Source organism: Jatrophihabitans lederbergiae, assembly GCF_031845305.1.
Lineage (GTDB): Bacteria > Actinomycetota > Actinomycetes > Mycobacteriales > Jatrophihabitantaceae > Jatrophihabitans_A > Jatrophihabitans_A lederbergiae.
The window spans coordinates 1-43,828 of the sequence record NZ_JAVREH010000029.1 but is presented as its reverse complement, the minus strand read 5'-3'; the positions used below and the strand labels follow the sequence as shown (position 1 = coordinate 43,828).

At 68.0% G+C, this 43,828-nt stretch carries 41 protein-coding genes, 1 tRNA gene and 3 pseudogenes; 28 read left to right on the top strand and 17 right to left on the bottom strand.

What is annotated here, in order from left to right:
* Positions 1-286 precede the first annotated feature (286 nt).
* Positions 287-670, top strand: coding sequence for a DUF3224 domain-containing protein (locus tag RM423_RS17325; protein WP_311424299.1), 384 nt, complete (start codon positions 287-289; stop codon positions 668-670).
* 99 nt (positions 671-769) lie between these two features.
* Here RM423_RS17325 and RM423_RS17320 read toward each other — a convergent pair whose 3' ends face one another.
* The gene (locus RM423_RS17320; RefSeq protein WP_311424298.1) at positions 770-982 is read right to left on the bottom strand and encodes a hypothetical protein; all 213 of its coding nucleotides are present in this window, start codon (positions 980-982) and stop codon (positions 770-772) included.
* Positions 983-1,589: 607 nt separating this feature from the next.
* On the opposite strand from RM423_RS17320, the gene RM423_RS17315 reads away from it, so the two are divergent.
* Positions 1,590-1,997, top strand: coding sequence for a VOC family protein (locus tag RM423_RS17315; protein WP_311424297.1), 408 nt, complete (start codon positions 1,590-1,592; stop codon positions 1,995-1,997).
* A 64-nt stretch (positions 1,998-2,061) separates the two neighbouring features.
* Here RM423_RS17315 and RM423_RS17310 read toward each other — a convergent pair whose 3' ends face one another.
* Entirely contained in the window at positions 2,062-2,499 is a 438-nt protein-coding gene (locus RM423_RS17310; protein WP_311424296.1) for a pyridoxamine 5'-phosphate oxidase family protein, read from the bottom strand.
* A gap of 215 nt (positions 2,500-2,714) precedes the next feature.
* Here RM423_RS17310 and RM423_RS17305 point away from each other — a divergent pair, with 215 nt between their 5' ends.
* On the top strand, positions 2,715-2,936 hold the full coding sequence (locus RM423_RS17305; protein WP_311424295.1) for an alpha/beta fold hydrolase: 222 nt from the start codon (positions 2,715-2,717) through the stop codon (positions 2,934-2,936).
* On the top strand, positions 2,831-3,436 hold the full coding sequence (locus RM423_RS17300) for an alpha/beta fold hydrolase (RefSeq protein WP_396327765.1): 606 nt from the start codon (positions 2,831-2,833) through the stop codon (positions 3,434-3,436). Before RM423_RS17305 ends, RM423_RS17300 begins: the two co-directional genes overlap by 106 nt.
* Positions 3,437-3,542: 106 nt before the next feature.
* Here the strand turns inward: RM423_RS17300 and RM423_RS17295 are convergent, their stop codons facing one another.
* Complete coding sequence (locus RM423_RS17295; RefSeq protein WP_311424293.1) at positions 3,543-4,106, bottom strand: TetR/AcrR family transcriptional regulator; 564 nt, start codon at positions 4,104-4,106, stop codon at positions 3,543-3,545.
* Between the two features lie 114 nt (positions 4,107-4,220).
* Here RM423_RS17295 and RM423_RS17290 point away from each other — a divergent pair.
* From RM423_RS17290 to RM423_RS17265, 6 genes and pseudogenes are all read left to right on the top strand, one after another.
* Positions 4,221-5,103 (top strand): annotated as a pseudogene (locus tag RM423_RS17290) (SDR family oxidoreductase).
* 84 nt (positions 5,104-5,187) lie between these two features.
* Positions 5,188-5,436 (top strand): hypothetical protein, encoded by a 249-nt coding sequence (locus tag RM423_RS17285; RefSeq protein ID WP_311424291.1) that lies wholly within the window; start codon positions 5,188-5,190, stop codon positions 5,434-5,436.
* A gap of 101 nt (positions 5,437-5,537) precedes the next feature.
* A pseudogene (locus tag RM423_RS17280) lies at positions 5,538-5,792 on the top strand (mycothiol transferase); the annotation flags it as partial.
* 148 nt (positions 5,793-5,940) lie between these two features.
* On the top strand, positions 5,941-9,738 hold the full coding sequence (gene metH, locus RM423_RS17275; protein WP_396327763.1) for a methionine synthase: 3,798 nt from the start codon (positions 5,941-5,943) through the stop codon (positions 9,736-9,738).
* Between the two features lie 77 nt (positions 9,739-9,815).
* Positions 9,816-10,571, top strand: coding sequence for a thioesterase II family protein (locus RM423_RS17270; protein WP_311424289.1), 756 nt, complete (start codon positions 9,816-9,818; stop codon positions 10,569-10,571).
* 14 nt (positions 10,572-10,585) lie between these two features.
* Entirely contained in the window at positions 10,586-11,776 is a 1,191-nt protein-coding gene (locus tag RM423_RS17265; protein ID WP_311424288.1) for a saccharopine dehydrogenase family protein, read from the top strand.
* On the opposite strand, the gene RM423_RS17260 is transcribed toward RM423_RS17265, so the two are convergent.
* Both RM423_RS17260 and RM423_RS17255 read right to left on the bottom strand, forming a co-directional pair.
* On the bottom strand, positions 11,773-12,270 hold the full coding sequence (locus tag RM423_RS17260; protein ID WP_311424287.1) for a general stress protein: 498 nt from the start codon (positions 12,268-12,270) through the stop codon (positions 11,773-11,775). The genes RM423_RS17265 and RM423_RS17260 overlap by 4 nt on opposite strands.
* Before the next feature lie 103 nt (positions 12,271-12,373).
* The gene (locus tag RM423_RS17255) at positions 12,374-14,032 is read right to left on the bottom strand and encodes a dolichyl-phosphate-mannose--protein mannosyltransferase (protein ID WP_311424286.1); all 1,659 of its coding nucleotides are present in this window, start codon (positions 14,030-14,032) and stop codon (positions 12,374-12,376) included.
* 79 nt (positions 14,033-14,111) lie between these two features.
* Between RM423_RS17255 and rsmI the strand changes: the two genes are divergently transcribed.
* The 6 genes from rsmI to rsmA all read left to right on the top strand — a co-directional run bounded on the left by rsmI (position 14,112) and on the right by rsmA (position 21,274).
* A complete protein-coding gene (gene rsmI / locus RM423_RS17250) occupies positions 14,112-14,990 on the top strand; it encodes a 16S rRNA (cytidine(1402)-2'-O)-methyltransferase (RefSeq protein WP_311424285.1) in 879 nt (292 codons plus the stop codon).
* A 23-nt stretch (positions 14,991-15,013) separates the two neighbouring features.
* On the top strand, positions 15,014-16,825 hold the full coding sequence (metG, locus tag RM423_RS17245) for a methionine--tRNA ligase (RefSeq protein ID WP_311424284.1): 1,812 nt from the start codon (positions 15,014-15,016) through the stop codon (positions 16,823-16,825).
* Between the two features lie 21 nt (positions 16,826-16,846).
* The gene (locus RM423_RS17240; protein WP_311424283.1) at positions 16,847-17,692 is read left to right on the top strand and encodes a TatD family hydrolase; all 846 of its coding nucleotides are present in this window, start codon (positions 16,847-16,849) and stop codon (positions 17,690-17,692) included.
* A 134-nt stretch (positions 17,693-17,826) separates the two neighbouring features.
* Positions 17,827-19,113 (top strand): transglycosylase family protein, encoded by a 1,287-nt coding sequence (locus RM423_RS17235; RefSeq protein ID WP_311424282.1) that lies wholly within the window; start codon positions 17,827-17,829, stop codon positions 19,111-19,113.
* A 113-nt stretch (positions 19,114-19,226) separates the two neighbouring features.
* The gene (locus tag RM423_RS17230; RefSeq protein ID WP_311424281.1) at positions 19,227-20,393 is read left to right on the top strand and encodes an aggregation-promoting factor C-terminal-like domain-containing protein; all 1,167 of its coding nucleotides are present in this window, start codon (positions 19,227-19,229) and stop codon (positions 20,391-20,393) included.
* Between the two features lie 23 nt (positions 20,394-20,416).
* A complete protein-coding gene (gene rsmA, locus RM423_RS17225; protein ID WP_311424280.1) occupies positions 20,417-21,274 on the top strand; it encodes a 16S rRNA (adenine(1518)-N(6)/adenine(1519)-N(6))-dimethyltransferase RsmA in 858 nt (285 codons plus the stop codon).
* Positions 21,275-21,296: 22 nt separating this feature from the next.
* Here the strand turns inward: rsmA and RM423_RS17220 are convergent, their stop codons facing one another.
* The 3 genes from RM423_RS17220 to RM423_RS17210 all read right to left on the bottom strand — a co-directional run bounded on the left by RM423_RS17220 (position 21,297) and on the right by RM423_RS17210 (position 24,000).
* A complete protein-coding gene (locus RM423_RS17220; RefSeq protein WP_311424279.1) occupies positions 21,297-22,277 on the bottom strand; it encodes a ribose-phosphate diphosphokinase in 981 nt (326 codons plus the stop codon).
* Positions 22,274-23,821 (bottom strand): bifunctional UDP-N-acetylglucosamine diphosphorylase/glucosamine-1-phosphate N-acetyltransferase GlmU, encoded by a 1,548-nt coding sequence (glmU, locus tag RM423_RS17215; RefSeq protein WP_311424278.1) that lies wholly within the window; start codon positions 23,819-23,821, stop codon positions 22,274-22,276. Before glmU ends, RM423_RS17220 begins: the two co-directional genes overlap by 4 nt.
* A gap of 106 nt (positions 23,822-23,927) precedes the next feature.
* Positions 23,928-24,000: transfer RNA gene (locus RM423_RS17210), tRNA-Gln, on the bottom strand.
* Positions 24,001-24,273: 273 nt separating this feature from the next.
* Here RM423_RS17210 and RM423_RS17205 point away from each other — a divergent pair.
* Positions 24,274-25,191: an acyl-CoA desaturase gene (locus RM423_RS17205; RefSeq protein WP_396327764.1), complete on the top strand. Its 918-nt coding sequence runs from the start codon at positions 24,274-24,276 to the stop codon at positions 25,189-25,191.
* A gap of 55 nt (positions 25,192-25,246) precedes the next feature.
* Here RM423_RS17205 and kynU read toward each other — a convergent pair whose 3' ends face one another.
* Both kynU and RM423_RS17195 read right to left on the bottom strand, forming a co-directional pair.
* The gene (kynU, locus tag RM423_RS17200; RefSeq protein WP_311424276.1) at positions 25,247-26,536 is read right to left on the bottom strand and encodes a kynureninase; all 1,290 of its coding nucleotides are present in this window, start codon (positions 26,534-26,536) and stop codon (positions 25,247-25,249) included.
* The gene (locus tag RM423_RS17195; RefSeq protein WP_311424275.1) at positions 26,526-27,443 is read right to left on the bottom strand and encodes a tryptophan 2,3-dioxygenase; all 918 of its coding nucleotides are present in this window, start codon (positions 27,441-27,443) and stop codon (positions 26,526-26,528) included. The genes kynU and RM423_RS17195 overlap by 11 nt, the downstream gene beginning before the upstream one ends.
* Positions 27,444-27,563: 120 nt before the next feature.
* Between RM423_RS17195 and RM423_RS17190 the strand changes: the two genes are divergently transcribed.
* The gene (locus RM423_RS17190; protein ID WP_311424274.1) at positions 27,564-28,001 is read left to right on the top strand and encodes an Lrp/AsnC family transcriptional regulator; all 438 of its coding nucleotides are present in this window, start codon (positions 27,564-27,566) and stop codon (positions 27,999-28,001) included.
* 35 nt (positions 28,002-28,036) lie between these two features.
* The gene (locus tag RM423_RS17185; protein ID WP_396327762.1) at positions 28,037-28,675 is read left to right on the top strand and encodes a TetR family transcriptional regulator; all 639 of its coding nucleotides are present in this window, start codon (positions 28,037-28,039) and stop codon (positions 28,673-28,675) included.
* 46 nt (positions 28,676-28,721) lie between these two features.
* Here RM423_RS17185 and RM423_RS17180 read toward each other — a convergent pair whose 3' ends face one another.
* Both RM423_RS17180 and RM423_RS17175 read right to left on the bottom strand, forming a co-directional pair.
* Positions 28,722-30,491, bottom strand: a complete 1,770-nt coding sequence (locus tag RM423_RS17180) for an ABC-F family ATP-binding cassette domain-containing protein (protein WP_311424272.1) — start codon at positions 30,489-30,491, stop codon at positions 28,722-28,724.
* Positions 30,491-31,510, bottom strand: a complete 1,020-nt coding sequence (locus RM423_RS17175) for a 4-(cytidine 5'-diphospho)-2-C-methyl-D-erythritol kinase (protein WP_311424271.1) — start codon at positions 31,508-31,510, stop codon at positions 30,491-30,493. Before RM423_RS17175 ends, RM423_RS17180 begins: the two co-directional genes overlap by 1 nt.
* A gap of 433 nt (positions 31,511-31,943) precedes the next feature.
* On the opposite strand from RM423_RS17175, the gene RM423_RS17170 reads away from it, so the two are divergent.
* Positions 31,944-32,189 (top strand): hypothetical protein, encoded by a 246-nt coding sequence (locus RM423_RS17170; protein WP_311424270.1) that lies wholly within the window; start codon positions 31,944-31,946, stop codon positions 32,187-32,189.
* A 44-nt stretch (positions 32,190-32,233) separates the two neighbouring features.
* Here RM423_RS17170 and RM423_RS17165 read toward each other — a convergent pair.
* Positions 32,234-32,626, bottom strand: a pseudogene (locus RM423_RS17165) (transposase); the annotation flags it as partial.
* A gap of 165 nt (positions 32,627-32,791) precedes the next feature.
* Here RM423_RS17165 and RM423_RS17160 point away from each other — a divergent pair.
* The 4 genes from RM423_RS17160 to RM423_RS17145 all read left to right on the top strand — a co-directional run bounded on the left by RM423_RS17160 (position 32,792) and on the right by RM423_RS17145 (position 37,098).
* Positions 32,792-33,838, top strand: coding sequence for a YncE family protein (locus RM423_RS17160; RefSeq protein ID WP_311424268.1), 1,047 nt, complete (start codon positions 32,792-32,794; stop codon positions 33,836-33,838).
* 144 nt (positions 33,839-33,982) lie between these two features.
* Positions 33,983-34,597, top strand: a complete 615-nt coding sequence (locus RM423_RS17155; RefSeq protein ID WP_311424267.1) for a hypothetical protein — start codon at positions 33,983-33,985, stop codon at positions 34,595-34,597.
* The gene (locus RM423_RS17150; RefSeq protein WP_311424266.1) at positions 34,594-35,895 is read left to right on the top strand and encodes an MFS transporter; all 1,302 of its coding nucleotides are present in this window, start codon (positions 34,594-34,596) and stop codon (positions 35,893-35,895) included. Before RM423_RS17155 ends, RM423_RS17150 begins: the two co-directional genes overlap by 4 nt.
* Positions 35,896-35,898: 3 nt before the next feature.
* Positions 35,899-37,098 carry a DNA glycosylase AlkZ-like family protein gene (locus RM423_RS17145; RefSeq protein ID WP_311424265.1) on the top strand — a complete coding sequence of 400 codons (1,200 nt, stop codon included), beginning with the start codon at positions 35,899-35,901 and terminating at the stop codon, positions 37,096-37,098.
* A gap of 78 nt (positions 37,099-37,176) precedes the next feature.
* Here the strand turns inward: RM423_RS17145 and RM423_RS25725 are convergent, their stop codons facing one another.
* The 4 genes from RM423_RS25725 to RM423_RS17130 all read right to left on the bottom strand — a co-directional run bounded on the left by RM423_RS25725 (position 37,177) and on the right by RM423_RS17130 (position 41,062).
* The gene (locus RM423_RS25725; RefSeq protein ID WP_396327761.1) at positions 37,177-37,728 is read right to left on the bottom strand and encodes a GNAT family N-acetyltransferase; all 552 of its coding nucleotides are present in this window, start codon (positions 37,726-37,728) and stop codon (positions 37,177-37,179) included.
* A gap of 312 nt (positions 37,729-38,040) precedes the next feature.
* On the bottom strand, positions 38,041-38,694 hold the full coding sequence (locus RM423_RS17140) for a 4a-hydroxytetrahydrobiopterin dehydratase (RefSeq protein WP_311424264.1): 654 nt from the start codon (positions 38,692-38,694) through the stop codon (positions 38,041-38,043).
* Positions 38,695-38,749: 55 nt separating this feature from the next.
* Positions 38,750-39,955, bottom strand: coding sequence for a methyltransferase domain-containing protein (locus RM423_RS17135; RefSeq protein WP_311424263.1), 1,206 nt, complete (start codon positions 39,953-39,955; stop codon positions 38,750-38,752).
* Positions 39,956-40,477: 522 nt separating this feature from the next.
* Positions 40,478-41,062 (bottom strand): dienelactone hydrolase family protein, encoded by a 585-nt coding sequence (locus RM423_RS17130; RefSeq protein WP_311424262.1) that lies wholly within the window; start codon positions 41,060-41,062, stop codon positions 40,478-40,480.
* Positions 41,063-41,539: 477 nt separating this feature from the next.
* Here RM423_RS17130 and RM423_RS17125 point away from each other — a divergent pair, with 477 nt between their 5' ends.
* The 4 genes from RM423_RS17125 (at position 41,540) to RM423_RS17110 (ending at position 43,787) form a co-directional block, all read left to right on the top strand.
* Positions 41,540-42,166 carry a 50S ribosomal protein L25/general stress protein Ctc gene (locus tag RM423_RS17125; RefSeq protein ID WP_311424261.1) on the top strand — a complete coding sequence of 209 codons (627 nt, stop codon included), beginning with the start codon at positions 41,540-41,542 and terminating at the stop codon, positions 42,164-42,166.
* Positions 42,167-42,224: 58 nt separating this feature from the next.
* Positions 42,225-42,797 carry an aminoacyl-tRNA hydrolase gene (gene pth / locus RM423_RS17120; protein WP_311424260.1) on the top strand — a complete coding sequence of 191 codons (573 nt, stop codon included), beginning with the start codon at positions 42,225-42,227 and terminating at the stop codon, positions 42,795-42,797.
* 46 nt (positions 42,798-42,843) lie between these two features.
* On the top strand, positions 42,844-43,065 hold the full coding sequence (locus tag RM423_RS17115; protein ID WP_311424259.1) for a hypothetical protein: 222 nt from the start codon (positions 42,844-42,846) through the stop codon (positions 43,063-43,065).
* 161 nt (positions 43,066-43,226) lie between these two features.
* The gene (locus RM423_RS17110; protein ID WP_311424258.1) at positions 43,227-43,787 is read left to right on the top strand and encodes a hypothetical protein; all 561 of its coding nucleotides are present in this window, start codon (positions 43,227-43,229) and stop codon (positions 43,785-43,787) included.
* Positions 43,788-43,828: the final 41 nt, after the last annotated feature.

The window sequence follows — 43,828 nt, the reverse complement described above, 5'->3', positions numbered from 1 at the left end:
TGATGAACTCGCCACGCTGCAACTCGGCCCAAAACACCTGCACGTTCTCCGTGATCATGTGATTAGCGAACCGCATGGTCAACACCTCCACTCAGTCAGGTGTTGCGATCACCGCGAGAACCCAAGGAACGGCATGCCGGAACGCAGTCGGCATGGAAGGTCGCGAGCGTGACGGTCCCTCATGAGGCACAAGTTGATCGGAGTTGCAGCCAACCCGGATGTGTCACCGCGCGATCGCAGCCTGGTTCGATGTTCACGAGCAGCGGTCCTGACTACGCTCGCGGCCATGAGCACCGCGCGCGGAACCTTCAACGTTGTGATGACACCGGTGACGGCCGAAATGGAGGGGGCCGTTAGCCGGTTCGACTTCACGAAAACTTTCTTGGGTGACCTTGAAGCCACCGGAATGGGCGTGATGCTCTCTTGCGGTAATCCGCAGGTCGGAGAAGCGGGTTACGTGGCGATCGAGACTGTTCGCGGTCGCATAGGCGAACGCGAGGGCGGTTTCGCGCTTCAGCAGCTCGGGAGAATGCACCGTGGGTCGCAAACTCTGCACTACGAGGTGGTGCCTGGATCTGGCCGTGGCGCGTTCGACGGCATCGTCGGCACCTTCCACCTGACCATCGAAGAGGACGGGACCCACCGGTACGAGCTGGCGTACGAGCTCTGAACATCTGCTGGCGGCCGAATGAGAACCCAAGGGTCGGCTACCGGGCAGCTGATCTAATTGTCCGTCGGCTTCGCACCGTGGATGGGCGAATGCCGTCTGTCAGATCAGGCTGTGCCAGAGGTCGTGTTGGGTGTACAGGCGCTCGACCTCGTCTAATTCAACCGCGGCGTCTTGGGCCTTGCCAGTGGCGCGTCCGGCGACCCACCAGTCCGCGCCGGGTAGACCGGCGGACAGGTAGGCCCGACTTCCGACCTCATGATGATGGTGGATGGTGCGTGGCTGTGCCAGCACTTCGCGTGGGATGGCTCCCACATTCTGATCAGGCCGGTCTCCACGCCGAGGACGATGGCGTCGTACCAGCGCCAAACAACGACCTCGGCACCGCCCGGCGCTGTCCCGACGGCCACGAGATGACCCGGGGATACGCGCTCAGTACGCGGCGACGGAAACCGCGTCGCGTACCGAACCGGGTGCGCCCGTATTTGCGATCTCGCAGAACATCTTCTCGAACACGGACGACGATTCCGGATTCAAGCCGAGCGCCAGCGACGTAGTTCTTCTTTGAGTCTTTGATTTCGAGCGACCTCTCGAAGGGGGCGCCTCCCCGCTGCTGCCGGTCGGTCAGTCAGCTCCACGAGGCGCGGGAACCACCAGGGACATGGGTGTCGCACCTCCTCTCGGTCGAATAAGCGCCAATCTGCCAGCGCGGCACCGCCGTGTCACGAGGGAATCCTGTCCGGGCAGGTGCGTCATACGCGACGGTCAAGGTCCTCGCCGCTGTCCACTGCCGGCGGGTGGCCAAGCGGCGCTGTGACTTGCAGCGCTATCTGGCGGTGTTCTCGCAGCGCTATTTGGCCCGAGGCCCGGCGTCTCGCAGGGGGATCCCTGGCCGCACGTTCTGGCTGAGAGACTTGTGCCCATGCCGATGACTGTGCGGTTCGAGATCTTCCCCTCCGACCTCGACGCCACAACCGACTTCTACACCCGCGTGCTCGGGTTCAGCCTCGCCGCGGATCAGCGTGACGATCCCCAGCCATACCTGGCCGTCCAACGGGACGGTGTCCGTATCGGTGCGGCGGGTCGACAGGACCAAGGACACCGAGGCTCTCGCCGGCCGCCGACCGGCGTGGAGCTCGTCTTCGAGGTCGACGACCTTGTCGATGAACTCGACCGGGTGCAGCGAGCTGGTTGGCCTCTGGTGGAGGACCTGCAAGCACGACCTTGGGGCCTGCGAGACTTCCGTCTGCTCGATCCCAGCGGCTATTACCTACGAATCACCGAGCGGCGAGCTGCTACGCCCGGCGGCCACCCCCCACCGTCGCAGTAGCGGATCCTCCTACGACACTGTGCTGAGTGGCGCGGAACCTGATCCGTCGACTAGGTAGCCCGAGTCAGCTTCGACGGACCGTTGCCTGGTGTCCGTCGCTACGCCAAGTGGTGATCTCAAGCTCCCCACCACCTGGCGCGACCCTGGTCAGGACGACGGTCTCGATGTCGATGCGGAACCGATGAGGCTCTACCTCTATGGCGTGCCCGGTGATTTTTCCGTCGCCGAGCCAGCTCGCTGGATCTTCGACGGGAGTGTCCTCGGTCGGGCAGTGCAGCGCTAGGCGTGGGTCGCGGCGGAGATCACCCGCGCGCTTGGCCCCCGGCATCATTTCGAGGTAGATCTCGCCGTCACCGGCGAAGTCGACCTCGGTCCCGCTGATGCGTGGCGACCCGTCACGTCGTATCGATGCCATGGTGGCGTGCTTGCGGATCGCGAAGGTGCGGCGGACGGTCGTGGCGAGTGACGGCGCGTCCGCGGCAAAGTCCCTCCATGAGGTCACGACGGTGAGCATATGCACGAGGGCACGACATCGTCCCGGTTCCCGGGAACCTCGGGTGGGCGATGGAGACGGCGGGTCGGGGTTCAAGTCCCCCCTGGCGCCAGCCCGTCGCTGTGTCAGTAGCGGATCGTCCTGCGGGGACGGCGGGCGCATCGCCGAGCGGGTGGAGACCAGTACGTGACCGCTGTGACCGAGGTAGACGTACGGTCGGCTGCGTGGAGGTGCGAGAGGTTCCGCTGGCGGACGGGCTCGTGATCAGCTGCCAGCTGTCTGGCGACCCGGACTCGCCCGCAATGGTGCTGCTCCACGCTCTTGGCGAGCAGGCGGCAACCTGGGACGAGGTGGCAGCGCGGTTCGCGACGCGGTTCCGGATCGTGGCGCTCGACCTGCGTGGCCACGGCGCGAACACTTGGCCGGGGATGTACTCGTTCACCTGATGCGAGACGACGTGCTCGGCGTTCTAGTCGCTCTTGACCTACAAGATCTCGTCCTGGTCGGGCACTCGATGGGCGGCACCGTCGCCTACCTGGTCGCGCAAGCCCAACCCGGCCGCATCGCCCGACTGGTGGTGGAGGACGCACCGCCGCCGTTTCCCCGTGAGCGACCCGTGCCTGCCCGCCCTGCAGGAGAGCTCCCGTTCGACTGGGTCGTCGTACCCGCCATTGTCGATGAGGTCAACGACCCGTCCCTGCGGTGGTGGAAGCACCTGCCCGAGATCACGGCGCCGACCCTGCTCGTCGGCGGAGGCCCGACCAGTCACGTCCCGCAGGACCTGCTGGTCGACGTCGCCAGAGCCGTGCCGGACTGCACCCTGGACCCTGGTGACCCTCTCCGCCGGACACGACGTCCACGAGTCCCAGCCCGACGCTTTCGTGGAGACCGTCCTCAACTGGCTCGGAACCGACCGCGCCGGCTTCGCGCCTGTCTCTCGCAGTAGGCCGGGAACGTCTTACGGGACGCGGATTGCCGCAGCGGGTCGGGCAGGACAGGCTGGGCTGTGCTCGCTCCGGTTAGGTCCGGGAGGGGCGAGGCGTCGACCGGCTCTAGCTGACGGTGGTGCGCAGCGAGTGCAGCGCGGCGGACAGAAGCTCCCGCAGGGGGCGGCTCTCGGCTGGCTGCGTCCATCGCTGGATGGCCGTCTGCTGCACGAGCATGCCGGCGCCGGCCGTGAGGAGCGCGATTTCGGGGTCGAGACCTCGCGCGTGGAGCGCGGCGGCGATGGCGTCGGTGAGCGCGGCCCGCTTGCTGAGCTCGCGCTCCTGCAGCTCCGGGTTGGCGTCGACGATCTTGTGGCGGCGGGTCACCGCGGCGCGGCGTTCCTCGAACATCGTGTCGGCAGCGGCTTGCAGGGCGCGCACGACAGCGTCGAGGGGCGGCAATGTGTCGGCGCAGGCGGCGATTTCGCGGACGATCTCTTGCTGAAATTCTGAGCTCAGGCCGAAGAGCACCTCTCGCTTGTCGGCGAAGTGGTTGAAGAACGTCCGCTGGGTGAGCCCTGCCCGCTGGGCGATCTCGGCGACCGTGGTGTGCTCGAACCCTTGTTCGTCGAAGAGTTCGAAGGCGGCAGCTTGCAGGCGCTCGACTCCGTCCGGTTCCCATCGCGGCATGCCTCGAAGCGTATCGACTGCACCACGTGCAGTCGGCGATGCTACAGTGATTTCATAAACTGCAATCACTGTCGTAGGCTTGTCGTGCTGCGATGCCGTGAAGGAGATTCAGCTATGCGCGTGTTCGTCACCGGTTCCTCCGGGCACATCGCCTCCGCAGTCATCCCGGAGCTGCTGTCTGCCGGTCATTTCGTCACCGGGCTGGCCCGCTCGGACCGTGCGGCGGCCGCTGTGGAGGCGCTCGGGGCCGACGTGCGACGAGGCCGATGGCGTCATCCACCTCGCGTTCAAGCACGAGGAACAGCACTCGGGTGACATGGCCGGCGCTGTCGCCGCGGACCTGCGGGCGATCGAGGCGATGGGCGCTGCGCTCACCGGGTCGGACAAGGCCTTTGTCGGGACCTGCGCGACTGGCGCGCTGGGCCTCGCCGGTTTCCAAGGGCGGCTCACAGAGCGCGACGTGATGCCCGGTGGTCCGCGGGTCGATGCCGAGAACACCGTGATCGCGCTCGCCGAGCAGGGCGTGCGGTCCTCGGTCGTCCGGCTGCCGCCGACCGTGCATAGCCTCGGCAGTTACGGCTTCGTCTCTGGCCTGATCACGGTCGCCCGCGCGACGGGGGTCGCTGGCTACCTGGGCGACGGGAGCAACCGCTGGCCGTCCTGCTCCACGCGCGACGTCGGCCGTCTCTACCGCCGGGCGCTCGAGTCCGCGCCCGCGGGGGCCCGGCTGCACGCCGTCGCCGAGGAAGGCATCACCCTACGCGACATCGCCACGGTGATCGGCCGGCGTCTCGGCGTTCCGATCGCGCCCGTCGCCGACGAGGACGCCGAGCAGCACTTCGGCCACCTGAGCATCTTCATCAACCTGGACAACCCCACCTCCAGCCAGATCACCCGCGACACGCTCGGCTGGATGCCGACCCGGCCCGGCCTCCTGGCAGACCTCGACGACGAGCACGACCTCGCGGTCGAGGCCGACGCGACATCCGCCGGCTAGGGGCACACGAGATGCAGCAGACCGACTCCACGGCACTCGAGCTCGTCAAGGACGCGGCATCGGCCGCGCCCTGATCAACCCCGCTTGCAAGCGACGGCCCGGGAACACGGCTACTCCGTCGTCCGCTGGATCACCGCCGAGGACAACCACCAGGCCCAGCTGCTCTACGACCAGGCCCAGCTGCTCTACGACATCGTCGCCGCCCCGCACCCACTGGGTCACCTACGACGCCAGCCCATGATCGCCCCCGTGATCCGGCGCCGAACGTCCCGGCAGAATCGTCACCGCCTCCGGTGGCACGCCGAACTCCTGTCCTGCTCCACTGTTGAGTAGCGGCATGGTTGGGGCCACCGTCCACGGCCTGTGGCAGCACCTCGGCAGCGCGGGCGGCGGGCTGACGCGAGTGACCGCCGTCTGAGCGCAGCCGGCGCTCCGATAGGCGCGCTCTTCCGGACCGAACCGTCGAGCAATTGGTACAAGAACTGGCCGAGCAGGGCGGGCTGACCAGGCAGATCGTCACGGGCGCAACGCTGACGGATGTGGCGAGCCCGGGCGGACGATTCAGCGCCGAGGCCGGCCCGACCCCCACTCTGCTGTCGATCCTGCTGCACGTCCAGCAGGAGTACGCCCGGCATGCGGGGCATCTGGACATCGCCTGCGAAATCCTGGCGGGCGTGACGGGGGAGTGACGAGAGCGGCCCGCACAGCCCAGCCCCGCCCGGGTCGTTAATGAAACGTCGTCGTCGGTGACTAGCCGTAGACTTCTGGACAGCCAACGCTGCCGGAGTCGCCACCGCCCACGCCGCAGGTCTTGCACCAGCCCAGCCATCGAGGAATATGCCCGTGCCAGAGACGTCATTGCTCCGCCCCGACGCGACGGACGCCCTGTCCGCCATGCTGAAGTCGCGCATTCTCGTGTTGGACGGCGCGATGGGCACCATGATCCAGCGGCACGTGTTCAGTGAAGAGGAGTACCGCGGCACCCGGTTCGCCGACTGGCACCGCGACCTCAAGGGCAACAACGACCTGCTGAGCCTCACCCAACCCGAAGCGATCACCGCGATCCACCGAGCCTATCTCGACGCCGGTTCGGACCTGGTCGAGACGAACACGTTCAACGCGCAGAAGATCTCCCTGGCCGACTACGGCATGCAGGAGCTGGCCTACGAGCTGAACTTCGAGTCCGCGCGGCTGGCCCGCGCCGCCTGCGACGAGGTCACGGCCGCGGACCCCAGCCGTCCCCGCTACGTCGCCGGCGCGCTCGGACCCACCAACCGGACGGCGTCCATCTCGCCCGACGTCAATGACCCCGGCGCGCGCAACGTCACCTATCTGGAGCTGGTCGAGGCCTACCTGGAGCAGGCGAACGGCCTGGTCGACGGCGGTGCCGACCTGCTGCTCATCGAGACGATCTTCGACACCCTGAACGCCAAGGCCGCCATCTTCGCGCTCGAAACACTCTTCGAGGAGCGCGGCCGCAGGTGGCCGGTGATGATCTCGGGCACCATCACCGATGCCTCCGGACGCACGCTGTCGGGTCAGGTGACCGAAGCCTTCTGGAACTCGGTGCGCCACGCCAAGCCGTTGCTGATCGGGCTGAACTGCGCCCTGGGCGCCCACGAGATGCGCCCGTACCTGGCCGAGATTGCCCGAGTGGCCGACTGCTTCGTGTCCTGCTACCCCAACGCCGGCCTGCCCAATGCCTTCGGCGAGTACGACGAGGCACCGGACCAGACCGCGGCCGTGGTGCGCGAGTTCGCCGAGAGCGGGCTGATCAACCTGCTCGGCGGCTGCTGCGGCACCACGCCCGAGCACATCACCGCAATGGCCACCTCTGTCGCCGGCGTCACGCCGCGGGTGCCGTCCGTCCGTGAGCCGGCCTGCCGGCTGTCCGGCCTCGAGCCGCTGACGATTGTGCCGGAGTCGCTGTTCGTCAACGTCGGCGAGCGCACCAACATCACCGGTTCCGCCAAGTTCCGCAACCTCATCCGCGACGGCGACTACAACACCGCACTGACGGTCGCCCGGCAGCAGGTCGAGAACGGCGCTCAGGTTCTCGACATCAACATGGACGAGGGGATGATCGACGGCGTCGCGGCGATGGACCGCTTCGTCAAGCTGATCGCCAGCGAGCCCGACATCAGCCGGGTGCCGCTGATGGTCGACTCCTCCAAGTTCGAGGTCATCGAGGCCGGTCTGCGCTGCGTGCAGGGCAAGCCGATCGTCAACTCGATCTCGATGAAGGAAGGCGAGGACAAGTTCCGCCGCGAAGCCGCGCTGTGCCGCAAGTACGGCGCCGCGATCGTGGTCATGGCCTTCGACGAGCAGGGCCAGGCGGACAACCTCGAACGGCGCAAGACCATCTGCGCCCGGGCCTATCGCATCCTGGTGGACGAGCTCGGCTTTCCCGCCGAGGACATCATCTTCGACCCGAACATCTTCGCGGTGGCCACCGGCATCGAGGAGCACGCCAACTACGGCGTCGACTTCATCGAGGCCACCCGCTGGATCAAGCAGACCCTGCCCGGCGCGATGGTGTCCGGTGGCGTGTCGAACGTGTCCTTCTCATTCCGCGGCAACAACGCCGTGCGCGAGGCGATCCACGCGGTGTTCCTCTACCACGCGATCGCCGCGGGCATGGACATGGGCATCGTCAACGCCGGTGCGCTGGTCGTCTACGACGAGGTCGACGCGCGGCTGCGCGAGCGCATCGAGGACGTGATCCTCAACCGCCGCCCCGACTCCACCGAGCGGCTGCTCGAGATCGCGACCGAGTTCGCCGGCGACGGCAAGAAGGCCGAGGCGGCCAACGAGGAGTGGCGCGAGTTGCCCGTCGGCGAGCGCATCACACACGCGCTGGTCAAGGGCATTGACGCCTACGCCGAGACCGACACCGAAGAGCTGCGTGCGCTCATCGAGGGCCGTGGCGGTCAGCCGATCGAGGTCATCGAGGGCCCGCTGATGGCCGGCATGAACGTCGTCGGCGACCTGTTCGGGGCAGGCAAGATGTTCTTGCCGCAGGTGGTGAAGTCGGCACGGGTGATGAAGAAGGCCGTCGCCTACCTGATCCCGTTCATCGAGGCTGGCAAGTCTCCCGAGGATGCCGGACGAAGCAATGGCACCGTCATCATGGCCACGGTCAAGGGCGACGTGCACGACATCGGCAAGAACATCGTCGGCGTCGTGCTGCAGTGCAACAACTACGACGTCATCGACCTCGGCGTGATGGTGCCCGCCCAGAAGATCCTGGACGCCGCGAAGGAGCACGGCGCGGACGTCATCGGGCTGTCCGGCCTGATCACCCCCTCGCTGGACGAGATGGTCAACTTCGCCTCCGAGATGGAGCGCCAGGGCTTCGAGATTCCGCTGATGATCGGCGGCGCGACGACGTCCCGGGCACACACCGCGGTGAAGGTTGACAAGAAGTACCACGGTCCGGTGATCTGGGTGAAGGACGCGTCCCGATCGGTGCCCGTCGTCGCCGCACTGCTGTCCGACGATCAGCGTCCGGCGCTGCTCGAAGAGCTCCAGGTGGACTACGACTCCCTGCGCGAGCGTTACGCCGCCCGCAGCGAGGCCAAGGTGCTGCTGCCCATCGCCGCGGCGCGGGCCGACCGCACGCCGATCGACTGGACCGACTACCGGCCACCACGGCCGCGGCTGATCACCCAGCAGGCTCGCGACGTCCACACCGACGACCACCGGCCGCCGATGACGGTCCAGTTCGTCAAGACGTTCCACGACTACCCGCTGTCCGAGCTGCGTGAATACATCGACTGGCAGCCCTTCTTCAACGCCTGGGAGATGAAGGGCAAGTTCCCCGACATCCTGAACAACCCGGCGTCGGGAGAAGCGGCCCGCAGGTTGTGGGAAGACGCCCAGAAGATGCTCGACCAGCTCATCGCCGAGAAGTGGCTGACCGCGTCCGGCGTGCTCGGGCTGTTCCCGGCGAACACGGTGAACGACGACGACATCGAGGTCTACACCGACGAGTCGCGCGCCGAGGTGCTCACCACCCTGCGGCAGCTGCGGCAGCAGACCGAGCACCGGCCCGGCGTTCCGCACCGGTCGCTGGCCGACTTCGTCGCGCCCAAGGACACCGGACTCCGCGACTACGTCGGCGGGTTCGCCGTCACCGCGGGGCTCGGCAGCGCCGCCAAGGTCTCGGAGTTCAAGGCGGCCCTGGACGACTACAGCGCGATCCTGCTGGAGTCACTCGCCGACCGGCTGGCCGAGGCCTTCGCCGAGCGGCTGCACGAGCGGGTCCGTACCGAGTTCTGGGCCTACCAGCCGGACGAGGCGATGGACGCGGAGTCGCTGATCAAGGAGCGCTACGTCGGAATCCGGCCCGCACCGGGCTATCCCGCGTGCCCTGAGCACACCGAGAAGCAAACGCTCTGGGAGTTGCTCGACGTCAAGGCCAACACCGGTATCGAGCTGACCGAGAGCATGGCCATGTGGCCGGGCGCGTCCGTCAGCGGCTTCTACTTCTCGCATCCGCAGTCCCAGTACTTCGTCCTCGGGCACGTCGGCCGGGACCAGGTGCAGAGCTACGCCGAGCGCAAGGGTTGGACGGTCGCCGAAGCGGAGAAGTGGCTGTCGCCGAACCTGGGCTACCGATCGGACAACGAGTAACGCGATCGGACGTGTAACGCGATCGAACGACTAACGCCCGGTTCCGGCTGGGATGCGGTGATCTCTATGCTCGAAACGTGACGACCGCGACCAGCAGCTGGCTCCGGCAGTTCAAGCCGCTACCGCAGGCGCCCAGCTCGGCGGTGTTCCTTCCGCACGCAGGCGGCTCAGCGCCATTCTTCTTCGGCATGTCCGAGGCGCTCGCGCCGACCATCGACGTCTTCGCGGTTCAGTACCCCGGACGCCTCGACCGGTTCCGGGAACCGCTGATAACCGACCTGAACACCCTGGCCGACGAGACGTTCGCAGCGCTGCGCACCTCGCCGGCGCTGGCGAGCGGCCGGCCGTTCCAGCTCTTCGGCCACAGCCTGGGCGCGGTGCTGGCGTTCGAGGTGGCGCTGCGCTGCGAACAGGACCTGGGGCGTTCGCCGGTCACGCTGTTCGCCTCCGGCCGTCGCGCTCCGGGCACCGCGCGACGCCGTACCGAGGATGTGCACACCCGTGGTGACGCCGAGCTGCTCGCCGAGATCCGCAACCTCAACGGAACCGACTCCCCGCTGACCGACCCCGCGCTGCTCGAGCTGGTGCTGCCCGGAATCCGCGCCGACTACACCGCCATCGAGACCTACCGCTGGACGTCCGGGCCGGCACTGAGCTGCCCCATCGTGGCGTTGATGGGGAAGGACGACCCGTACACCAGCGAGGCCGAGTGCCAGGCGTGGTCCGAGCACACCACGGGTGAGTTCGAGCTCCGGAGCTACCCCGGCGGCCACTTCTTTCTCACCACTCAGCAGGACGCCCTCGCGGCCCTGCTGGTCGAACGCGCTCGCTGATGCCGAGAGGTCGCATGGCTGACCGCACGTACGACATCGTCCTGTTCGGCGCCAGCGGTTTCACCGGCGAGCTGACCGCCGACTACCTGGCGCGGCACGTTCCGGCCGGTTGCCGATGGGCGCTCGCGGGCCGCAACCGCGGCAAGCTGGAGGCGGTCCGGTCCCGACTGGCCGCCGTCGACGCCGGGCTGGCGAAGCTGCCGCTGCTGCTCGCGGATGTGACCGACGCCGAGTCGCTGCGTGCCGTGGCCGAGGCGTCCCGGGTCGTGATCAGCACCGTCGGCCCCTACATCATCCACGGCGAGCCGCTGGTGGCCGCGTGCGCGACGGCCGGCACCGACTACGTCGATCTCACCGGGGAGCAGGAGTTCGTCGACCTGATGTACGCCCGCCACCACGAGACCGCGGTACGGACCGGGGTGCGGCTGGTGCACTGCTGCGGGTTCGATTCGATTCCACACGATCTGGGCGTGTACTTCACCGTCGGCCAGTTGCCCGAGGACGTACCGATCACCGTGTACGGGGTGGTACGTGCCGGTGGCATGCCGTCCGGTGGCACCCTGCGCTCGGTTGTCGCGGCGCTGTCGCGGCAACGCAACGGGGCCACCGCGGGACAGGCTCGCCGCGCTCTCGAGAGGTCCCAGCCGGGCCAGGGCGCTCGCCGGTCCCAGGCGGTGGCGACGCGGCCGCGCCGGGAGGACGGCCTGTGGCTGCTGCCGCTGCCCACCATCGACCCCCAGATAGTCGCCCGCTCCGGCCGGGTGCTGCCGCGCTACGGCCCGGACTTCACCTACCACCATTACGTAGGCGTGCGGCGGCTTCCGGTCGCGGTGGCGACGGCACTGGGCGTCACCGCGCTGGCCGGCGTGGTGAAGGTGCGACCCGCGCGGGAACTGCTGCTACGCCGCATTCCGGAAAGCTCGGGGCCTTCACCCGAGCGCCGGGCGAAGGGCTGGTTCACCGTCCGCTTCACCGCGACCGGCGGCGGACAGCGGGTGGTCACGGAGGTGTCCGGCGGCGATCCGGGCTACGGCGAGACGTCGAAGATGCTCGCCGAGTCCGCGCTGAGCCTGGCCTTCGACGAGCTGCCGGACACGGCCGGCCAGGTGACCACCGCAGTCGCCATGGGCGATGCGCTGACCGGCCGGCTCACCGCGGCGGGGCTCACCTTCCGCACGGTGCGCGCCGGGTCGGCGGACCGCTAGACCGCCGGCAGGCTCGAGAGCAGCTCCCGCGCGCGCTCGGCAAACCGGTGCTCGACCAGTACCTCGTACTTCGTGGCGACGACCTGGCTCACCGACGAGAAGTCACGCGCGCCGTGGCGGGTCACCGCCGTGAACCCGATCTGGCTCCACACGAGGCCGAAGATGGCGCCGAAGATGGGGGTGCTGATCAGGAAGCCGAGCTGGTTGCCGCTGCCGAAGATCGAGAATGCCAGGCCGACGAACAGCCCCATCCACAGGCCCGAGATCGCCCCGGCCAAGCCCACCTTGGCCCTGGTGATCCGGCCGGTGACTCGCTCGACGGTCTTCAGCTCGGTGCCGACGATCGCCACGTTCTGGACTTCGAACTCGTGGTCCGAGAGAAAGTCGACGACTTTCTGCGCCTCCGGGTAATTCGGGTAGACCCCCAGCGACAGCGGGAATTCCAGGTCCAGCCCGGGACGCGGGATGTTCGGCACGTTCGGTGTCATCGCCATAGCTCAAGCCTGCCATCTCATCGGACGTCGGTGGGTCCTCTGATTCGGGTAACGATCGGCGCGAGCCGCGAGGTTCCCGACGCGCCGGACATCGCGAGCCGGCTCAGATCCAGCCCGGGAACCACATCCGAAGCTGCCAGTCGTGGTTGGTGAGCATGCCGCCGGTGAACAGCGGCCACATCCAGACGAAGTCGGCGGCCACCGCGCCGAGCCACAGCGACACCACCGCAGCCCGCAGCAACAGGCTCATCGAGATGCCGTGCAGGGCGATCCACTCGCGCAGCCCGACGGTGCGCACCGCGTCCCGATCGGCGTCGCGGTTCTCGGCCGGATCGTCGAACCCGTTCAGGGCAGCGCCGTGCGTCGGCGTGGACGCCGGTTCGGGTACCGTGTCGCCCGGGGACCGGCTCAGCATCGCCCCGACGGCCAGGGTGAGGGCCAGCATCAGGAACGGCATCAGCGGCGTCATGTAGAAGAGGAAGCCGGTCCGCCGGGTGTTCTGGAGCCAGACACCCCAGCCGGCCAGGAACGCCATCAGCACCGTGCCGGCCCGCCAGTCGCGGGTGGTCGCCCACTGCCAGAGGCACCAGAGCAGGGCCGGGATGATCGCCCAGTACTCGATCGGCGTGCCGATCAGCAGGATCTCGCGGGTGCAGCTGGTGGACCCGCAGCCGGTGACGCCCGAGGGTGCGTAGAACGAGGTCGGCCGTCCCAGGACGAGCCAGGACCACGGGTTGGCCTTGTAGGCGTGCGGGTCGTACAGGTGGCTGTGGAACAGGTACGCCTGGTGGTGGTAGTCGAGCAGGCTGCGGAATCCCGAGGGCAGCAGCGCGAACAGCCCGGTGCCGGAATGGATGTCGCCCCAGTGCCGGTTCCAGGAGTTCTCACCGACGAACCAGCCCGTCCAGGTCAGGAAGTACGCTGCCAGCGGCGCCAGGCCGAGCGAGAACACCGCGGCCGGCAGCGAGCGCTTGAGAACCGCCAACCAGGGGTGCTCGACCCCGGCGCTCTTCCACGCGCCCCGGTCCCACACCAGCGACAGCACGGCGAAGGCGCCCCAGAAAGACAGCGCGCTCCACTTCACCCCGAACGCCAGGCCGAGCAGGACGCCACCGATCAACCGCCACGGGCGCGGACCGAGGCTCGGCACACCGCGGCTGAGATCCACGCCGGCGGCATAGAGGTCCCCGAGCCGGCCACGCAGCTGGTCACGGTCGATGACGAGTGCCGCGAAGCCGGCGAGGATGAACGTCTGCAGAAAGATGTCGAGCAGCGCGACCCGGGACATGACGAGTGAGATGCCGTCGAGCGCCAGCAGCGTTCCGGCGAGCACACCCAGCAGCGTGGACCGGAGCATCCGCTGGGCCAGCCGCACCAGAATCAGCACGCTGACCACCCCGGCCACCGCGGGAGCGGCCCGCCAGCCGACCGCGTCGTTGCCGAAGATCGCCGAGGTGATCGCGATCAGCCACTTTCCCAGCGGCGGATGCACGATGAACATGTAATCGCGGTTGTCCTCGTAGCCGTAGCGCAACATCTCCTGCGCCTCGGTGGCGTAGTACAACTCGTCGAAGCTCTTGGATTCCGGAAAGCCCAGCGCCCAGAACCGGGTTCCGGCGGCCAGCGCGGTGACCGCCAACGCCCACAGCCAGCTTCGCAGCGGTGCGTCCGGCCGCCATCGGGTCAGCGCCGCCGGCACCTGCCGGGTCGCCGGAACTGCCCGCGATTCGGAGCGGGCGGCGAGCACGGGGACGGCTGTCACGGCGCTAATCGTAGGGTCTGCAGCTATGGAACTGGCTCAGGAGTGAGGATCGGCCACAAACCAGGCGAAAGGAGTCCGAATGGCGACGTCTGACAGCATCGGCCAGGGCGGTGCGGAGCCGGGCCGGGTGATCCTGGCAGGTGCGCCGCTGGGACGGCCCTCGGACGCCTCCACCGGCCTGGCGCACGCCCTGGCCACGGCGCCGGTGATCGCGGCCGAGGACACCCGCCGGCTGCACCGGCTGGCCAGCGACCTCGGGGTGACGCTCTCCGGCCGGGTGCTGTCCTTCTTCGAGGGCAACGAGGACGGCCGGGTGCCGCAGTTGCTGGAGCTGCTGCGGAGTGGCCAGGACGTGCTGGTGGTGACCGATGCCGGAATGCCGTCGGTGTCCGATCCCGGGTACCGGCTGGTGGTGGCCGCCATTGCCGAGGACCTGCCGGTGACGTCGCTTCCCGGCCCGTCGGCCGTGACCACGGCCATCGGGGTGTCCGGGCTGCCGGTGGACCGGTTCTGCTTCGAGGGCTTCCTGCCCCGCAAGGCCGGCGAGCGCCGCAAGCTGCTGGCCGAGCTGGCCACCGAGCGCCGGACGATGGTGTTCTTCGAGTCACCGCACCGGGTCGCCGAGTCGCTGGCCGACCTGGCCGCGGCGTTCGGAGCGGGGCGCCGCGCGGCGGTGTGCCGTGAGCTGACCAAGACCTATGAAGAGGTGCGCCGGGGCTCGCTGGCCGAGCTGGTCGAGTGGGCGGCGGCCGGCGAGGTCCGGGGCGAGATCACCCTGGTGGTCGCCGGCGCGCCGCGGGTCGAGGCGGCCCTCACCCCCGCCGAGCTGGCCGAGCAGGTCCGCGCCCGGGAGGTTGCCGGCGAGAGCCGCAAGGAGGCGATCGCGGCCGTGACGGCATCGGCGGGGGTGGCCAAGCGGGTGGTGTTCGACGCCGTGGTGGCGGCCAAATCGAGTTAACCGGCGTCACTAGTGTTAGCGGCATGAGCCCCACCAACATCCTGACCGCCGTGGCCTGGCCGTACGCCAACGGTCCCCGGCACATCGGCCACGTGGCCGGCTTCGGCGTGCCCTCGGACGTCTTCAGCCGCTATCAGCGGATGGCCGGCAACAACGTCCTGATGGTGTCGGGAACCGACGAGCACGGCACGCCGATCCAGGTGCAGGCCGAGCGTGAGGGCATCTCGGAGCGGGAGCTCGCCGACCGCAACAGCCTGGTCATCGCCAAGGACCTGCAGCAGCTCGGCCTGTCCTACGACCTGTTCACCCGCACCACCACGACGAACCACTACGCGGTCACCCAGCAGCTGTTCCTGGGCCTGCTCGACAACGGCTACATCTTTCCGCGCACCGAGCTGGGCGCGATCAGCCCGTCCACCGGGCGCACCCTGCCCGACCGCTACATCGAGGGAACCTGCCCGATCTGCGGCTATCCGGACGCGCGCGGCGACCAGTGCGACAACTGCGGCAACCAGTTGGACCCGGTCGACCTCATCAACCCGCGGTCGAAGATCAACGGCGAGACCCCGAAGTTCGTCGAGACCGAGCAGTTCTTCCTCGACCTGCCGGCGTTCTCCGACGTGATCTCGGACTGGCTGCGCAAGCAGGGGCACTGGCGTTCCAATGTCCAGAAGTTCGCCTTGAACCTGCTCGATGACCTCAAGCCACGCGCGATCACCCGGGACCTGGACTGGGGCGTGCCGGTGCCGCTGGAAGGCTGGCGCGACCGCAACGACAAGAAGATCTACGTGTGGTTCGACGCGGTGATCGGCTACCTGTCGGCCTCGATCGAGTGGGCCGCCCGCACCGGCAACCCCGACGCGTGGCGGCCGTGGTGGCAGGACCCGAACTCCGAGGCCTATTACTTCATGGGCAAGGACAACATCGTCTTCCACGCCGAGATCTGGCCGGCCATGCTGTTCGGCTACTCCGGGATCGGCGCGAAGGGCGGCAAGCCTGGCCCGCTGGGCGCCCTGAACCGCCCGTATGACGTCGTGTCCTCGGAGTTCCTGACGATGGAGGGCCGCAAGTTCTCCTCGTCCCGCAATGTCGTGATCTATGTCGGTGACATGCTGTCGCGCTACGACGCCGACGCCCTGCGTTACTACCTCACCAGCGCTGGTCCCGAGAACCAGGACACCGACTTCACCTGGGCCGAGTTCGTCCGGCGCAACAACGACGAACTGGTCGCGGGCTGGGGCAACCTGGTCAACCGGACGATCTCGATGACCGCCAAGAACATCGGCTCCATCCCACCGGCGGGCGACCTCACCGACGCCGACCGGACGCTGCTCACCTCGTCAGCTACCGCGTTCGACACCATCGGCGGGCTGATCGCCAAGAACCGCCAGAAGGCCGCGCTGGGCGAGGTCATGAAGCTGGTCGGCGAGGCGAACAAGTACCTGTCCGACACCGCCCCCTGGAAGCTGAAGAACACCGACCCGGCCCGGATGGCTTCGGTGCTGCACACCACGCTGCAGGTCGTCGACGACGTCAAGACCCTGATGACGCCGTTCCTGCCGACGTCATCGTCCAAGGTGCACGAGGCTCTGGGCGGCACCGGGGTATGGGCCGCAATGCCCGAGCTGGTGCAGGTCGACGAGCCGACCGCGGCCGGTTCGCCGTCCTACTCTGTGCTCACCGGGGACTACCAGACCATGGCGGTGTGGGCGTCCCAGCCGCTGGCCGTCGGCCGCGAGCTGGCGGCACCCACGCCGATCATCACCAAGCTCGACCCGTCCGTGGTGGACGAGGAGCTGGCCCGGCTCGAGGCCAAGGCCACCGATGGTGGCTGAGGCTTCCCGGCAAGCGGCCTGATGGCCAGGGACGACACGCCGCCTCCGCTGCCCGAGCCGCTCGCGGGCACCGTCTTCGATTCGCACTGCCACTTCGACTCGATGTCCTCGCGGGCTGGGTTCAGCGAGCCGGGGACCGCGGCCTCTCCGGAGTACATTGACGACGCCATGGCGCAGGCCTCGGCGGTCGGTGTGACGAAGGCCATCAATGTCGGGTGCGAGGTGGGGGAGTGGCAGGCCGCCCTGGCCTCCACCGGGCACCCCGATGTCCTGGCCGCGCTGGCCGTGCACCCGACCGCCGTCCGCGGGCTGACCGAGGACCACTACACCGAGCTGGAGCGGCTGCTGGCCCATCCCCGGGTGGTCGCGGTGGGCGAGACGGGGCTGGACTACTACTGGGACCGGACGACCCCGGCCGAGCAGCAGCAGCACTTCCGCCGGCACATCGAACTGTCCAAGCGAGTGGGCAAGCCGCTGATGATCCACGACCGCGACGCGCACGCGGATGTGCTGCGAATACTGAGAGAAGAGGGCGCTCCGGATGCCGGAGTGGTCTTCCACGCCTTCTCCGGTGATGCCGGGATGGCGCGGGAGTGCGTGGACGCCGGGTACCTGCTGTCCTTTCCCGGGGTGCTGACGTTCAAGAACGCGCCGGGGCTGCGGGAGGCCGCGCGAAGCATTCCGCTCGAGCATGTGCTGGTGGAGACGGACGCCCCGTTCCTGACCGCGCATCCCTACCGCGGACGCCCGAACGCGCCGTACCTTATTCCGCTCGTGGTACGGCTGCTCGCCGAGCTCAAGAAAGTCGACGAATCCGTGGTCTGCGCCACCATTTCGGCCACTGGACGCCGTTTTTTCGGCCTCTAGGTACTTTCCGTGTGAGTCGTTGCCGGGTCAAGTTTGGAACTCCGCCAGCTCGGCCGTTACGGTGCTGAGACCGAGCAGAACGCGAAAGGCCGACGGGCCCACAACGATCTAGGGGTTTTTTCTTGCGTCGCAGCGTGAAGTACGGCCTGTACGGCCTGGTCATCGCGGGAGTTCTTGGCGGAACAGCCAGCTGGGCCACCGCGCCGGCCGCGAAGTCGATCCAACTGCGGATCGACGGGCAGGGGCAGCAGGTCCACACCACAGCCAAAAATGTCCACGACGCACTGGCCGCGGCCGGCGTCACGGTGGGAAGCCACGACCTCGTCGCTCCCGATCTCAACTCCGGTATCTCGGACAACAGCGAGATCGTGCTCCGCCGCGGTCGGCTGTTGCATCTCACCGTCGACGGCCGCGCCCGTGATGTGTGGGTCAACGCGGATTCCGTCGACGAGGCGCTGAGCCAACTCGGCTACGGCGCCAACAATCTGGTGTCGGTTTCCCGCTCGATGCGGCTGGTGAAGGACGCCACGAGCCTGTCCATCGCCTCGCCCAAGCGGGTGACGTTCCAGGTGGACGGCCGGGCGCTGACCGTGCTGAGTTCCGGGCGTACCGTTCGTGACGCCATCGGCAACGCCATGATCTTCCTCGCCCCGACCGATCGGGTGTCGGTTCCGGCGACGAGCGCGGTGAAGAACAACCAGGTCATCCGGATCGCGCGGGTCCGCTACCGCTCCGCCGTGAGCATGGTCGCGGTTCCGTACCCGACGGTGGACCGGCCCGACGCCAACACGTACGTGGGCAACCGCAATGTGGTGGCCAACGGCAAGGCCGGCCAGAAGCGGCTGACCTACCGGCTCACCTACGTCGACGGCAAGCTCACCAGCAAGACGCTGCAGGGATCGGCGATGGTTGTCCAGCCGACGACCGAGATCCGCGGCGTCGGTACCAAGCAGAAGCCGGTCCCGCCGGCACCGGTAAAGGTCATACCACCGGCACCGGCACCGGCACCGGCACCCGCTCCCGCTCCCGCACCGGTTACGGCACCGGCTCCCGCTCCTGCACCGGTCACGTCGCCGAGTCCCGCTCCCGCACCGGTCACGTCGCCGAGTCCCGCTCCCGCACCGGTCACGTCGCCGAGTCCGGCTCCCACCCAGACGGCCCCCACCCCGCCGGCTCCGACCGGTGGGCTCAACTGGGACGCCGTCGCCGCATGTGAGTCCGGTGGCAACTGGGCCATCAACACCGGCAACGGCTTCTACGGTGGCCTGCAGTTCGACATCGGTACCTGGATGTCCAACGGCGGCGGCGCGTACGCCAGCCGGCCCGACCTGGCCTCCCGGGAAGCGCAGATCGCGGTGGCCACCACGCTGTACAACGCACGGGGCTCCAGCCCCTGGCCTGTCTGCGGACAGCGCCTGTAGGTTCCGTTCGATGCCGGGTCGTGACCTTGTTGTGACCCGGCATTGTGCTGAGCTACGCCCGATGACCCGGTCGTCCTATCGGCGTCCGGCAGTAGATTTCTGAGGAGTTTGTTTTGCATCGCAGTGCCAAGTTCGGCCTGTACGGCCTGGTGCTCGCAGGGTTGCTCGGCGGAACCGCCGCCTGGGCGACCGGCGGCAAGTCCGTCGGCCTGCGGGTCGACGGCCAGGAGCGGCAGGTCCACACCAGCGCGCATGACGTCCGCGGGGTTCTCGCGGCCGCTCATGTCGCGGTGGGGGAGCACGACCTGGTCGCTCCCGACCTGGCGTCCTCGATCAAGGACGGCAGCCAGATCGTTCTCAATCGGGGCCACCTGTTGAACCTCACCGTCGACGGTCACGCCCGCAACCTGTGGGTCAACGCCGACTCGGTGGACGAGGCTCTGAAGCAGCTCGGGTTCGGCACCGAGAACCTGGTATCGGTGTCGCGTTCCAAGCGGCTCGACACCGGAGCCACGAAGCTGTCGATCACCTCGCCGAAGCCGGTCACCTTCAAGGTCGACGGCAAGTCGGTGAAGGTGTCCAGCCTGGGCCCGACGGTCCGCCAGGCGCTGGTCGAGGCGCACGTGTCGCTGTCCCCGACCGACCGGATGTCGGTCGCGAGCACCAGCGTCCTGCGTGCCAACGAGGTCATCACCATCAAGCGCGTGAAGTACGCCCAGCAGCTCGAGCAGGTGAGCCTGCCGTTCAACTCGGTGCGCCAGCAGGACCCGAACACCCTCAAGGGCACGAGCTCGGTCCTCAGCCAGGGCAGCACCGGCGTCGAGCGGGTCACGTACCAGCTGCTCTACATCGACGGCAAGCTCGCGGGCAAGGTCGTCAAGGGCCGGACGGTGCTACGCGCGCCGGTCGACCAGGTCACCACGTTCGGCACCAAGGAACTTCCGGCACCTGCACCTGCACCGGCACCTGCACCTGCACCGTCCGGTGACCCTCAGCAGATCGCGGCCGGCATGGTGAGCGCTCGCGGCTGGGGCGGCGACCAGTTCTCGTGCCTGGTCAGCCTGTGGACCAAAGAGAGCGGCTGGCGGACGGACGCGGCCAACCCGTCCGGCGCGTACGGCATTCCGCAGGCACTGCCCGGCAGCAAGATGTCGAGCGCCGGCGCGGACTGGCAGACCAGTGCCACCACCCAGATCAGCTGGGGCCTGGACTACATCGCCGGCGTGTACGGAACCCCGTGCGCCGCGTGGGGCCACTCGCAGGCCACCGACTGGTACTGATGGGCTCTGACAGACTCGCACCCATGACAGACGGTGCTGCAAGCGAGTTGCTGGGACCGGTCCAAGTTCGAGAGCTGGCCGAGCGTCTGGGGATCCGTCCCACCAAGACGCTCGGCCAGAACTTTGTGCACGACCCGAACACCATCCGGCGGATCGTGCGCGCCGCCGAGCTCACCGCCGATGACGTCGTCCTCGAGGTCGGCCCCGGACTCGGAAGCCTGAGCCTGGGCCTGCTGGCAGCCAGCAGCCATCTGACGGCCGTGGAGATCGATGCCCGGCTGGCTGACGAGCTGCCCCGAACCGTCGAGCGGGTGGTTCCCGAGCTGGCCGGCCGGCTCACCGTCGTCCAGGCAGACGCCCTGGCCATCCGCGAGCTCGCCGATCCGCAGCCCACCGCCCTGGTCGCGAACCTGCCGTACAACGTGTCGGTGCCGGTGCTGCTAAACCTGCTCGCGGCGCTGCCGAGCATCCGGCACGGACTGGTGCTGGTGCAGCTGGAGGTGGCCGACCGGCTGGCCGCACCACCCGGGTCCAAGGTGTACGGGGTGCCCAGCGCCAAGCTGGCCTGGTACGGCTCCGCCCAGCGCGTCGGCGTGGTGCCGCGGTCGGTGTTCTGGCCGGTGCCCAACGTCGAGTCGGGCCTGGTGCGCTTTTTCCGGACGGCACCGCCGGATACGACGGCCGGCCGGGACGAGGTTTTCCGCGTGATCGACACCGCCTTCGCCCAGCGGCGCAAGATGCTGCGCTCGGCACTGGCCGGCTGGGCCGGTTCCGGTGCCGCCGCCGAAGCCGCGCTGATTGCCGCGGGCGTGGACCCGACGGCGCGGGGCGAGACGGTGGACATCAACGCCTTCGCCCGGATCGCGGCTGCCCGGCGGTAGCGAGCGGCTGAAGAATGGCCGGTTAGCTGCGGCCGTCGAACAGGCTGGTGACGGAGCCGTCCTCGAATACTTCCCGGATGGCCCGCGCGATCATCGGGGCGATCGAGATGACCGTCAGCTTGTCGAACTGCTGCTCCGGCCGGATCGGCAGGGTGTTGGTGATGATCACCTCGCGGGCCCGGGAGTTCTTCAACCGCTCCGCCGCCGGCTCGGAGAAGATGCCGTGGGTGGCGGCGATGATCACGTCGGACGCGCCCGCCTCGTACAGCAGGTCGGCGGCCTTGACGATGCTGTCACCGGTGTCGATCATGTCGTCGGCCAAGATGCACAACCGGCCCGCGACATCACCGACGACCCGCTTGGCGACGACGTGGTTGGCCACGTTGAGGTCCCGCGACTTGTGGATGAAGGCGATCGGCGCGCCCCCGATCCGGTCCGCCCACTGCTCCGCCGCCCGAACCCGGCCGGTGTCCGGCGAGACCACCGTGATCTCTTCGCCGGCGTAGGTCTTGGCCACGTACGCGGCCAGCAGCGGCATCGCGAACAGGTGGTCCACCGGACCATCGAAGAAGCCCTGGATCTGGGCGGTGTGCAGGTCGATCGACATGATCCGGTCCGCGCCCGCGGTCTTGAGCAGGTCGGCCATCAGCCGGGCCGAGATCGGCTCGCGACCGCGGTGCTTCTTGTCCTGCCGCGAGTACGGATAGAACGGCGCGACCACGGTGATCCGCTTGGCCGATGCCCGCTTCAGCGCGTCCACCAGGATCAGCGTCTCCATCACCCACTTGTTGATGGGGGTGGTGTGGGACTGGATGACGAACGCGTCGGAGCCGCGAACCGATTCCTCGGGCCGGACGAAGATCTCGCCGTTGGCGAAGTCCCGGGCCGTCATCGGCATCACCGTCCCGCCGAGGTGGCCGGCGATCTCCTCCGCCAGCTCGGGAAAGGCGCGCCCGGAGAAGAGCGTCAGGCTCTTGCGTCCGGCCAACTGCAAATTGCTCATACTTCGGTGCTCCCAGTTGTGCTGCGTCCGGAGGGGTCGTGCTGCTCGTGCTCCGTGCCCGCTGAATCAGCGGCCCCCGTGCCCCCCGTGGCGGCCAGCGCCGCTTGTGCCGCGAGGTCGGCCTCGGTCCCCGCCCGGCGACGCCGCACCCACCCTGTCACGTTGCGCTGGCGTCCGCGGCCGACGCCCAGCGCCCCGGGCGGCACGTCGTTGGTGACGACGGTGCCGGCCGCGGTGTAGGCGCCGTCGCCGACGTGCACCGGGGCGACGAACATGTTGTCGGCACCGGTTCGGACATGGTTGCCGACGGTGGACCGGTGCTTGTGCACGCCGTCGTAGTTGACGAACACCGTCGCCGCGCCGATGTTGGTGTGCTCACCGATGCTGGCGTCGCCGACATAGCTCAGGTGCGGAACCTTGGTGCCCAGCCCGATGTCGGACCCCTTGATCTCGACGTACGTTCCGATGTGCACCTGGTCTGCCAGCACGGTCCCGGGACGCAGGTACGCGAACGGCCCGATGGTGGCCCCGGCGCCGATGCTGGACTGTCTGGCCACCGTCCGCTCCAGGCTGCTGCCGGCGCCGACAACGGTGTCGGTCAGCGTGGAGTCGGGGCCGATCACCGCGTCCGCGTCGATCCGGGTGCTGCCGTGCAGCTGGACGTTCGGTCGCAGGACGGCATCGGCGGCGAGTACCACGTCGGCGTCGACCCAGGTGGTGGCCGGATCGATCACCGTGACGCCGTTGCGCATGTGCTGGTCGAGCAGCCGGTCGTTGTACGCCCGGTGCGCGGCGGCAAGCTGCACCCGGTCGTTCACGCCCGCGATCTCCGTCGCGGGTGCCAGCAACGCACGGACGGTCCGGCCCTGCCGCAGGAAGATGCTGAGAACCTCGGGCAGATACTCCTCGCCCTGGGCGTTGTCGGTGCTCAGTTCGGTGACGGCCGCGCGCAGCAATGCCGCGTCGAAGGCGTACACCAGTGCGGAGACCTCGCGGATCTCGCGCTGCTCCGGGCTCGCGTCGGCGTGTTCGACGACGCCAAGGACGGTGTCGTCGCCGGCACGCAGTATCCGGCCGTAGCCGGTGGGGTCGGGGACAACGCTGGTCAGCATGGTGGCGGCCGCCTGCTGAGCGCGGTGCTCGGCGAGCAGGTCCGCCAGGGTGCCGGCCGTCAGCAACGGGGCGTCGCCGGGAACGACCAGCACGGTGCCCTCGACCGCCGGTCCGCGCGCCGCTAGCTGCTCCAGGGCCACCCGGACGGCGTGACCGGTGCCGAGCTGCTGATCCTGGACCACCGGGACAGCTTCGGGCACGATGGCGGCGAGGTGTTGTACGACCTGCTCCCGCCGGTGTCCCACCACCACGGCCGTCGTCGTGGCGCCGAGCTCGGAGGTCGCGGCGACGACGTGGCCGAGCAGTGAGCGCCCGGCGAAGGAGTGCAGGGTTTTCGGCAGCGCCGCGGATCTCATTCGGGTGCCTTCACCGGCAGCCAGGACGATGACCGTGACAGGGGTGCCCGTGGCTCGGGCGTCCTCAACGTTCACGACGCGAGCCTATCCGAGCCCGGACTTCGCGCTGACCGCAGAACGGTGTGCGCCGCTGAGCCGATCGGGCGTCCGCTGCTGAGCCGATCGGGCGTCCACAACTGAGCTGGGAGACTCGGACTCGAACCGAGACTGCACGGCTCCAAAGGCCGGCGGGCTGCCGATTACCCCATCTCCCACCGCACGCAGCGACGCCAGCAGGCGCGAGCGCACTCGACCGCGACAGCTTACTCACCACGCCGGTTGAACGGAGTGCAACCCGGGGCTACGCAGGGGTAAGTTACGCTGCCGTAGGTAGACCGAGCGTGCCCTTGGCCGACGCGATAAAACGGTCGTCGAATCGGTCCTTCCAATACCTTCGAGGAGCCTTCATGACCATCCTTGGCCAGCCTCCGAGCGCCGATCCGACCGCCGTGTCCACCCTGCAGTCGGCCCAGCCGGCCGGCAAGCCGATGTACTCCGGCCGCAAGCCTGGCGGCGAGCAGGTCGCGCTGTACATCTTCGTGCTGGTGCCCTTCGCCGCCACGATCGTGGCGGTCCCCCTGGCCTGGGGCTGGGGAATCGGCTGGACCGACGTCATCCTGATGGTCGCCTGGTACCTGGTGTCCAGCCTGGGAATCACCGTCGGCTTCCATCGTTTCTTCACCCACGGCTCGTTCAAGGCCAACCGGGGGCTGAAGATCGCGCTCGCCATCGCGGGCTCGATGGCCATCGAGGGCCCCGTCATCCGCTGGGTCGCCGACCACCGCCGCCACCATGCCTTCTCCGACCGCGAGGGCGACCCGCACTCCCCGTGGCGCTTCGGCAACACTCTCGGCGGCCTGACGAAGGGGTTCTGGTTCGCCCACGTCGGGTGGTTCTTCGACCCCGAGCGCACCAATCAGGAGAAGTACGCCCCGGACCTGCTGGCGGATCCGGACCTGAGGCGGATCGACAGGCTGTTCCCGCTCTGGATCGCCTGTACGCTGCTCGGCCCGGCCGCCATCGGTGGCCTGGCCAGCTGGTCGTGGGCCGGGGCGCTGACCGCCTTTTTCTGGGCCTCTCTCGTCCGGGTGTGCGTGCTGCACCACGTCACCTGGTCGATCAACTCGGTCTGCCACCTGATCGGCGAGCGCCCCTACGCCTCGCGGGACCGGTCAGCCAACTTCTGGCCGCTGGCGATCCTCAGCATGGGGGAGTCCTGGCACAACAGCCACCACGCCGACCCGACCTGCGCCCGGCACGGCGTGGACCGCGGGCAGCTCGACATTTCGGCCCGCACGATCTGGCTGTTCGAGAAGCTGGGCTGGGCCACCGACGTCCGCTGGCCCAAGCGGGAGCGCTTCGACAAGCTGGCCGCCCGCCGGGCCGTCGAGCGCGCCGCCGTCTGAGCTGATCACCTGAGCTCGTCTGAGCTGAGCAGCCCGAGCTCGTCGTCAGGACTGCTCAGGTGACCGCCGCGCGCCGTGCGTAAGCCGGATCGAGGTAACTCTTGGACGCCAGCACGTCGGCGAGCACCGTCATCGCGTCGTGCACGTCGACGTGGCGGAGGTAGAGCGGCGTGAAGCCCAGCCGAAGCAGGTCGGGAGCCCGGAAGTCCCCGATCACGCCACGGCCGATCAGCGCCTGGCACACCTCGTAGGCGTGCTCCATCCGCAGCGACAGCTGGGACCCGCGCCGCTCGTGAGACCGCGGCGTGACGACCTCGACGCCGAGCGCGGCCAATTCCGAATCGGCGAAGGCGATCGCCAGGTCGGTGAGGGCCAGGGACTTGGCGCGGATGCTGTCGAGGCCGCTGGTCAAGCCGCTGCAGAGTTCTGGTTCGGCGAAGACCGCCAGCCCGGCGCCCAGCGCGGCGAGCGAGAGCAGCGGCGGCGTCCCGATCCGGGCCTGTTCGATCGACTCGGCCGGCTGGTAATCCTGGTCCAGCGCGAACGGGGTCCGGTGCCCGTTCCAGCCGGTGAGCGGCAGCTCGGCCCGGGCCTGGTGCCGTTGCGCGAGGTAGATGTAGGCCGGTGCGCCGGGACCGCCATTGAGGTACTTGTACGTGCAGCCCACCGCGAAGTCGGCCTCGATCGCGTCCAGGTGCACCGGCAGGGCGCCGGCCGCGTGGCACAGGTCCCACAGCATCAGGGCGCCGGCCTGATGGACGGCGTTGGTGACAGTGGCGGCGTCGAACAGCTCCCCGGTGCGGTAGTCGACCAGTGAGAACGACGCCACCGCGACCCGCTCGTCCAGGTGCTCGGCAAGCTCGGAGGGCGGGCACCGGATCACCTGCAGCCCGAGCAGCCGACCGACCGAGTCGGCGATGTACTGGTCGGTGGGAAAGTTCGCGCCGTCGGTGAGGATCACCGTCCGGCCCGGCCGCAACCGGCAGGCCGCGACGAGGGCCTGGAAGAGCTGGACGGACGTGGAGTCGCCGCACACCACCTGGCCGGCCGCCGCCCCGATGAGCGCGCCGACCTCGTCGCCCAGCCGGGCGGGCAGCTCCCACCAGCCGTTGACGTTCCACGAGGTGATGAGGTCCTGGCCCCACTGGCGGGTGATGACGTCCTCGATCAGCGGGGTCACCGCGACCGGCGCCGCGCCGAGGGAGTTGCCGTCGAGGTAGATCACACCCGCCGGCAGCTGGAACCTTTGCAGTACGGGGGCCAGCAGGTCCGCGCGGTCGGCCGCCTCGGCGTCGGCCCGGGACGGGGCCGGGAGCGCGACGTCGGTCAGCGCGTCAGAGGACATTGCGAACCTCCCAGAGGTCGACGAACACCGGCACGTCCACGGTGCGCTTGAGCCATGCCAGGCCAGCGGAGCCGCCGGTGCCCGGCTTGGCCCCGAGGATCCGGCGCACCGACAGGTAGTGCGTGAACCGCCAGCTGGAGTGCCGCTCGGCGATGGCGGTCAGCACGTCCGCCAGCGTAGCCAGCCGCGCGGCGTCACTATCTTCGCAGCGGCCGTTCGAGCGGCTGTCGGAGCGTCCCTCCGAGCGGTTGTCCGACCGTTCGTACACCAGCCGCCAGGCCTCGACGACGCCGGCGTGCGGCTCCGTCCACGGCTCACGCACGTCGCGTGCGAGCACCTCGGCCGGCACGGGCAGCCCGCGCCGAGCGAGGAACGCCAGCGCCGCGTCATAGATCGACGGCCCGTCGTAGGCCGCCTGCAGCCGGGCGTGCACGGCTGGCATCCCCGCGTGCGGGCTGAGCATCCGCTGGTTCTTGGCACCGATGAGGAACTCCATCTGGCGGTAGCTGAAGGACTGGAAACCCGACGCCTTACCGAGCGATTCGCGGAACCGGTTGTACTGCACCGCCGACATGACCGACAGCAGATCCCACGACCTGATAAGGCAATCCTGCGTCACGACGGAGCGTCGCAGCGCGGCCAGCGCCTCGTCGAGATCGTCCTCGGCCAGCCGTGCCAGAGCCAGCTGCCACTCGTGCAGCAGCAGGTTGAAGTGCAGCTCCATGATCTGGGTCGCCACGATGAAGGTGACCTCGAGGGGCTCTGCGGTGACCGGGTGGATCAACTCGGTGAGCACGTCGGAGTCGGTGTACTCGACGTAGGGCGTGCGTCCGCCGGGGGCGAGGTCGGGAGCGTCGGAGTCGTCAGCGGGATTGGTGCGGGGTGCGCTCAGCGGGGCGGCGGTCATGGCTCAATGATCGCAACGGCGGGGTTCGCAGGGAATCGCGCCCACCACCAGCACGCGCTCATCGGCTTGGTGGGCGCAAGGCGTTATGACACAAGCGCTTTATGGACGTAAGGTCTGACCGTGGACGGAACCGACTGGCGGATTCTCGCCGAACTGCAGCAGGACGCCCGGCTGTCGCAGAACGAGATCTCGCGGCGGGTGAACCTGTCCGCACCGGCCGTGGCCGAGCGCATCCGCCGGTTGACCGACACCGGCGTGATCCAGGCGTACCAGGCTCGGGTCGACCCGGCGGCGCTCGGCAGGGGAGTCCAGGCGTTCGTTCAGCTCGACTGCTACGGGGCCAAGTGCATCCTCAAGGACCCGAGCGTCCATGACTGGCCGGAGGTTCTGGAAGTGCACCGGGTCACCGGCGACGCCTGCACCGTGCTGAAGATCGCGGTCGCGGACATGGCGCAGTTCCAGGACCTGATCGACCGGCTGGCCCGCTACGGCAAGCCGACCTCGTCACTGGTGCTGTCCAGCCCGCTGCCCTGGAAGCCGGTGCGGCCGTTGCGGTGATCGCCGTGCCGGAAGAATATCGCCGTGCTGGAACAATGCTTGGAGTGACCGACAGCGAAGCCAGGCCCCGGGTCCGGATGACCGGCAAGGAACGCCGCGAGCAACTGCTGGACGTCGGGCGGGCGCTCTTCGCGGAGAAGGGCTTCGAGGTGACCTCCATCGAAGAGGTCGCGGCGCGGGCCGGTGTCAGCAAACCGGTCGTGTACGAGCACTTCGGCGGCAAGGAGGGGCTGTACGCCGTGGTGGTGGACCGGGCGATGCGCAGCCTGCTCGATGCCGTCATCTCTGCCCTGACCGGGAACAACCCGCGCGCGCTGGTCGAGCAGGCCACCCTCGCGCTGCTCACCTACATCGAGGAAGAGACGGACGGCTTCCGGATCCTGGTGCGCGACTCGCCGGTGGCCACCAGCACCGGCACCTTCTCATCCTTGCTCAACGACATCGCCAGCCAGGTCGAGTACGTCCTGCGGCAGGAGTTCAGCGCCCGGCACTTCAACGCCGACCTCGCCGGCATGTACTCCCAGATGCTGGTGGGAATGGTGGCGCTGACCGGGCAGTGGTGGCTCGAGGTACGCCAGCCCAGCCGCGAGGAGGTCGCCGCGCACCTGGTCAACCTCGGGTGGAACGGGCTGCGCGGTCTGGTCGCCGAGCCCACCCTCGAACTCGGGTCGTGAGCGGCGCATCTCTCCCGGGAGCTGTCACACCTTGTCGGAGGAGTTGTCACACCTCCTCCGACAGCTCCAGCCAGTTCTGCTCGGCCGCCTCCTTCGCCGCCAGCAGCATGCGCAGCTCGGCGTCCAGTTCGCTGATCTTGGTGTAGTCCGTCGCGTTCTTCGCGAGCGCGTCGTGCAGCTGGGCCTCGCGCTTGTCCAGGCGGGAGATCTCGCGCTCGAGCCGGGACATCTCCTTGCGGGCGGCGCGCGGATCGCTCTTGCGTCCCGGCTTGGCGTCGCTGCCCAGCGCCGGAGCCGGCTTCGCGGCCCGCAGCTCGGCAGCCCGGCGCTGCAGGTACTCATCGATCCCACCCGGCAGCGCGGCGATGGAGCCGTCCCCGAGCAGGGCGACGGTCGAGTCGCAGATCCGTTCCACCAGGTACCGGTCGTGGCTCACCACCACCAGCGTTCCGGGCCACGAGTCGAGCAGGTCCTCCAGCTCGGCGAGGGTGTCGGTGTCCAGGTCGTTGGTCGGCTCGTCCAGCAGCAGGACGTTGGGTTGGGTCAGCAGCAGCCGCAGCAACTGCAGCCGGCGCCGCTCGCCACCGGACAGGTCGCTCACCGGCGTCCACTGGCGCTCGTTCGCGAAGCCGAACCGCTCCGCCAGCTGGGTGGCCGACTGCTCCACCCCGCCGATGACCGCGGTACTGCGAACCTCGGTCACCGCCTCGATGACCCGGAGGTTGACGGGGAGCTCGGTGACGTTCTGCGACAGGTACCCAACGTGGACGGTCTGGCCGATCACCACCTTGCCGGCGTCGGGCTGCAGCTCCCCGGCGAGCAGCCGCAGCAGGTGCGTCTTGCCGGAGCCGTTGACCCCGATCACGCCGATCCGGTCACCGGGGCCGACGTGCCAGGTCGCGTCGGAGAACAGCTGCCGCCGCTCACCGTCCGCACCGACGGACAGGTCCACGTCCTCGACGTCATAGACGGTGCGTCCGAGCCGCTTGGCCGACAGCGCCCGCAGCTCCACCGAGCTGCGCACCGGTGGGACATCGGCGATCAGGGCCTCCGCGGCGTCGATCCGGAACCGGGGCTTGGAGGTGCGCGCCGGAGCGCCCCGCCGCAGCCACGCGAGCTCCTTGCGCATCAGGTTCTGCCGGCGCGCCTCGCTGGCGTTGGCCTGGCGGTCGCGCTCGGCGCGGGCGAGCACGTACGCGGCGTAGCCACCGTCGAAGGCGCGCACACCGGAGTCGATGACCTCCCAGGTCCGGGTGCAGACCGCGTCGAGGAACCACCGGTCGTGGGTCACGGTGAGCAGCGCGCCGCGGCGTCGGCTGAGGTACTCCGCCAGCCAGGTGACGCCCTCGATGTCGAGGTGGTTGGTGGGCTCGTCGAGCACCAGCAGGTCGGCGTCGGTGACCAGGGCGACCGCAAGCGACACTCGCCGGCGCTCGCCTCCCGACATCCGGTCGACGACGGTTTCGAGCCCGAGCGCGGCAAGCCCCAGCCCGGTCAGCACGTCCCGGATCGCGGCATCGCCGGCCCAGACGTGCTCGGCCGCGTCGCCGATGACGAGGTCGCGCACCGTGGCACCGGCCTTCAGCACCCCTGCCTGGTCGACCGTGGCGATCCGCAGGCCGCCGGTGCGGGTCGCCCGTCCGGCGTCCGGCGCCTCGGCTCCGGTGATCATCCGCAGCAGGGTCGACTTGCCGCCACCGTTCCGCCCGACCACCCCGATCTTGTCGGAGTCCCCGATGCCCAGCGACACGCTGTCCAGGACGTTGGTGGTTCCGTAGCTCTTCGAGACGTTTTCGAGGTTGATGAGATTGGCCATCAGGACTTTCCGTCGGCTTTCAGGGTATTCGCCACGTGGGTGGCGGGGAGATCCGCCGTGCGGTCGGCGGCAGGGATAAGTGGTGCGTCAGGTGATTGATTCGACCGGACAGTGAGTTTCGGCCGCGCCGCGCCACCGACCACCGCTCGGGCGAACCGGCAGGTGCCGCTGGCGAGCAGGCCCTGGGCCAGCCGCTCAGCCGCCTCGCCGTCGGGCGCGAGAAAGGCACAGGTCGGACCGGAGCCGGACACGAGGCCGCCGAGGGCCCCGAGCCTGCGGCCGGCGGCCAGGGTTGCACCGAGGTAGGGAGCGAGCGCCAGCGCGGCCGGCTCCAGGTCGTTGCCCAGCCGGTCGGCGAGCAGGTGCGGATCGCCGGAGCCGAGGGCGGCGATCACCGGCTCCGGACCCCCGACCGCCGGTGAGCCGGTGCCGGCCGCGCGCTGCCGGTCGAGCTCGGCGTAGACCTGGGGCGTGGACAGGCCGCCCGATGCCGCCGCGAGCACCCAGGAGGACGCGGCCGTCGCCGGGACCGGACGCAACCGCTCGCCGCGACCGGTGCCGAGGGCGCACCCGCCGTGCAGCGCGAAGCTGACATCGCTGCCCAGCTCGGCGGCCAGCGCGTCCCGGGCGGCGGGTTCGACGGTGAGGTTCCACAGCCGCGCACAGGCCAGCAGCGTCGCGGCGGCGTCCGCCGAACCACCGGCCAGGCCGGCGGCGACGGGGATGGCCTTGTCGATCGACAGCCGGACTCGCGGCTCGATGCCGACGTGTTCGGCCAGCAGCACCGCGGCTCGCCAGGCGAGATTGCGTGCGTCCGCGGGGAGGCCGGCACTCTCGGGTCCGGTCAGCCGCACGCTCAGGTCGGTGGCTGGTGATGCGGTGACGGTGTCGTACAGCCCGACGGCGCAGAAGACGGTGCTCAGCTCGTGAAAACCGTCCGGGCGGCGCGGCCCCACGGCGAGCAGCAGATTGATCTTGGCCGGAACCCGAACCGTGACCATGCGCTGAGTTTCCGACACTTCTGTGAGCGTAGTGGTCCGCCGGCTGTGACTCGCGGCGGTAGATGGCACGATCTCGCAGCGCTATTTGGCACTAGAAAGTTGTGTCACTGAGTTGTGTCACTGAGCTTGTGTCGCTGGGGAACCCTGACCGGGACGTCGTGCTACGCGGGTCACGGACGCGCAGTGGGGATCGCTGTATGGTCGCAAGTCACATCAGGAGCTGCATCACCGGCCGAGTGGGGAACGTACGCGCGACTTCGGAGAAGCCGGCGGCAACGAACATCGCCATGGTCCCGGTGTGGCGGTCGGCCCTGGCATCGGGCCCGGGCCGACCGCGCACTTCCCAGGTTGTCCACAACCTCACCCCGCAGCCGCCTCTGTCCACCGACCCGGACGCATCCTCGACGCGCCGCCTTTGACGACATCCCGCGGCGCGACCCGAGGAGAGACCATGACGACCTACACACTGCGGCCCTGCGACTCCACCCTGCAGGCGCTGCCCCGGGCGGCGCCGCTGCAGACCTGCGCCACCCTGCAAGCCGCGATCGACGCCCTGGACGTCGAAACCCTCATCCACGACATCACCGGCCCCCACACCGGGCACGAACTGCTGCAGATCGTCATAACCAGCGACGAAGCACCAGACACACCAGGCGAGGTGCTGGTGTACTACGCCACCTCGGGTGAACCGAAATGAAGCTGCGGCGGTGATCACATACCGCGCCAGCCGCGTGAGGCCCGGTCGAGCACGGCCCAGTAGGCGTCGCGGATCTCGGTCTGCGCCTGGGTCGGCACCTTGGCAAGAACGTTTCTGGATCGGTGGATCAGGCAGCGTTGCCGCAGGGAGCGGGGCAGGGTGGCCTCGACCGCGGCGAGCAGTTCGGCGGCGCCGTCGGAGGCGACCCGCAGCCCGCGGCCAGTGAGTTCGTCGAGGAAGTCGGCCCAGGCGTCGGTGGACTCGCTGCCGCCAGCGGCCAGGGCGAGGAACACCGGTGCGCCGGTGGTGGTGATGCCCCACCCGGCCAGTACCGGCTCGGCGCGGGCGCCGGGGTGCATCTTGAACATGGAGGCGTCCAGGAACAGGTAGTCCAGCTCCAGGCCGTCCAGCCGCCGGGCCGTCCAGGCGCTGAACTCCTGTGGCGGCAAAGGCTGCACGACCTCGACGTACTGGATATAGCCCCCGCTTCACATGGCGCAACAGCGTGGGCCACGGGTAGTTTGGCGCTAAGGGTTGCACTGTCGGCATTAGCTGCTATGTTCGGGTAGACCTTAATTGCCCATTTTCTCTAGGAGAATCGTATGTCGCAAATCGAGATTTTTTCGACCGATACTGATGATGGTGTGGTTTCAGTGATCCGCAAGGACGGTAGGGATGAGCACAAGCTCCTGCGTCAGATCAGAGTCGGCAATGCCCCGCGCGGCGCGGTGAAGTTCACTGCGGAAGGGCGCGGGTTCGTGTCGAACACGAGCCAGAACACGGTGTCTGAACTGGACCCGGTGTCACTGGAGGAGGTCCGTCGCATCGAGGTTGGTAACGGGCCTCGTGGACTGGGGATCGTTCCAGGTGGCAAGTACCTGCTCGTGTCCAACTCAGGCTCCGACACCGTATCGATCGTCGATCTTGAGCTGAATGTCGAACTCCGCCAGATGGTCGTGGGACGGGATCCACGCCATATGACTGTGACCGGCGACGGCGAGTTTGCCTACGTTTGCGTCTGGGGTGACGGAGCAATCGCGAAGGTCGCAATTGGCGCACTCGCTGCTGGGCGCCCTGAGGATGTGACCCTCGAGCGGCTAATCGATGTTGGCCGCACTGCCCACCCTTACAGCGCCGCGATCGATCCGACGGGCAGGCGCGTCTTCGTCGCCAACACCCAGGCTACCTTTGTCTCGGTCATCGAGATGGCCACCGACGAAGTTGGCCGGATCGAGCTGGGACATCTGGGTGGCCGGGCGATCGCCTTCACAGCTGATGACCGCTATGCCCTCGTCTCTGTGGAGCCCATCTCCGAGGTAGCAGTGATCGATCTGGAAACCTTGCAGGTGACCCGGACAATCCCGGTTGGTCCGGGTCCTCGAGGTCTGACCGTGGATGGGGAAGACGACACTCTCTACATCACGAACTTCGCCCGGGGAATCGTCAGTAGCGCCGGGTCGGGGCGCCCAGACTACGGGCCGAACACCCTCACAGTGGTCGATCTGCGGTCTGCACCGCTGGACAAGCCGACCGGGGAGTTCGGCTACCAGCAGATCGAGGTCGGCTACGGTCCTTGCAGCGTGTCCATCCTCGATGTGGCGTCATTGCCGTCCAGTCGACGCGTGGCGTCCTCTGGAGCGCTTGCCTAGTTCAATTCAGTCTTTTGACGATGGTGCGGCCGACCCGACAGTGCGGGTCGGCCGCACGTTCCTATTGCTGGGAGGCCATTCGAATTGGTGACAGTGCACGTACGCCGCATCCACGACTGGGCAGTACTGCCAAGTAAGCAGCGGGTGGAACGTTCAGCTGTCCACCACGACGCCAGAGTGCTCGCGGACAACTTCCGGTATCACCGCATGATCCGCTACCCGGAGGCGTGCGTGCCGTGGGTGATGGGTCAAGAACTCGGCTGGGTGGTTTGTTCACCCCTTGACATCACCCTGTCGCCGGTCCGCGAGGTACAGATCGCTGCCGGTGACGACCAACTCCAAGAAGCTGGTCGGTTACTCGGCCGAAGCGAGTTCTGGCGCCGTGGCGACGGCTTCATCGCCACGGAGCGTAACGACTGGGCGCGGGCCTACCAGTTCCGCGGCACGGAGGGCGGTTGGGAGGCCATGTTCCTTCCCAACGGCGCAGGCACGGTCGAGTGGCGTCTCGGTTGGGGGATACGCATCCCGGCGGATAGCTTGCTCCTGGTGACCGGTCTAGACGACTCACCGGGCGTCAGGGTGCCGACCGGCGTCATGACCGGCCGGCAGATCAATCGGACCTGGGACGGAGCAGGTTTCAGTCTCGCGATAGAACCGACCGCCGTCGTCACCCTGCACAAAGGTCAGCCGATCGCTCGACTGGTTTTGCTGGGCAGGGACTCCGTCCAAGCATCGATAGAAGAACGTGGTGACGCGTGATAGGCAAGGCTGTGGTCAAGAACCGGCGCGCGGCGGCCCTGCTGGGTGCGCTGTCGCTCAACCGCATCGCGGGCGCGGCATTTCCGGTGGTGCTGGTCGTGTCACTCGCGAATGCACGCGGCTACGGCCCCGCGGCGGCCGTTCAGGGCTTTTGGGTCTTCTCTATGACGGCGACGGCACCGTTTCGGGCGCGGTTGCTTGACCGCATCGGCCGGGAACGGGTGCTCATCCCGCAGGCCACTCTATCCGTAGCGGCCCTGCTCTTTCTTGCCGTCGCGGCGACCTCATCCCATATTCCATGGCCCATTGCGCTGCTCGCTGCGGGCCTCTCCGCGATTGTTAGTCCATCGATCGATGCAGTCGTCAGGACCACATGGCGATCCATCGGTACGGATGACGACGAAGTCAAGGCGCTGCACTCCTTTGACTCGATTCTTGAGGAAGCGGGTTTCCTGCTCGGGCCGTTGTTCGCTTCGGTGCTCATGGTGACAGTTGGGATCAGGCCGGCGGTGTTCCTTGTGTGGGCCGCGGCTGCCGCAGGAATCACGCTCACGCTGTCGTCAAAAGAGGTTCGGTCAGCTCTACACTCCAAGCAAAAGTCGGTCGTGAGCGCCGCCGACACCGCACTGCCACAGGACGTCACCATTGAGCCGGCGCCTCGGCGGATCGTACGAACGCTCGCCGGACCGATCGCGAGTCGGGAGCTCCAAAGGATCGTGGCGCCGCTGATTCTCATGGGTACCGTCTTCGGCATTCTGGCCATCCTGGTACCGGCGATGAGCGCAGCGGCCGGATCGCCGGGCGACGCCGGCTTTGTCCTCGCGTGTATCAGTCTGGGGGGCGTCGTCGGCGCCCTCGTCTACGCCACGATCACGTGGGCAGCCAGTCTTCGCCTTCGTCAAGCCGTCCTCGGTCTCATTTTCGGCACGCCGCTGCTCGCTGGATTTGCCGCTCACCAGCTCTGGCTGCTGGGTGTCCTTCTTGTGGCTGCGGGTTTGGTGGTAACTCCGCTGTACATCAACTCTTACCTCATGATGGATAAGGAGATCCCTGACGATGTGATCCACGAAGCCAACACGTGGGTACCGGTTGGGAACAATGTCGGCTACCTGCTGGGAATTACCCTCGCCGGAGTTGTCATCGGGCGTGGCGAGCACATCGAAGCCGGCTTGCAACTGGTTACTGCGACCGCGGCCGTCTTTGTCGCCTACTCGGTGCTGCAAGTGGTCTGGGCCCGGCAGGCGACACAGACTGCCGCCGGCAGCCCACCCGCTCCCAGTGCCGCCCGGGCGGGCTGAGGCGTGACAGCAACTGCCTGGCGGCACAGCCACGAGCGGCTAACTCGGGATCATGCCGCACACATCGCCATCGCCGCACAGTTTGGCGGTACCGTCCCCGTCGACAGCGCCATCACGTTGCGAAGGCTCGGGCTGCTTCAACTCGATCCTCTTCAGCCGGTTGCGAAGGCGCACAGGCTCACTACTTTGGCGCGGTTGCCTCGGCAGACACGTGTGACTGACATTGATGAGCATCTGTGGTCGGCGGAACGCCCAGCGGCCTTCGAAACATGGGTTCACGCCGCATGCCTGGTGCCCATAGAGGATTGGCCGCTATTTCGACTGGCACGTGACCGTAGTCGGGCTGCGAAGTGGCAACCGCCAAGCTCCGTCCTACGGGAGGTCTTGGCCGTCATCGCGAATCCAGAGGGCGCAGTTATCGGTGACATCGAGAAGGGCGGTACAGCCGGCAAGGGTTGGAATTGGTCCGAACGTAAACGTGCTGTGGAATACCTCCTACGTTGTGGAGACGTCGTCTGCAGCGCTCGCCGCGCGACCAAACGCGTCTACCACCTCGCCGAGCAGCGATTGCCTGGATCGCTGCTAGCGGCTGATCTCAGCGACGTCGAGATCCTTGCTGAGATCACCCGAAAAGCTTTGCACGCTATGGGCATCGCCACAGCTCAAGACATCGCTACCTACTACAACCTCACCAAGAAAGACGTCGCGATCGGGCTCGAAGCCACGAACGCGACACCTATCCACGTCGACGGCTGGGACCAACCAGGATGGGTAACAGCCTCTCCGCACGAGCTAGACGATTCGATTCCCGACCATCCATTACTTATCGGACCCTTCGACAACCTCATTTGGGACCGCCACCGTACACGCCGCGTCTTCGGGTTCGACTACACGTTCGAGGCGTACAAGCCGGTGGCCAAGCGTCAGTACGGCTACTACGTGATGGTTGTTCTGCACCAAGGACGACTCGCAGGTCGGGCCGACCTCAAGCGGCAGAGCGACACCATCGAAGTCCTGGCGGCACAGCCAGAAGAACCGTCCGAGAGCGGAGAGTTCTTTGGAGTGCTGAACCAAGCCCTCGGTCGCCTTCAAGATCAGGTGAACGCCGCTCCAGTAAAACCGAGAATCGGCGACAGTGATGCTCTCGTCGCAGTGGGTTCTTCGCCTCGTCCTGCTGAGCTACGCGGCGACCATCAGCGCTGAAGCGCTTGCCGGCCGCGTCACCCCACATCAGCCCTATCAACTCTTCCTCGACCAAGCACGGCGATGGTCTCCACGGATCTATTCCACCACCGGTGGGTCATAACCCGCCTGGTGAACGCGGGGGCTCGGGGGCGTAATCAGCTCCGCAGCCGTGCTTAGCGCATGATCCTGCACATGTGCTGTTGCACCCCGAGCCCAGGCAAGCTGTACGTGCTCGCGCGACCGACCGCTAGCGACCTCGGCGCTCACAAGCCGGTGAACGCCCGTACCAAAAACGATGGCGGTTACTTGACGCCAGGCTGCACGCCGACACCGGCCGAGGCGGTCCTGGCAGCCTGCTGGTGTGGCGTCGGCCGTTGTTGGTGAGCCGGTGTGGTGGGAGTTCGCGATTCGTGGGGTGATGTTGCGGGGCACGGTGCAGCGCCGCGCTGGATAGAGCGCAGATCCGCTCACACGAGTAGCTGTCAAGCCAGCCACGTCCACCGGGTGACCCTCGACGGCCGTCGCACCGTGATCACGGGCGAACGTGACGGCGGATTCGAGTAGCGCTGACGCGACGCCTGATCGCCGGTGGCGGCTGTCGATTGCGAAGCATGTCACCCACCAGGCGCCGGGATCATCGATGAGCACCTTGCCAGGCCCCTGTTTCCCCTGACCCCCGGAAAGCCAGAACGGGGACCGACTCGGGTCCAACCCACAGGCTGATTACCGACGTAAGCGATCAGACCCGGAGCGGTCGGGGCATGAGTTATCTCCTGCCGCAGCGCCTGGCGGTGGTCCGGTGTCCGGTTAGACGACGAGGGCTCGTCAGTTCCCGAGCTGAGGAAGAGCCGACACCAACACCACGAAGGATCATTGCCGCGTCGCCCGAACACCGTGACGAGGTCATCCCATCGATCCGCCGTCGCCGGCCGCACCTGTACGGACATAACCCGACCCTGATTAGTCGCGACCGAGTGTGGTGCAAATGCAGGCGCGGTTGCCGTCGGGGTCGGAGAGCACGGTGAAGGATGGCGCCGCAGAGTCGTCGGCGATGGACCCGCCGGCAGCCACGGCCGCCGCGATCCGTTCGTCGGCCACGTCGGGGGCGAGCCAAAGGTCGAAGTGCCAGCGCTGGCGGGGAGTCTCGTGGTCTTCAGTGCCCTGAAACCACAGGCCAGGGACCCGGCCGGTGGGGTCGAAGACCGAGTCGTAGATCTTGTTGTCCGGGCTACCGGTGAGCAGGACCGACCAGAAGGGGGCGACGCTGTCCTCGTGCGCGGTGTCGAGCGCGATCTCGAGCTGGGTCACTGCGGTGGGCTCGGGATCGAGCCCGCTCTCGCGGGCGATCTCGCTGATCGTCCGGGCCATGTCGATGTCCTTCTGGGTGACCCATAGGCCGTCCTCATGGGTGCACAGCGAGACGTCGATGACGCCGTGGGTCAGTTTCAGGTCGGGGTGGTGACCGCCGGCCTCGGCGACCTGTGCCACCTCGGCGACGAACGCCGCTGCCGTGATGTAGTCCGGGATCGAGTAGCGCGCGTGCAGTGCCTGGGCCAGCTTGCGCCAGTCGGCAAGCCCTGCATCGAGGATCTGTTGGTTGCTGAGTCTGTCCACGGCTCGACTGTGCCACGAGGGACTGACAGCCGGGCCCGGCTGCCGGAATGTCCGCTCATCTTGTCGCGGTGGCTTTGAAGAAGGTGTAGCAGAACACACCGTCGGGTTCGGTGGTTCGTTCGAGGTCTCGGATCCCGGTGTCGAAGCGGTCGGCGTCGATGAGCCCGGCGGCGATGGCGGGCTCGCGGACGCCGGCGATCATGGCGGTGAAGGTCTTGCGGATGAACCCGTCGACGAGGTCGGGCCGAGTGGCGTCGACGTAGACCATGCGGGGAGAGACCGTCACGTCGTGGCAGCCGGCTTCGGCCAGCAGTGGGTACAGACGCCGGCCGATCAAGGCGTCCCCCTTGGCGTGGCGCTGCAGCGTGATCTGGCAGTCGATCGTGTCTTGGGCGGCGTCGCTGTCGGGGTGGAAGTAGGTCGAGCCGTGATCTCCCTCGATGACGGTGAGGCTGCCGCCGGGCTTGAGCATGCTGCGCAGCCGCGTGAGGGCCTCGACGGGTCGGGGCAGATGTTCGAGGAGGAAGCACACGAAGACGTGATCGAACATCTCAGCAGCCAGGGCACCATCGTGGTGGGGCAGGGCGAACACGTCGGCCGATGCGAAGGTGACGGTATCGATGCCCGCAGCTGCTATGCGCTTCTTGGCCTCGGCAAGGGAGTCAGTCGAGATGTCGACGGAGGTGATCCGTGCGCCGGGGCTGCGTCCGGCGAGAGTAACGGTCTGCGCACCGACTCCGCAGCCGACTTCAAGCACCGTGCTGCCGGGCGGGTAGCCGGTGTCGCCGTGCAGCAGCTCGACAAGTGTGCCGGCCTGGTCGTGCAAGCGTAGGTTCTCCTCGGGCCGATAGCCGTGGACGTACTGCTCGAACATCATCATCGTCTCAATCACCTTCATCAGTAGTTGCGCGTCCGTGCCGCTCTCGCCGTGGTTGGCCGGGTCGGTGCCCTCCAGACCGGCGAGGGCGCTGGCCAGGCGATCCCGTAGGCCGCCGCGGCGACGCAGGTCTTCGTCGAGTTCGGCGAGGTGCGCCCGTAGCGTCGAGGAGGGGTCGGGATCCTGCTCCTCCAACAGCGTCGCGACCTGCCGCAGGCTCAAGCCCGTGCGGCGAAGAGCGAGCGCCCGATACAAGCGGGTGACCTCGGCTGCCCCGTAGCGACGGTGGCCGCTGGCTGTGCGGGCGGGCGTGACGAGTCCCAGCTGCTCCCAATGCCGCAGCACTCGCACGGATAGGCCGGTTGCCCGAGACAGTTCGCCCACGCTCCATGACGCGGCAGGTCGTGGTCTCGGGGCGGCACACATGCAGCGAACGTTAGGGCCTGACACCGTGTCAGGTGCAAGCCCGAAGGGACGAGCAGTTCGGATCCGCTCCCTTACCCGCCCATTTCGGTGGCGGATCCTGCTGGACCGGGCGTCTGCCAGCCGAGCGCGGAGTCCCGTAGACGATCGGTCAGAGGGGACGGACTTGACGGGAACCGCGCGACCGCCTGCACTTGAGGCATGAACAATGCTCCAGATCTCGATCAGCGTGACCCGCTCCCACTGGCCTGCACGCTGGGACCAGCGGACGGGCCAACACGGCTGCTCCGCTGGCAGCGCCTGCACGAGACGGCAGCCGCGGTCGCTCGGAGGCACCGGACGCGGTCGAACCCATCGCCGTGATGTTCAACGCCGCCATTTCAAGCAAACGCCGTCCCAGTAGGTGAGCGTCGACGGGCGGAAAACCGAGGACTCAGCGTGCGGGCGAAACCGCGCAACAGACAAGCTGGCCGCGGAGCTGCCTTACCTCGCTGCCGCCGCGCAGAACGGCAGGACTCGCGACCACAGCAGCTCGGTGGACCGCTGGTCATACTCGGCCGGCATCGAGGAGTCGGTGAACAGGTGTCCCGCCCCGGGATAGTCGAAGATCTCGACAGCCGCACCCGCCGACTTCACCTGCGCGACCACGGCATCGATCCACTCCTGATTTCGGAACGGGTCTGCCGTTGTGTAGTGGATCTGGGCCGGCACTCCCGCTGGCCAGGCGTCGACTCCGATCATGCCCAGGGCAAGGGCGCCAGACAGCATCAGGACCCCGCCCACCGGACGCACCGTGGCGACGAACTCAGCCATGCCGCCACCGTTGGAGAACCCCGCGGCGATGAACCCGTCGGGCAGACCCTCCACGGCCTGCGCAGCACGCTGCATCAGCGCGGGGTAACCGATCGCTTGGGCGAACCGGTTGGCTTCGTCGTAGTCGTCGAAGACCTGACCGTCGTACTGATCCACAACCAGCACCTCGTGGTCAGCGGCTCGTAAGCGAGCAGCGCCTTCAGTCACGCCAGGTCGGACGCCGAGCACCGAGTGGAACAACGCGATGTCAGTCATACGCCACAGTCTGCCCTTCGAGGCCGACAGTGTTGCCAGGCCGCAGTTACAGGACGGAGAAGGCGTCAAGCGCCATGCGTCCAGCCAGGAGCCTGGCAACACGACTTCGGCCAACGCCGGTCGCTATCCGAACAGGTATGCCCCGCGCCGGTTCGAGCATGACTCGGACCGCCGTCGGGACCCGATTTCGCTGGGAGAATAGTGCCTTGTAGGATCAACGGGTTGCCTCGGCGAGGGAGCCCGCGAGTCACTGTCAAGTGCCTCGCAGGGGCCCGTTATCGACGCGGTGCTTGCCGGCGCTGTGTTGACTGCTGTGCTCGCGCACCACTCTTGCACCACAGTGGTGAGGCGGGCGCTGTGTCGAGACCGGTGCGTTGGGGCAACACCGCGCAGACAACCGCATACGACTTGAGTCGGACCACTGGTCCGCCGCCGGTCCCCACTCAGCAACGTTAACCAGTATCAAGGAGCGCCCCCGTGTCCGAAGTTCGTTTAGACGCCGAAGTACGCACCGAGTTCGGCAAGGGTGGCGCTCGTCGTACCCGTCGTGCGGGCAAGATCCCCGCGGTCATCTACGGCCACGGCGCGGACCCGCGCCACGTCTCGCTGCCGGCCCGTGAGTTCACCCTCGCGATTCGCCGGGGTGGCTCCAACGTCCTGCTGACCCTCGCCCTCGAGGGTGAAGACCAGCTGACCATTCCCAAGGCCATCCAACGCGACCCGATCAGGGGCGACTTCGAGCACGTCGACCTGCTTGCGGTGCGCCTCGGCGAGAAGGTCACCATCGACGTTCCCCTCGTTCTCACCGGCGAGATCGCTCCCGGTGGCCTGCTCGCGCAGGACGCCACCTCGGTCACGGTCGAGGCCGAGGCCACCCACCTGCCCACCGAGATCGAGATCTCGATCGAGGGCATGGAGGTCGGCAGCAGTGTCTCCGCCAAGGACCTGACCCTGGCAGCCGGGACGACCCTGGTCACCGACCCCGAGACGCTGCTGGTTGCCGTCGGTGCCGCTCCGACCGCCGAGGACCTGGAGGCCGAGACGGCCGAAGCGGTCGAGGAGCTCGGAATCGTCGAGGACAAGCCCACCGAGACCACCGAGTAGGGACGGACACCCGTTGTCCGCCGCACGCAGCTAACGGCGAAAGGGCCCGGATCAGCTCATGCCGGACGAACGATTTCTCATCGTCGGCCTGGGCAATCCGGGCCCTCGCTATGCCGGGACGAGGCACAACGCCGGCTTCTTCGTGGTGGAGGAACTTGCCCGCCGGACAGGTGGCTCGTTCAAGGCACACAAGGGCCGCGCCGACGTGGTCGAGGGGCGCCTCGCCGGTGAGTCGGTGATCCTGGCCAAGCCCAAGTCGTACATGAACGAGTCCGGCGGCCCGATCGTCGCTGTCAGCCGGTTCTACAAGATCCCGGTCGAGCGGATCGTGCTCGTGCACGACGAGCTGGACCTGCCCTATGGAGCCCTGCGGCTCAAGCGCGGTGGCGGCGAGGGCGGCCACAACGGCCTGAAGTCGACCACCGCGGCGCTCGGATCGAAGGAGTACGCCCGGGTGCGCTTCGGCATCGGGCGTCCCCCCGGCCGCCAGGACCCGGCCGACTACGTGCTGCGCGAGTTCGCAGCGGCTGAGCGCAAAGAGCTGGCATTCTTCGTCGACCGCGCGGCGGACGCGGCCGAAGCAATTATCGCCAAGGGCCTCGACGCCGCCCAAAATGAGTTCAACTCATAGCCGTGCTGAACAACTCATAGCTGTGCCGAACAGTCGGGAGTGTCGGATGAAGGTGCAACCTGTGGTGATCAGCCTTCCGATCGCGGACCGGCGGACGTCCTATGACTTCTACCGGACGGCGTTGGAGTTCTCGCCGATCGGTGAACTGACCGACGACGGCGTGCCCGAGCCGCTGCAGTTCGAGCTGAACGGCGGCCTCCGGCTGATGCTCGTTCCCCGCGGTGGCTTCGGGTGGACGATCGGCAATGGGCAGGTCGCGACGGCCTGAACCCGCTGCCGCGACCGTCCAAATCAGTCGCTGCGGCAGCCGTCCAATTGTCGCTGCCGTGACAGGTCAACGGTGGTCCGGTATACCTCTACCAAGTGGTCCGGTAAGCAGTGCTGTTGTTGGTACGGGGATGGTCAGGGGTGTTGCCCCGAGGAGAAGTCATGCGCGGATTCCTGAAGTCATTCATGGTCGCGGTGCTGGGAGCCGTGGTGGGCGGGATCGGTGTGACGGTGCTCGCCGCCACCGCCGCACCGGTCGCCGCCGCAACGGCTACTCCGCAGCGGGTCATCACCGTCCAGGCGACCAGCGCCCAGTCGACAACGGCTCGGCTCGACCTCTGGCAAACCTCCGGCCGCGGTGGCTACTGGCACGCGGCCGGCCCCTACACCGCCTATGTCGGTGAGCTCGGCATCGGCCACGCCAGCGAAGGCAGCGCGCACACCCCGGCCGGCGTGTTCACCCTCACCCAGGCGTTCGGCAACCAGCCGAACAACGGCACCACCCTGCCGTACTTCCGGGCCGGCCCCTCGGACTGGTGGGACGGCGAGTCCGGCACCCCGGCGTACAACACCCACGTCCGGCAGGCGGCGTCCCCCGGCGGCGCAAGCGAGAACCTCTACACCGCCGGTGCCGTCTACGGGCCTTCGCCCCGAAAAGTGGACACGCGATTTGATTGTTATGCGGCCGGTCGTAGCGTAGCCGCGGTGGTGGTGTTCTCGTAGGTGATCGGGCTGCGGTAGCCGCAGGCGGAGTGCCGGCGGCG

What these genes read in the sequence shown, in the direction of transcription:
- RM423_RS17325 (WP_311424299.1), top strand. Translation starts at nt 287, where the DNA reads ATGAGCACCGCGCGCGGAACCTTCAACGTTGTGATGACACCGGTGACG.
- RM423_RS17315 (WP_311424297.1), top strand. Translation starts at nt 1,590, where the DNA reads ATGCCGATGACTGTGCGGTTCGAGATCTTCCCCTCCGACCTCGACGCC.
- RM423_RS17295 (WP_311424293.1), bottom strand. Translation starts at nt 4,106, where the DNA reads ATGCCGCGATGGGAACCGGACGGAGTCGAGCGCCTGCAAGCTGCCGCC.
- metH (WP_396327763.1), top strand. Translation starts at nt 5,941, where the DNA reads ATGCCCGTGCCAGAGACGTCATTGCTCCGCCCCGACGCGACGGACGCC.
- RM423_RS17265 (WP_311424288.1), top strand. Translation starts at nt 10,586, where the DNA reads ATGGCTGACCGCACGTACGACATCGTCCTGTTCGGCGCCAGCGGTTTC.
- RM423_RS17260 (WP_311424287.1), bottom strand. Translation starts at nt 12,270, where the DNA reads ATGGCGATGACACCGAACGTGCCGAACATCCCGCGTCCCGGGCTGGAC.
- rsmI (WP_311424285.1), top strand. Translation starts at nt 14,112, where the DNA reads ATGGCGACGTCTGACAGCATCGGCCAGGGCGGTGCGGAGCCGGGCCGG.
- metG (WP_311424284.1), top strand. Translation starts at nt 15,014, where the DNA reads ATGAGCCCCACCAACATCCTGACCGCCGTGGCCTGGCCGTACGCCAAC.
- RM423_RS17240 (WP_311424283.1), top strand. Translation starts at nt 16,847, where the DNA reads ATGGCCAGGGACGACACGCCGCCTCCGCTGCCCGAGCCGCTCGCGGGC.
- rsmA (WP_311424280.1), top strand. Translation starts at nt 20,417, where the DNA reads ATGACAGACGGTGCTGCAAGCGAGTTGCTGGGACCGGTCCAAGTTCGA.
- RM423_RS17220 (WP_311424279.1), bottom strand. Translation starts at nt 22,277, where the DNA reads ATGAGCAATTTGCAGTTGGCCGGACGCAAGAGCCTGACGCTCTTCTCC.
- RM423_RS17205 (WP_396327764.1), top strand. Translation starts at nt 24,274, where the DNA reads ATGTACTCCGGCCGCAAGCCTGGCGGCGAGCAGGTCGCGCTGTACATC.
- kynU (WP_311424276.1), bottom strand. Translation starts at nt 26,536, where the DNA reads ATGTCCTCTGACGCGCTGACCGACGTCGCGCTCCCGGCCCCGTCCCGG.
- RM423_RS17195 (WP_311424275.1), bottom strand. Translation starts at nt 27,443, where the DNA reads ATGACCGCCGCCCCGCTGAGCGCACCCCGCACCAATCCCGCTGACGAC.
- RM423_RS17185 (WP_396327762.1), top strand. Translation starts at nt 28,037, where the DNA reads ATGCTTGGAGTGACCGACAGCGAAGCCAGGCCCCGGGTCCGGATGACC.
- RM423_RS17180 (WP_311424272.1), bottom strand. Translation starts at nt 30,491, where the DNA reads ATGGCCAATCTCATCAACCTCGAAAACGTCTCGAAGAGCTACGGAACC.
- RM423_RS17170 (WP_311424270.1), top strand. Translation starts at nt 31,944, where the DNA reads ATGACGACCTACACACTGCGGCCCTGCGACTCCACCCTGCAGGCGCTG.
- RM423_RS17160 (WP_311424268.1), top strand. Translation starts at nt 32,792, where the DNA reads ATGTCGCAAATCGAGATTTTTTCGACCGATACTGATGATGGTGTGGTT.
- RM423_RS17130 (WP_311424262.1), bottom strand. Translation starts at nt 41,062, where the DNA reads ATGACTGACATCGCGTTGTTCCACTCGGTGCTCGGCGTCCGACCTGGC.
- pth (WP_311424260.1), top strand. Translation starts at nt 42,225, where the DNA reads ATGCCGGACGAACGATTTCTCATCGTCGGCCTGGGCAATCCGGGCCCT.
- RM423_RS17115 (WP_311424259.1), top strand. Translation starts at nt 42,844, where the DNA reads ATGAAGGTGCAACCTGTGGTGATCAGCCTTCCGATCGCGGACCGGCGG.
- RM423_RS17110 (WP_311424258.1), top strand. Translation starts at nt 43,227, where the DNA reads ATGCGCGGATTCCTGAAGTCATTCATGGTCGCGGTGCTGGGAGCCGTG.